Here is a 49,009-nt window from a genome sequence, read left to right as displayed (position 1 = left end):
TGGGGGTTTCCGCCCAGTGTTTTTTGGGGTTGGGCATGTTCTCCGGCTACACCTGGTTGTGTTTGGACTCGGTGGCCGCGTCGGAGGCCCCCCCGGGGGGGGGGGGGGCGGCCCGGGCCCCCCCCCCGGCCGGACCCCACCGGCGAACCACAGCTGAGGACCGCACCATGCGACTTCACACCGGCCGCGAGGAAATCGCCCCCGAGCACACCCCCGCCACCCCCGGCCCGCCCGACTGCGCCATCAGCACCCGCGGCCTGGTCAAGAGCTATCCCGGGCCCAAGGGCACCACCACGCACGCCGTCAGCGGCCTGGACCTGGACGTCCACCGCGGCGAGACCTTCGCCTTCCTCGGACCCAACGGCGCCGGAAAGTCCACCACCATCGCCATGCTCTGCGCCCTGGCCCGCCCCACCGCCGGCCACGCCACCGTGGCGGGCGCCGACATCCGCACCCAGCCCCACCAGGTACGGCAGCGCGTCGGCATGCTGTTCCAGCAGAGCGCCCTCGACCCGGACCTGACACCCGAGCAGAACCTCCGTATCCACGCCCGCCTCTACGGCCTGCGCCGCGCCCACGTCCGCCGGCGCACCGCCGAAGTCCTGGAAGTGGCCGGACTCACCGACCGGCGCACCTCACCCGTACGCACCCTGTCGGGAGGCATGCGCCGCCGCCTGGAAATCGCCCGCCAGCTCCTGCACGCACCGGGCCTGCTGTTCCTGGACGAGCCCACCACCGGCCTCGACCCGCATGCCCGCGCACAGATCTGGGACCACCTCTACGCCCTCCGGGAGCAGAACGGCAGCACCCTCTTCATCACGACCCACCAGCTGGACGAGGCGGCCAACTGCGACCGCGTCGCCATCATCGACCGCGGCCGGCTGGTCGCCCAGGGCGCGCCCGGCGCGCTCAAGGCCGCCATCGGCGACGACCGGGTCCTGCTGCGCACCAGCCAGGACGAGCGGGCACACCGCGTCGTCCACCGCATGGTGCCGCGCGGACACACCGTCACCAGGGAGCCCGACGGGATCTGTCTGCGACTGCCCGACGGCAGCTCCTGGATCCCCCGGCTCTGCGCGACCCTGGAAAGCCACGGCATCGCCGTCCGCGCCGCCTCGGCCACCCCGCCCACCCTCGACGACGTGTTCTTCCACCACACCGGCCGCAGCATCCACAGCGCCCAGCCCGGCGGTGGCCGATGACCGCACTCCCGCTCCACGCGACCGGCACCGGGAAAAGCACCCGGCCGGACCGGCTGCGGCACGAACTGCGCGCCGTCCACGGCTTGGTCCACCGGGACCTCCTCCGCCTGGCCGGCCAGCGCGCCCACACCGCGCTGATGCTGCTCCACCCCGTGCTGTACCTGCTGATCCTGGGCGGCGGACTCGCCAGGCTCATCCCCGACTCCGCGCTGGGCGTCGGCTATCAGACCTACCTGTTCCCCGGCATGCTGATGATGACGGTGCAGACCCCGGCCATCCTGGTCGGCATCCGCCTGATCACCGACCGTCAGAGCGGCTATCTGCGCGAACTCCTCATGGCCCCGGTCAGCCGGACGACCCTGCTCCTGGGCAGCTGCGCCGGCGGCACCCTGGTCGCCACGATCCAGGGCGCGGTGCTGCTGAGCCTGGCCGGAGTCGTCGGCCTGCCCTACGACCCGCTCCTCCTCGCGCTGCTCCTCGCCGGCATGACCCTGATCTCCTTCACGATCACCGCCCTCGCCCTCACCCTGGCCGTGGGCCTGAGCAGACCCGAGACGTTCCACACGCTGCTCGGCGTCATGATGATGCCGCTGCTGTTCCTGTCCGGCGGCTTCTTCCCCCTTCAGGCGCTCCCCGGCTGGACCCACGCCCTGGCCGCCGTGAACCCGCTCGCTCACGGCGTCGACATGCTGCGCGGCAGCATCGCCCTGCGAGCCCCGGACGCGGCGACGGCCGGCGGCATCACCTGGGCCGGCCACCCGCTCCCGCTTCCCGTGGAGGCGGCCCTGCTCCTGATCAGCGGCGCCGGGGCCCTGCTCTGGGCCGCTCGCCGGTTCGCACGGCAGGAGTGAGCGGACCCCACGGCCACCGGTGCTGGGCCGAACGGGTGGGTACGGCACCGGCCATGCGTGTTCTCTCCGCGACGCCCTGGCCCGGCGTGAGGATGTCGGCGGAATGGGTGCACCGGTCAAGTACGGCTGAGAGCGGGGACGTCAGGTGGCGGAGACAAGGGGCTCGACGGCGCAGCTCGGCGCGTGGGCGGAGATGCGGGACGCGATCACCACCAGAGCCGTGCTCGTCATGGTGGGCGTGCTGCTGCTCCAACTGGGTTTCGCCCTCTCGTACATGGGGGCGTTCCACGCTCCGAAACCGCACCGCATCCCGATCACCCTGGTCGCCCCGCGCCCCGTGGAGGCCGACCTGGTCGCCCGGCTCAACTCACTGCCCGGCGACCCGGTGCACGTCACCGCCGTACAGGACCGCGCCCAGGCCCGGGCCCGGCTGATGGAGCGCAGGACCGACGCCGCGCTGATCGTGGCGGTGACCGGGCGCACCGACACACTGCTCGTCGCCTCGGCCGGCGGCCCCTCGGCGGCCGACGCCGCCGCGAAGGTCGTGGCGACCGTGGAACGGACGCAGAACCGGGCGCTGACCGTACGCGACATCCACCCGCCCGCCTCGGGGGACAGCCGGGGCCTGTCGTCGTTCTACCTGGTGCTCAGCTGGACGATCGGCGGCTACCTCGCCGCCTCGGCACTGAACATGGCGGCCGGATCCAAGCGCCCCACGCTCCGGCGCTCCGTCGTGCGGCTCGCGGCGATGGTGCCCTACGCCTTCGTCTCCGGAATCGGCGGAGCCATCATCGTCGGCCCGGTGCTGCACTGTCTGCCGGGCGCCTTCTGGGAACTCGTCGGCATCGGCACCCTGGTCGTCTTCGCCTCCGGTGCCGTCGGCGTGGCGCTCCAGTCGCTGCTCGGCACGATCGGGCTCGGCCTGACCATCCTCATCTTCACGATCCTCGGCAACCCGAGCTCCGGCGGCGTCTACCCGGCCTCCCTGCTGCCGCCCTTCTGGGCCGCGATCGGCCAGGCCCTGCCGCCCGGAGCGGGCACGACCGTCGTCCGGAACACGGTCTACTTCGACGGCAACAACACCACGGGCGCGCTGTGGATCCTCGGTGCCTGGGCATTCGCCGGGATCGCCGTCGCCCTGGTGGCCGCCGCGCTGCGCGGCCGGCGGGCCCGTACGGAAACCCGTTAGGCGACCGCCGCGGCACCCTGCTACATTCTTCCCGGCCGTGCGAAAGAACGAGGAGGTGGTACCCGTGAACGCAGTATCGACATGGGTGCTCCCCTCCGGGGTCACGGTCGGGCGATAGGCAGGTCGTCCGGGAGCGCCGTTCTGTGCACTCCCGAAAGGCACGATCATGCATTTCACTTCCGAGCAGCGCCTGGACGACGGCGTACTCGAACGCTCCTTCACCCTCGATGACATCCCGGGCCTCCTCTGGACACCCGACTCCGCGTCGGCGTCCGCACCGGTGCCGCTGATCCTCCTCGGCCACCCCACGCTCGGCCTGGACAGGATGTACCCGCGTCTGGTCGACCGGGCCCGGCACTCCGCGGCGGACGGCTTCGCCACGGCCGCCATCGAACTCCCCGGCTGCGGCGACCGGCCCCGGCTGCCGGCCCTCGACGGGGCCCGCGCCGACATGCGCAGGGCCCTGCAGGCGGGCGAACCGGTCACCGGCGAGATCATCGACGCCGTCGTCCTCCCGCTGGTCGACCAGGCGGTCCCGGAGCTGCGGGCCGCCATGGACGCGATCCTGGCGCTCCCCGAGGTCACCGGGCCCGTCGGCTACTCGGGCGGGGTGATCTCCATCGGCGTCCGGCTCGCGGCGGTCGACCCGCGCATCGCGGCCGCCGGGCTCTTCGCCGGCAGCTTCATCCCGCGCAGCACGTTCGACGAGGCCCGCCGGCTCACCATCCCGCTGCACGTCCTGTTGCAGTGGGACGACGAAGGCAACGACCGGCAGGCGGCGCTCGACCTGTTCGACGCCTTCGGCTCCCAGGAGAAGGCGCTGCACGCGAACATGGGCGGCCACACCGGTGTCCCGGCATACGCGGGGGCCGCGGCGGCCCAGTTCTTCACCCGGCACCTGAAGTAGCACCGCGGGGGCACGACCCGTACCACCTCGCCGAATGACACACAGGTCCGGTGTCTAAGGTGTCTGCTGTACGGGCGTGCCCCCGCACGCGCGGACGGCAACGAAGAAATGAGGTGACGTGATGCTCCGCAACGGCTTGGAACCGTGGCACCTGCTCATCGTGGCGCTGGTGGTCATCATGGTGTTCGGCTCGAAGAAGCTCCCCGACATGGCGCGCTCCCTGGGCAAGTCGGCTCGCATTCTCAAGAGCGAGGCCAAGGCGATGAAGGCCGAGGCGAGCGCGGATCCCGCCGCGCCGGGGCACTCGTAACACCCGCGCCGGCAAGGGGCCGGGGCAGCGGCGGACCATCCGCCCTTGCCCCGGCCCCTTCGCGTGTCCCGGGTTCCAAGGCCTAGCCGGCGCGCACGACGGCCTCGATGTGCCCGAGGTGTGCGGCGAGGATGTCCTCGAAAGCCGCCTGGTGGTCCGTCTGGAGCGGGCGGAGGTCACGCGCGAAGTGCGCCAGGGCGGGGAAGCGCTCGGGGTCGGCGCCCAGGACCGCCACCCGGAACAGCTCCTGGCCCTGCTCGCGCTCCTCCGGGGTGAGGGTGTCGGCGCTCGCCTCCGAGGCGATCAGCGAGGCGATGAGGACCACGATCCGGTGGTAGCGCACCGGGATCTCCTCGTCGGCCAGCCCGGAGGCGCGCAGTGCCTGGAGCACCTCCTCCACGACCAGCCGTGAACCCGCGCCGCTCGACACGTAACGCGCCCAGACCGCGGCGAGCTGCGGCTGTCGGCGGAAGGCGTCCCGCACGCGCAGGGCCAGGGCCGTGAGGCGCTGCTTCCAGTCGCCCTCGGGGCGGTACCCCTCCATCGCGGTCAGCAGGACCCGGTCGGCCACCGAGCGCAGCAGCTCGGTCTTGCTGCGGAAGTGCCGGTAGAGGCTCGACGAGTCGGTCCCGAGGACCGCCGCCAGTTTCCGCACGCTGAACGACTCCGTCGCGCTCGTACGCAGCAGTTCAGCGGCCGCGTCCAGGATCTCTTCGCTCGTCCAACGCCTTCGGCCTGCCATGTCGCTCCTCTCACCGGCCTCCAGCCTAACCTATGCACTTGGTGTTGCACGCGGTGCGTGCATAATGGGGTGCATGAGCTTGCCGGGCGGCCCGGCAGGCGGTGGGCCGGCGTGTGCGACCGCCGGCCCCGGGGGAAGCGAAGGGACGCACGACGTGAAGAACCCACTGGATTCCACGGCACTGGACGCCGCCATCGAGAACGTGCACCGCGCGGGAATACCCGGCCTGTTCGCCGAGGTCCGGCACGGCGACCGGGTCTGGCGCGGCGCCGCCGGGGTCGCCGACACCGCCACCGGCCGGCCCGTCGACGCCGGGATGCGCCACCGCGTCGGCAGCATCACCAAGACGTTCACCGCCGCCGCGGTCCTGCGGCAGGCCGAGCGCGGCCGGATCGAACTCGACGCACCGGTCGGCCAGTACCTGCCGGCCCTGGTCCCGGGGGAGCGGGGCGGGGCGATCACCGTACGGATGCTGCTCAACCACACCAGCGGCCTCGCCGAGTACCTTCCGTACGCCTACCCCTCCCTCAAGGCGTTCCCCGTCCTCGCCGAAACCGGGCCCGAGAGCCTGGATGCCCACCGGTTCACGCGGTGGGACCACACGGCACTGATCGCCATGGGCGTCGACGCACCCGCCGCCGGTGCTCCGGGCGGTGCGCCGGGGCTGTACTCCAACACCAACTACCTGCTGCTCGCCGAACTCCTGGCGCAGGTGAGCGGCGTCACGGCCGAGGAGTGCATCACCCGCGACGTCATCGAGCCCGCCGGGCTCACGGACACCGCGTTCCCCACCGGACCGGAGGTCGACGGACCGCACTCACGGCTCTACGAGGCGTGGTTCGGCATGATCGAACCGCCGCGCGACTACAGCGTCTTCGACATGTCGTGGACGGGCCCTTCGGCCTCCCTGGTATCGACCGTCGCCGACCTGAACCTCTTCTACGCCCAACTCCTGGCCGGAAAGATCGTCACCCCGGCCTCGCTGGACCGGATGCGGCGCACCAACCCGGTCATCTCCCAGGAGGGCCGGATCATCGAGTACGGCTTCGGACTGCACCCGACGGAAACACCGGGCCGGGACACCTTCTGGGGCCACGGCGGCACGGTCTGGGGCGGCGGCACCCTGGCCATGATCCGCGCCGACGGCGAACGGCAGATGGCGGTGGCGGTCAACCTCCAGCGGTGGAACAGGCTGGACGCCTCCGGCAGGCCGCAGCCCCACCCCATCGACGCGGCGCTGGAAGCCCTGTACCGGGTCGCGATGTTCGGCTGACCCGTCACCCGCACAGGTGGCGCGGACCGAGCACGCGCAACTCGTCCAGCACCGCGGCCCTTCCGGGCGGAGGCGTGAAGATCCGCAGGCGCTGGTCCACCGCCGGGGTGGCCAGCACCTCGCAGTCCAGATCGATCCTGCCCAGCTCCGGATGGACGAGCCGGAACGGGTGCGACCGCCGCACGGCGACCTCGTGCCGGTCCCACAGCGCGCCGAACTCCGTGCTCGCGGACCGGCACCGCGCCACCAGCGTCCGGGACGCCGCGTCGCCCCCGCGCCGGGCCGTCGCGGCCCGCAGGTCGGCCACCAACTGCCGCGCCTGCTCCGCGTGTTCCCCGGGCGCGAAGTGGCCGCGCACCGCCGGATCGGTGAACCAGCGCAGGACGATGTTGCGGTCCTCCTCCGCGACCGAGCACACGCAGCCGAACAACGCGAGTGCCAGTTCGTTCTGCGCCAGCAAGTCGCCCAGATCGCTGACCACTTGGACGGGCATTCCGTCCAAGTGGTCGAGCAGATACCGCAGGCCCGGGCGCAGATACCCACCGGCCCGCGCGCCTTCCGGCGGGCGGTGCCCGGCCAGCACGTACAGATGGTCCCGCTCGTCCTCGGTCAGCCGCAGCGCACCGGCGAGGGCGGCGAGCACCTGGACCGAGGGCTGAGGTCCCCGGGCCTGTTCGAGCCGCATGTAGTAGTCGGCGGACATCCCCGCGAGGACGGCGACCTCCTCACGGCGCAGCCCCGGTGTCCGCCGCCTCGGCCCCTCGGCGAGCCCGACGTCGCGCGGCGTCAGCCGCTCCCTGGACCGGCGCAGGAAATCGGCGAGCTCTGGACGCTTCGGTGTCATGTCGTCCCCAGCCTAACGGCCCCGCGCCCGCGCATCCTGGGACCGCCGGTCCTAGGCGCAGCGCTCCGCTTCCGGCCGGACACCGGCGGCGGCACGATCGGCACAGGGCCCGTCCGGGCCTGTCCGGCACACAGATCGGCGGTCGCACGATGAAGGAATCCATACTGTCGGTCCCTGGCGCGCGACTGCGCCACACCGTCAGAGGCGACGGTCCCGTGCTCCTGCTCATCGCCGGCGGCCACCACGGCGTCGACGCCACCGAACCGCTCGCCCGCCACCTCGCCGACCGGTACACCGTCGTCACCTACGACCGGCGCGGCCTGTCCGGGAGCGCCGCCGACGCCCGCGCGAAGACGCTCGCCACGCACGCCGAGGACGCCTCCCGCCTGCTCCGCGGCCTCGCACCGGGACCCGCGCTGGTCTACGGAACCAGCCTCGGAGCTCTCATCGCACTGGTACTGACCATGCGTCATCCCGAGCAGGTCGCGGCGGTCGTCGCCCACGAACCACCCGCCGCGTGCCTGCTTCCGGATCCCCGGCAGGGCACCGGGCAGCTGCTCGCCGTCGAGGAGACCTTCCGTGCGCACGGCGCGGACGCGGCCATGCGCGCGTTCGCGGCCGACCTCGACATCGACCCGGCCGACTCCGAACCCGACCTCCCGCCCCGCACGCCCGGGCCCTACCGCGTACGGAACGCGGAGGTGCTGCTCACGTACGACCTGCCGGCGATCAGGGCCCACGTCCTCGACCCGGCCGCGCTCGCCGCCTCACCGGCCCGCATCGTGGCCGCCGCCGGCGAGAAGTCGGGCCACCTCTGGACGCACACGTGCGCCGGACTCCTCGCCGGCGCGCTGGGGACACGTCTGGAGACGTTCCCCGGCGGCCACAACGGCTACGTGTTCCGCCCGCGCGCCACCGCGGACCGGATCCACGAGGTGCTCGGTGTCACTCGAAGAACTTGAGGCTGAACCCGGTGTCGGTGTTCGGGCCGGGGACGTTGGCGCGGCTGTACGTGGTGTTGCCCCACCAGCAGAAGGAGCCGGTGTACCAGTAGCGGTTCTCCCAGCTGTACGGGGTGCCCTTGGCCACCGCGTGGAACATCAGCGGGAACGTGGGCCCGGCCGGCGGGCTGGTCGCGATGTCACCGTCGAGCAGTACGAAGGTGTGGTGGCCCGGGCCGTTCACGTTCAGGGTGGGGTCCCAGCCGGACATCATCGTCGCGCGGTTGGAGCCGAACAGGCAGCCGTTGGACTTGTACCAGTCCCATACGTACGTCGGGTCGCCGCCCGCCCGGAGCCGCAGTTCCGCGATGCAGTACTGATCGCTCCAGCTGCCGTTGGCGGAGTAGGTGATGTGCAACTGGCCGTTCGGGTCCTTGATGGCTTCGGGGCCCTCGTTGATGAAGGGGTTGCCGACGACGCGCTCCCAGCTCTCCCTGGGCTGCGAGATGATGTACCGGGCGCCCGTGGGGGTGGTCGGGCTGCTCATCCGCGCGATGTAGAGGTTCTGCTCGACGTTGGTGGTGCCGGCCCAGCCCGACCAGACGAACCAGCGCTGGCCGTTGAAGGTGAACATGGTGCCGTCGATCGCCCACTTGTCGTCGGGCAGGGCGAGTTTCGTCGCGGCGGTGTAGCCGGTGTCGGGGTTGGCGGAACTGATCACGTACATGCGGTGCGCGGAGCCCCGGCCGGCCGAGAAGTACACGTAGTAGCGGCCGCCGTCCCGCACGATCTCCGGAGCCCAGATCTCACCGAGGTTTCCGGTGTCCGACCACACCTGCCGGGCCGGGGCCGAGGCCAGGCCCCCGGTCGAGGACGCCTGCCGGACATTGATCGCGGCACCGGTCGACTGGACCGAAATATATGTTCCGCCCACGCGCAGCACGCTGGGATCGGCGCCCCGGATGCCCGTCTGCCCCGCCTCGGCCGGCCGGGCGGAGGTGAGTGACATCGTGAGGGCCAGCAGCATGGACAGCGCGAAGGCTGCCACAGTGGACATCCGGGAGAGTCTCATGGCTTCCCTTTCCCGTGTGGGGGGCGTCGGGACGGACTGACTCCATGACCCTATCCACGTACGGGCGTGTTCATGTCAATCACCTCGTCTCATCCCTCGTGACCCTCGATGGGACGGCTGATGGCACCGTGCGGGACGTCCGCCCCGGCCCGGTCCTCCGGCTGCTCGCGCAGCGCGCGTTCCGTCGCCCGGAGCCGCTGTCACGCCTCCGGGTCCCCGTCCATGACCTCGTCCACGAGCGGCGAGGCGACCGGCTCCAGGTGCTGGGCCGGCCGCAGCCGGGTCGCGGGGGCCGGAAGGCGGCTCGGCGGAACCGTCCGTCAATTCGGGCACCGGGCCCCGCTCACAGCAGCCGGTCGACCAGCCCTTCCACGTACTCCTCGGTGAGCGGGCCCATGCCGAACAGGACGCGGATGTACATCGGGGCCAGGACGTGGTCCAGCACGGTGAGCGCGTCGGGCGCGGGCTCGCCGCGCTCGCGGGCGCGATCGAGCACGGACTGCAACTGCCGACTGCGCTCGGTCCGGAGGGCGTCGCGGGCCTGCGCGCCCTGCTGACCGGTGCCCGACAGGGCGACGGCCAGATGCAGGACCGCCGGTCCGTCGGGTCCGGTGATCTCGCGGGCGACCTGGGCCGCGTACGTACGCAGGTCGCCGGCCAGGCTTCCCGTGTCGGGCATCGGCGAGCGCGCGTTGAGGCGGGTGAGCGCCACGTCGCTGAGCAGCGCCTCCAGGCCGCCCCACCTGCGGTAGATGCTGCTGTCGGCCACGCCCGCGCGGGCCGCCACCTCGCCGACGGTGAAGTTCCCGTAGCCGCGCTCGCTGATGAGCTCGGTGACGGCCTGATGCACCTGCGCGCCGACCCGGGCGCTGCGCCCGCCGGGCCGCCGGGCTCGCTGTTCGTCCATGCGTCCACGTTAACGCAGTTCGCCCTTGCCTTTACGAATCAGCCTTGCTTGCAGTCGCCCAACGCAGTCTTCAGCTGCGTTAGGTGACTGCAAGCGAGGGATTCCCATCACTGCATCGCATACGGCCGCGGGCAACCGGCCGAACCGCGCCGTGCTGCTCACGGTGACCTGCCCGGGCCCGTTCATGGTCATGCTCGACAACACGATCGTGGGGGCGGCGCTGCCCGACATGCAGCACCGCCTGAGTCTCCAACTCACGGGCCTGCAATGGATCGTTGACGCGTAAGTACGTCCGGGGCAGCTCGATCCTGCGCGCGGGGCCGCAGACCCTCCCCACCACCCTCGCCATGGTGATCGTCAGCCCGTACGCGGGACGGCTCGCCGCCCGGCACGGCTTCGGTGTCGTGGTCACCGCCGGCCTGGCCCTGGCCGGCCTCGGACTCCTGGCCCTCGGCACGGTGCACGCCGACACGGGTTTCGGGAACGTGTGGTGGCGGCCGGCGGTCGTGGGCATCGGCTTCGCCCTGACGATGTCCCCGCTGACCGGCGCCGCCATCCAGGCCGTCCGTGCGCAGGAAGGGGGCCTGGCCTCGGGCATCAGCAGCACCACCCGGCAGATCGGCGCGGTGCTCGGTGTGGCGGTCCTCGGAGCCGTGGTCCGCGCCCGGCAGTCCGGCGGAGCCTCCTTCGAGGCCGGCCTCGACAGCGCCTTCCTGACGGCGGGTGCCCTCACCCTGGCCACCGCCGTGTTCACGGGTCTGTGGCTGACGAAGACAGGTGTTGTCGCGCCGGTACGGTCTACGGAGACGCCGAAGCCCGCCACGGCGGACAGCCGTTGAGAGGCCGCGCGCACAACCCGGCCCCCACCACGAGTACGAGCAAAGGAACCCCCGTGCACGACGCGACCCGGGTAACGATCGAAGAGCACACGGTGTCCGGCCCCGAGGCCGGACCGTACACCCTGACCGCCGGACCGGACGGTGCCCTGTGGTTCACCCTCGTCCACAGCGGCCGGATCGGCCGCCTCGTCCCCGGGGATGAACCGACGACCCACCGCCTCGACCCCGGCAGCGGGCCGACCGTGATCACCCCCGGCCCCGACGGCGCCCTGTGGTTCACCGAGTACCGCGCCGACCGGATCGGCCGGATCACCACCGGCGGGGCGATCACCGAGTTCGGCGTATCCGGCTCCGGCTCCGGGCCGTTCGGCATCGCGGCGGGTCCGGACGGCGCGCTCTGGTTCACCGGGACCGCCGCCGACCGCATCGGCCGGATCACCGTCGACGGCGACGTCACCTCGTTCCCGCTCCCCGCCGCCGGGGCGTTCCCGTCCGCGATCACCGCCGGGGGCGACGGCGCGATGTGGTTCACCCTCAACCAGGGCAACGCCATCGGGCGGATCGGCATGGACGGCGCCGTCGCCCTGCACCCCCTGCCCACGGAGGCGGCGGGCCCGGTCGGCATCGCGGCCGGCCGGGACGGAGCGCTGTGGTTCACCGAGATCGCCGCCGGTCAGATCGGCCGGATCACCCCCGACGGGGGGATCAGGGAGTTCCCGCTGCCCGACCGGGCCGCCCGGCCGCACGCCGTCACCGTCGACGGACAGGGCGCCGTGTGGTTCACCGAGTGGGGAGCCAACCGCGTCGCCACGATCACCCCGGACGGCTCCGTCACCGCCCACGACCTGCCCACCCCCGACTCGGAACCGCACGGCATCACGGTCGGCCCCGACGGCGCCCTGTGGACCGCGCTGGAGACGGGCTCACTCGCCCGCATCGCGCCGTAGAGGCCGCCAGGGCCTTTCCCTTGGATCATGCCGGGCTCGCGGGCCAGCGGTCGCCCGGACGCCGCATCAGGTGACCGGCCCCAGACGCATCGCGGCGGGCCCGCGGCCCGGGGTGTTGGTGCAGCGGTGGTCGCCCGCGGGCTGCTGGAGCTGGAGGGTCAGACAGGCGCCGAGCGCCTGCTGTCCGTAGCGGTTGGGGTGGAGGGATTCCTGCTGCTGCCCCTGGCCGGCGCCGCTGGTCACGAAGCGGATCCACTCGCTCGTTTCGCCGCTCGGCGGGTGGGCCAGGTCGGCCTGCCGGGTCGTCGTGGAGCACACTTCGCGGCCCTCGAGGGAGCGGGACAGGTCGAGGAACTCGGCGCCGCCTTCACGGGCCGCCTGCGCGAGGGCGGTGCTGATACGCGGCACGAGGTCGTCGTGCGCCCAGGTGAGGTCCTTGTCGAAGAACGGGCAGCCCCCGGCGGTCAGGCGGTCGTACTTCTCACCGGGATAGCGGAGGCGGGCGGCGTCGGGCAGCGGGGACGGGTAGGACTGCAGCACGAGACGGTAGGAGCCGGCCGGGTGCCCCGCGCGGGCGAGGGCGGTCTTCACATCGGCCAGCGTGCCGACCGCCGCCTGCCGGACACCCGGCAACCGCTCGGCGACCTGCTGGGACGCCGTCGGCGTACAGGGAGACCCGCCGAAGGGCTTGACGAAGGCGGACGCGCAGTCCGTGATGATGTCGGAGAAGCCGAGGTCGTTGCCGCCGATCGACACCACCACCGCGCGCACCGGCTGCCCGGTCACCGCCTTCTGGAGCTGTCCGGCCTGCGACGGCTGGCCCTTGAACGGTTCGCCGCCGTGCTCCGGCAGCAGGACCGCTGTGGAAGTCGCGCCCGAACAGGCGAGGTTGAGGCGGTTCGCGTCGAGCGTGAGCGATTCGACCTCCGCCACGTCGGAGCGGTTGCAGCCGCTGTGGTAGGACGGGCCGTACACCCGGTGCGGGTCACTGGCCCCGGCATCCGGGTCCCAGGCGCGGTCGGTTCGCGCGTAGCCGCTCGCGGACTCGTTGCTGTTGCCTGCCCAGCGGCCGGCCTCGCCGGAGATGAAGCTGTCGCCCAGCGACACCACCCAGGACGTGGCGGCCGCGCGGGCGCTCCCGGAGGGGGACGCGGACACCGTGCCGGCGGCCGCGAGGACACAGGCCGAAGCGGCGGCGAGCGCCAGCGCCCTGGAGCGTCGTGAGGAGAAGGAAGTCATGCCCGAGACGTCGGCAGCGGGGCGGCGCATGATGAAGGCCCGCGCCGCGTTTACATCCGATCGGCCCCATGCAAGATCGTTTCGCCCCGCCTTCGGCTGCCCGTACGGGTCAGTCCGCCCACGTCCCCCGGCTCACAGCTCGCCGTTCTCGTCGGCCATGACCTGTCGCACCTCGACCGGCTGCTGCGTGGGCACACCGCCCGGGCCGGGGACGGCGGAAATGCGGGCGGCGATCTCCAGCGCACGCTCCTGCGACTCGACCTCGAAGACGTTGAAGCCGGCCAGGACCTCCTTGGACCCGGCGAACGGTCCGTCGGTCACCACCGGAGGCGCGATGCCGTCCGCGCGGACCGTGCGGGCCTGCCGAGGATCGGCCAGCGCCATGAACTGGACCAGCTCGCCGCTCTCGGTCAACTCCTTCGTCAGCAGGGCGTAATAGTCGAAGTGGGCCGCGACGTCACCCGGCTGCCAGGTGTCCATCGGCTCCTCGAAGACCCCGCCGTCGTGGGTGACCAGCAGAATGAACTTCGTCATTGCGTACTCCCGTTGTCAGTCGTCCGTGGATTCCGGAAAGGAGAAATAGAGCGCGTCGGCGTAGAACGACGCGAAGTGCCGCTGCCAGTCGGCCCGTACGGAAGCGAGCCAGCTGTCGTCACGGCCGGCTACCGCCGCCTCGGCGAGGGCAACGGCCTCGGGCACGTCCTCGGACGCCAGGCGCCGTACGCTCTCCGCCGGGTCGTCGTCCGTCATCGAGACGATCTCGCCCGTTTCGAGCAGGAAGTACTTCGCCTCCTGCTTCTCCAGGTGGGCCGTGGTCCTGGCCACGCACTCGGCGAACTCGGCATCGTCCGCGAGGCCGTCGCCGACCGCGCGCAGGACGTCACGGAGCAGCGCCGCCCCTGCGGCGTAATCCGCCGCGATACAGATCGGATGGTTCCAGATCATCGACGGGACGACCGTCGTCCCGTGCCCCACCAGGAGCTTGTGAGCGAGCGGGATGTCCCGGTTGTGCTCGGATATGCAGCGGATCCGCTGCGGGATGTCCGCGTCGCTCGGAACCGAGTCGGCGGAGTAGAGATACGAACGATTCGCCATGCCGGCGAAGCTAGCACCGGGCACTGACAATGCCGCCGGACACATCCCTCACAGCCGGGAGGGCCACGGCATGATGACCGCATGAGCACGCATGCCGACGTCACCGTCACCCTCGTACGGGGAGACATCACCCGCCAGTCCGTCGACGCCGTCGTCAACGCCGCCAACTCCTCACTGCTCGGCGGCGGAGGCGTGGACGGAGCGATCCACCGCCGGGGCGGCCCCGCGATCCTCGCCGCCTGCCGTGAGCTGCGCGCCTCGCGGTACGGAAAGGGGCTGCGCACCGGCCAGGCCGTCGCCACCACTGCCGGAAGGCTCGACGCCCGCTGGGTCGTGCACACGGTCGGCCCGGTGTGGAGCGGGACCGAGGACCGTTCGGCCCTGCTGGAGTCGTGCTACCGGGAATCCCTCCGCGTCGCGGCGGAAGTCGGGGCCCGTACCGTCGCCTTCCCCGCCATCTCCACCGGCATCTACGGCTGGCCCATGGACGACGGGGCCCGCATCGCCGTCCGCACCGTGCTGGCAGAGGCCGCGCCGCCCGTCGAGGAGGTGCGGTTCGTGCTCTTCGACGCGGACGCGTACGGGGAGTTCCAGGAGGCCCTGGCGGCGGCACGGCCCTGAGGAAGGACCGGATTCGCGCCGTGCCGGATGTATGAAGCAGTTGTGAAGGCCCTGTGGAACCGTTGTCGGTGGGGCCCCTTATGCTGCACCGAACGATCAAGCGGGACCAGGGGAGGGCGCGGCATGTTCGGCAAGCTGTTCGGCAGGGCTGAGGAGAGAACGGCGGCCGGCCCGCACGCCCTTCCCGCTCCCCACAAGCAGAACGGGATGTACACCCTGCGGGCCCTGGGGGACACCCGGGTCCTCGCCCTCGTGGGGGCGGCCCGACTGGGGGACTGGGAGGCGGTCAAGGCGGCACTGACACCCTTCGACCTCGGCCGCGACCACCAGATCCTGAACGAACTCGAAGAACTCGGCCGCGTGCAGACCTGGATCGGCCGAGCGGTCGAGGAGGACAAGGAGCACCGGGCGACCGCCCTGCTCATCGCGGGAGCCCGCCACATCAAGTGGGGCTGGGAGGCGCGCACCGCCGCCCGCGCGTCCCAGGTGACGGAGCAGCAGTGGCGGGTCTTCCACAAGCGGCTCCGCATCGGTGAGGAGCAGCTGCTCGAAGCGGCCGAGCTGCGGCCCGAGTGGGTCACACCGTGGCGCCGGCTCCTCACCTCGGGCCGCGGCATGTCCCTCGGCGCCGACATCACCGAGGCCCGGCGTGACGCGGCCCTGCGCCGCGCCCCGCTGGACCTGGAGACCCACATCGAATGGATCTCCCAGTTGCAGCCCCGCTGGGGCGGCGAACCGGGCGAGGCACTGCGGTTCGCCCGCGACGCGTACGCCCACGCTCCGGAGGGCGACCGGATCGGCTGCGTGATCCCCATGGCGCACATCGAGGACTGGGTCGAGTCGGACGAGACGAACTGCCTGAAGACCGACGAGATCCGGGAAGAGCTGCGCCGCGCCGCCGAGCACAGCATCCTCCACCCCGCCTGCGAACGGCGCCCGGGCTGGCAGCACGACTTCAACATCTTCGCGATGGCCCTCTCGCTGGCCGGCGAGCGACCGACGGCCAAGCGGGTCTTCCGCGCCCTCGACGGTGCCTTCACCAGCTGGCCGTGGGCCTACTTCGGCGAACCCGAGAAGCAGTTCGCCCGCCACCAGCGCCGCGCCTGACCGCCCACCGGCCCTCCCTCCCACCCGCCCGCTCCTCCCTCCCCGGACTGCCTGATGACAGCACCCGACACCACCGCGCGACCGACCGGCGACGACCGCACCTTCCAGGTGGATCTGCGCGGTCTCGTCGACCTCCTCTCCCACCACCTCTACTCCAGCCCCCGCGTCTACCTGCGCGAACTCCTGCAGAACGCCGTGGACGCGCTGACCGCCCGGCACAGCCTCGAACCCGGCGCCCCCGCCGACGCGTTCGGCATCCGCCTGTACGCCGACGGGGCCGTCGTACGCGTCGAGGACGACGGAGTCGGGCTCACCGAGACCGACGTCCACGCCTTCCTCGCCACGATCGGCCGCAGCAGCAAGCGCGCCGAACGGATCGCCGAGCAGCGCGGCGACTTCATCGGCCAGTTCGGCATCGGACTCCTCTCCTGCTTCCTCGTCGCCGACGAGATCCACGTCCTCAGCCGCTCCGCCCGCACCCCCGGCGCACCCGCCGTGGAGTGGCGTGGCCGCGGCGACGGCAGCTACACCGTCCGCACCCTGCCCGCCTCCGCCCGCCCGGAGCCCGGCACCACCGTCACGCTCACACCGCGCGCCGACGCGGGGGAGTGGACCCGCCCGGCACAGGTCGCCGCCCTGGCCCGGCACTTCGGCTCCCTGCTGCGCCACCCGGTCACGGTGGACGACGGCAAGGGCGGCCCGGCCGCGCGCATCAACCCGGAGCCCGCACCCTGGGCCCGTACCTACCCGACCCCGGGAGCCCGCTCCCGCGCCCTGGCCGCCTACGGCACGGAGGCCTTCGGGTTCGAGCCGCTGGACACCCTCGACCTCGACCTGCCCGCCGTCGGGCTCAAGGGCATCGCCTGCGTGCTGCCCGAAGCGGTGCCGACCGGCCGCCGCCACGGCCACCGCGTCCACGTCAAGGGCATGCTGCTCTCGGAGCAGGCCGAAGAGATCCTGCCGGACTGGGCGTTCTTCGTCCGCTGCGTGGTCGACGCCGAAAGCCTGCGCCCCACGGCCTCCCGGGAGTCCCTGTACGAGGACGACACCCTCGCCGCCGTCCGCGACGCCCTCGCCGAGAAGCTGCGCGCCTGGATCTCCCGCATCGCCGCCAGCGACCCGGAACTCCTCGCCCGCTTCCTCGGCGCCCACCACCTGGCGGTGAAATCGCTCGCGGTGCACGACGACGAGATCCTGCGGATGCTGCTGCCCTGGATCCCGTTCGAGACCACCGACGGCTCCGCCACCCTCGACGAGTTCGCCCGTACCCACCGCACCGTGCTCGTGACCTCCAGCGTGGAGGAGTTCCGTCAGGTCGCGGCCATCGCCTCGGCCGCCGGGCTCGGCGTCGTCAACGGCGGCTACACCTACGACAGGGAACTGGTCCACCGGCTTCCCGAGCTCCGGCCCGAGGTCAGCGTCGCCGACCTCGACCCGGCGACGCTCACCGCCCACCTGGACCCCGTCGACCGTGAGACGGAGCTCGCGGCGGCGCCCTACCTGGCCCTGGCCCGCGACGCCCTCGCGGTCTTCGACTGCGACGTCGCCCTGCGCACCTTCCAGCCCGCCTCCGCCCCGGCGCTCCTCATCGACAGCCGCGACGCCCGGCACGAGCGCACCCGCTCCCAGCTCGCCCGCGAACAGCAGGGCGGGCTGTGGGGCGACATCCTCGGCGCCCTGCGCCAGGAGGTCCCGCGCGCCCAGCTCATCCTCAACCAGCTCAACCCGCTGGTGCGCACCGCCGCCGCCATCGACGAGCCGGAGCTGGCCCGCACCAGTGCCGAAGCCCTGTACGGGCAGGCCGCCATGCTGTCCCGGCGCCCGCTCAGGCCCGCCGAGACGAGCCTGATCAACCGCTCGTTCCTCGATCTCCTCGCCCACGCCCTCCGCAAGGACAGCTGACGATGCCGACCGCACCCCAGAACACCGACGAGCTGTACGACGCGCTCCAGGAGAACCAGCGGCGCCCCTACGGCCGCGCCCGCACCGTCGCCGCCGAGGAACTCGCGGAAGCCGCCGAGCGGTTCGAGGACACCCTCGCCCTCGTCCGTACGCTCTTCGAGCTCCAGGAGGCGTACACCTACGGCTCCGAGCCCCGCAAGTCGCCCGTCGTCTTCGCCCGTCTGCTCACCCTCTTCGACGAGCAGCCCGACGTCTTCACCGACCGGCTGCGCCATCTGCTGTTCTGGCGGTTCAAGTGGGTGGCGAACTCCCTGCGCGCCCTGCCCGAGATGCCGCTGACCAGCCTGCGCCAGTGGCTCACCGAGATGCGCGGCCGATACGAGAAGGCCGGCCTCGGCCTCCAGCCGTACTACGCACAGACCTACCAGCTCGCCGCTCACACCGGTGAGGACACCGCCCCCGCCTACGAGCTGTGGGCGGCCCGCACCCGCACCCCGTTCAGCGACTGCGAGGCCTGCGAGATCTGCGAACGGGCTCTGTACCACCTCGCGGCCGGAGACGACGCCCGCGCCCTGCGCACCTGGGAACCCGTCCTCGACGGCAAGGAGAGCTGCCAGGAGGAGCCCGCCCGCTCCCTCTCTTACGCGCTGCTGCCCCTGCTGCGCACCGGCGACACCGACCGCGCCCGCGCACTGCACCTCGCCGGCTACCGGGGCTGCCGCCGCAACCCCTCGATGGCCGGGGAGGTCGGCCGCCACCTGGAATTCTGCGCCCTGACCGGCAACGAGGCCCGCGGTCTCGAACTGCTCGCCGAGAACCGGGTCCTGTTCGCCGAGGTGGACTCCCCGCTGGACCAGTTCGACTTCCTCACCGGAGTGGAGGTCCTCCTCCGGCGCGTCGAGTCCCTCGGCCACGGCGAGCTGCCGGCCGCCGGATACCCGGGCCGCACGTGGACCGTGGCCGGACTGTGCGCCGAGGTCCGGGAGCGCGCCGACGACCTCGCCGCCCGCTTCGACGCCCGCAACGGCACCACCGCACACGCCGACCGGCGCACGGCCCGCCTCGACCGCGCACCGCTCCTCGACGCGCTGGAACTGACCCTGCGCACCCGCGCCCTCGACGACCTGTCCCCGGCCGCCCCGGCCGCCGCACCCCCCGCCCGGAAGGCGCCCTCCGTCCCGGAGACCGTCCCCGAGCTCATCGTCCGGGCCCGCGAACTGGACGAACAGGGGCACCCCGACGCGCAGCACTGCTGGGACCGGCTACGCGCTCTCGTCGCCGCCCCCGACTACACCCACCCCGAGGACCCCGCCGTGGGCCCGATCGACAGGCTCCGCGCGGACCTGCTGTCCGACGAGGCCGTCGCCGCCGCCCACAGGGACGACGACGCCGATGCCGCCGCCCTCTACGCGGAAGCCGCCGCCCTGTACGAAACGGCCGGGCTGCCGGGTGACGCGGCGGTCGCCCACGCCGCCGCCGCGCTCGCCCGGACCGAGGCCGACGGCGAGGCCGCCGACGCCGAGGAGAAGGCCGGGGGGCTGGCCGCCGGCCACGCGAGCGTGGTCCGGCTGCACGAGGAATCACCGGGGCTCACGCCGTGTCAGGAGGGCCGTCTGCTGCGCCTGCGTGCCAGCGCCCTCTGCCTGCGCGCCCAGCTCACCAGGACCGAGGAACACCTCGCGGCGGCGGCCGCCGAAGTGGAGCGGCTGCACACGTTCGCCACCCGGCACGAGCTGGCGGGCCAGATATCCGGCGCCGTCCTGTTGCGGGCCGGTACCCACGCCCTCGCCGGCGACCTGCCCACCGCGCTCACCGAGCTCGACGCACACGTCGACCGGGTGCGGCAGCAGGGCCCCGCCTGGCATCTGCCGCGCACACTCGGACTGCGCGGCCGCTTCCTGATGGGTGTGCGGGACGCGCAGGCCGCGTACGCGGAGCTGTCCGAGGCGGTACGCGTGGCAGCCGAGTGGCCGGCCTGGGTCTCCGACACCGCCAGTCTCCACGGCGACCTGGCCGAGGTGTGCATGCACCTGGGCCGCCCCGAGGAGGCACTGCGCCACCTGACGCGCTCCGCCGAACTGAACCTCCGCCAGGGCAAGCGGACGGACGCCTTCTGCACCTACAGCAACGCCGCCCAGCTCAGCCTGGACCTCGGACGCGTCGAGGACTCCATCGCCCTCCTCGACTCCGTCCTGGCCGAGCCGGACGTCGCCGCCGGAGAGCTGGACGACCGGCTCGCGGCCCAACTGCGCCTGACCCGCGCTCGCGCCCTGCACGCGGGGGAGGACCTCAAGGCCGCCACGGCTGAGTTCGTCGCCCTCGCCGCCGAGTCGGCGGACTGGGACGACGACCCCGGGAGCCACGCCATGATCGCCGCGGAGACGGCCGTGCTCCTCGCCGAGGCCGGCGACTTCGACCGGGCCGACGACGCCATCGGCCGGGCGCTTGCCGCCCATTCCCGCGCCCCGCGCTACGAGCAGCTGAGCAACGCGCTGCGCGAGATCGCCCGCCTCCAGGCCGAACAGCAGGGAGCCGACGGCCTTCCCGGAGCTCTCGCCCGCCTCGCGGACGCCGAGCGCGTGGCCGAGGAGGCCCGCGCCGCCGGGTACGAGCCCCGCGGCCGCTCCCTGGAGACCGCCCTCGCCTACGAGCACGGCCGGGTCAACGCCTACGCCGGGGAGTACGAGGACGCCCTGACCGCCCTGGAGAGGGCCCTCGACGGGCTCGGGGAGCCGGGGGAGGAGAACGCGGGCGAGTGGGCCGAGTGCGTCCGGCTCGCGGGCGTCGTCGAGGGCATCTACCTGGAACGGACCACCCCCGCCCTCACCCGCCTCGACACGGCGATCCCGCGCCTGACCGCCCTGGACCGCACCGAGGAGACGGAGTCCCTGACCGCGCTGGCGGCCCGCCTGCGCGACGAGTGATGACACGCCGGGCTCACCGGGCCGCCGCCCACGCGGAGGCCGGGTGAACTCCCGGAGTGCGGGCATCCTCACCGTGAACGCTGGGGCGTGATCTCCACGGAGAGGTCGTTGTCGAGGGTGTAGTACGGGCGCACGGACACCCCTCCCAGCGGGGTGGCCGGGTAGACGAACACCGTCTTCCGGTCCGCGACGTCGTCCAGCAGCCGGCCGACCCGCACCCGGGGAGCGCCGGCACAGGGGTGTACGAACACGTCCCACACCACTGGTGCACCTCCCACCACGTCCGCCAGGAGGTCCGCGTAATCGACCGTGAACGAGAAGTCCCGGTCCCCCTCGGCGCTCAGCGCGATCCGCGCCACCGAGGCCCCCTGCCCGCGCCGGATCAGCTTCACCTCGGCGCCCTCGCCGAGCCCGGCACCGTACAGCCGCGCCTCCACCGTCATAGCCCCGGATACGACGGTGATCCGGCCCGCCTCCGCGTGGGTGGCGCGCCGCCAGGCCCGCACGGCGAGCCTGCCGTCCTTGGTGGCGTACGGGATCCGGACCGCCAGCGGCGCGCCTCGTCCGGCATCCCCGCCGGACACCAGCCCGCGCAGATCGCGCACGCCGGGCAGCAACGGCACACGCTCCTCGTCCGGCCCGGTCACGACGTAGGCGTCCCAGCGCCCTTCGTCGAGGGCGGGGTCCGTCTCCAGGACGGCCTGCCACGCGTCCGCTCCCACGGACTCCAGTACGAGAGAGCGCCCGGCCTCCTCCGCCTGCCCCTTCTTCGGGCGCCGCTGAAGCATCAGCCGCGGCTGCGCGGAGGCGGGCAGCGGCAGTTGGACGCGTACGAGCAGCCGCCCTCCGTCCTGCGCGGTCACCGCGCCACGGGGCTTCTCCACCGGCCCGCCCACACCTTCGCCACTCATCGCCGGCCCTTCCGCGCGGCCCTCACGACACTGCCGGCCGCGACGAGCACGGTGTCCCTGGCCGCGAAACCGCTGCTCGCCAGGGCGCGGCCCGCCCCGGTCACCGTCCGGCCCTCACGCCGGGCGGCCAGCAGCTCCTCGAACAGCCGCTCCGCCCGGGCGACGACGGGTTCGGGGCCGTAACGCCGGGAGCTCTCCAGCGCGTTGCGCCCCATGCGGCGGCGCAGCTCGTCATCACCGACGAGGTCCAGCAGGGCGCCCGCCAGAGCGTCCCGGTCGCCGACGGGCACCAGCCGGCCGTCCCTCCCGTCCGTGATGATCTCGCCCGGGCCGTACGGGCAGTCCGTGCTCACGACCGGCAGACCGCAGCGCATCGCCTCGACGATGGTCATGCCGAAGGACTCGAAGTCGGAGGTCACCGCCGCGATCGACCCCTTGACCCACTCGGCCTCCATCGGGATCGCGGCACCCATCAGGAAGACGTTGTTGTACAGCCCGAGCCGGTCGATGAGCGCGCGCAGCCGCTCCCGCTCCTCGCCCCGGCCGTATATGCGCAACTGCCAGTCGGGATGCGCCGCCGCGACCGCGGCGAAGGCGTCGATCAGCAGGTCGAACCGTTTCACCGATGCCAGCCGCCCGGCGGCGACCACGACGCGGCCCCGGCTGTCGGCCGGAGCGATGGCGGGGGCCGGGACACTGTTGGGAAGCGCCTCCACCCGCACACCCGGCAGCCGCATCTTGCGCCGGTACACGGCCGAGTCGGCCTCCGTGACAGGGGTGATCGCGTCCAGCCGCGGATACGCGCGGCGCAGCGCCCTGCGTAACCGCGGGGGGTGGTGGTCGAGCGCGAGATGTTCCTGCCCGACCCGCACCGATCGCGCCGGCGCGTGGAGGGCCAGGTGGACATTGAGCCCGGGGCGCGTCCCCACGACGACATCGGCGTCGAGCGAGGTCAGTGCTTCGCCGATGCGCTCGTCGGTGAGCGCGCTGTACTCGACGTAGCGGTATTCGGACGCGGGAAAGAGCCTGGCCGGTGCGAGGTGCCGCGGGTCGTCCTTCTCGTGCCGCAGATCCACCAAGGGCCGTAACCGCACCCGCGGATCGAGCGCGATGCTCGGGCGCTCCCTGTTCCGCAGCGCGGAGATGATCTCCACGTCGTGCCGATCGGCCAGTGCGCCCGCCAGGTTGAACGTGGTGCTGATCGTCCCTCCGATCGCGTACGCGTTGTGGATGAGGAATGAGATTCGCATGCAGTACAGGACGACCGGCCTGTACGGAAGGTTGCCCGCCGTCCACCGGCCGACGCCCGGGACGGTCACCGGGCCGGGACCGGCTGTGTGAGGTTCACCGGGTTGCCGTCGGGGTCCAGGATGTGGGCGACGCGCTGCCCCCACGGCATGTCGTTCGGCTCGCCGCGCACCGTTCCGCCCAGCGTCTCCACCCGCCCGAGCGCCACGTCGACATCGTCCACACCGATGCTGAGCAGCATGCGAGGTGCTCCGCCGTCCTCTCCCTCCTTCTTGGCCACCAACCCGAGGTCGGTGTCGCCGATCCGCAGACCGAGGTAGAACACCGGGCCCTCGGCGGGAACCCGGAAGATCTCCTCGGCGCCGAACAGTTCCGTGTAGAAGCCGGCCAGGACGTCCTGGCGGGCGGTGAGGATCACGGGCTGGATGGTGGACATGACGCTCCTGTCGTGAACGGTCGGGGCAACGGGTGGACTGCTCGGGGACGGTGAACTCATCAGTCGGGTCCCGGCCGGGCGTCGGACCCACCTCCTAGGGTGTCCCGATGATTCGTGACGCGTCCGAGCAGCGGGTGGTGGAGGCGGCGACCGCCGATGTCCGGCTGGCCCGGGTCGAGTTCGGCGGCGCCGGCCGGACTCGGGTACGCCGCTCACCCCGGAAAGCGGCCAGTCGGCTGCCTGGACGCTCCTGCGCGAGGACTGGGCCGGTTGCTTCCCCGAAGACCCCTCACGCATCCGCGCCCACGTACGATTTCTGCGCGAATCGTCCGCCGGGTGACGTGCCCGCGTAATCGGTGAGAATCGCCGGGTCGGCGCGGCTGAGAGCAGCCCCTTCACGGCTCGGCGCACGGCTCACCGGGCGCGCGGCCGGGGCGGGCGGTGGGGTTGACGGCGGGGGCCGCGCAGGGCGGGAGCAGGGCGCTCCGACTGCCGGCGCACATGGGTTGACCTGGTGTTTTTTTGTCGGTGCTCCTAGGCTCGGCGGTGATCGAAAGGGGGCCCGGATGGACCGGACCGTACGTACCGTCGAGGACGTTCTCGCACTCCTGGACGGGTTGTTCGTCTCCGAAGCCGGGAACGGCCCGTTGGCGGCCGGGGACGGCAGGGAATTCTGGGACCGGTTCTACGCCGACAGGTCGAGGCCCGTCCCGTTCTTCCCGGCGCAGCCGGACGAGAGCCTGGCCGGCTACCTCGATCAGGGCCTGGTCGCGCCCGGGCGGGCCCTGGATCTGGGCTGCGGGGCCGGCCGCAACGCCCTCTACCTGGCTTCACGCGGTTTCGAGGTCGACGCCGTGGATCTCTCCCCGGTGGCCATCGCCTGGGCACGGGAGCGCGCGGCCGACGCGGGGGCGGAGGCCCGCTTCGTGTGCGGCGACGCGTTCTCCCTGTCGGCCGCGGAGCTGAGCGGACCGTACGACCTGGTCGTCGACTCCGGGTGCTTCCACCACCTGCCACCGCACCGCCGGGTGAGCTACCTCGACCTGCTCGACCGCGTGCTCGCCCCCGGCGGCCATCTCGCCCTGACCTGCTTCGCGGCCGGTGAGGACGGCATGGGCTCCGAGCTCGCCGACGCGGACCTCTACCGTGAACGCCGGCTGCACGGCGGCCTCGCCTACACCCCGGAATCGCTGCGCTGGATCTTCTCCGACCTCGCAGAGGTCGAACTGCGCCGCATGCGGGACGAGCCACCCGAGTCGCCGCTCTTCGGCGCCGGATTCCTGTGGACGGCTCTGTTCCGTACGAGCTAGCCACCGAATCACGTTGACCGCCCCAGCGGGTGGTGCTTGGGTCGATACGTGGACAGCATCTCGGGCAACAGGCGGTTCTGGAATCAGATCAGCAGCGCCTACCAGCACAGGCATGACGCACGGATCGGCGCGACGCCCCGCCTGTGGGGTACGTACGCGATCCCCGACACGCACCTGCGGGCGCTGGGCGACGTCAGCGGCAAGCGCGTCCTGGAACTCGGCTGCGGCGCCGGTCAGTGGTCCAGGGCGCTCGCCGCCGAGGGGGCCGCGGTGGTCGGGTTCGACCTGTCGGAAGAGCAGCTTGCCGCGGCGGGGCGCGCGATGGGGGAGGCCCGGTACCCGCTGGTGCAAGGTGCCGCCGAACACCTCCCGTTCGCCGCCGACAGCTTCGACCTGGTGTTCTGCGACTACGGCGGGCTCAGCTGGGCACCCCCGCACCTGGCCGTGCCCCAGGCCGCGCGCGTACTGCGGCGCGGTGGGCGCCTGGTGTTCAACGTCGCCAGCCCCTGGTTCGAGGCCTGCTACGACGAAGCCACCAGCCGCGCGACGACGACGCTGCGACGGGACTACTTCGGCCTGGACACCATCGATGAGGACCAGGGCGCGGTCAGCTACCAGCTCACCTACGGCGACTGGATCAGGGTCCTGCGCGGCGCGGGCCTCGTCATCGACGACCTCATCGAACCACGCCCCGACCCCGAAGCGGCCAACGGCTACAACAAGACCGACCCACCCGACTGGGCCCATCACTGGCCGGCGGAAGCGCTCTGGGTGACCCACAAACCGTAGGCCCCACCGCAGCCTTCGCGTGCGGGCCGGCTGCCCCGGGGCACACCGCGAGACGTGTGCCGCTCGTCGAGGCGGTCACGTACGGGCGCCTGCCCGGCCGGCCGGACGCCCGCACGGCCAGGCAACGCATCGCATCCGCATGCCCGTATCCCCGTGCGGGCGAGAACACTTGATGCGCCGGACAAGCCCCGCTCGTGCCTCTTCGGGGCCCACCGCCGCAGCGACACGCTTCATGTGGCATGCCCGCATGCCACCGCTTCGATCTCGATGAGCATGTCCGGATCGGACAGGGCACTGACCTCCGCGAGGAGGCTGGTCGGCCGGCAGTCGGCGGCAGCGAGTCCGTCCAGGAGCACGTCGTAATGCGCCCTGCACGAAGCGAGGTCGGTGGTGACGATCCGGATCTGCACCACGTCGGCCATCGTCATCCCCGCCTCCGCCACGGTTTCACCCAACCGCCGCAGCGTCAGTCTCATCTGCCCGGCCATGTCTCCCCGGTGCGCGATGCCGCCGTTGTCGTCCCGGGCTTCGTGTCCGGAAAGGAACAGCCAACTGCGGGGGGCGTCCACGCGGACGGCCCGGTTGTACATCAGCCGGTCGCCCACCATGCGCGGGCCGATCTCATGGGTGGTCATGCCGTTCCGTATACCGGGGCGGACGCCGGTTCAATCAGCCCGCTCGCCGTCAGTCCTGCGGGACCACGGCAACCGGAGCGGGAGAGTGATGCAGTACCGCGTGGGTGACATGGCCGATGCGCGGTTCGTGCGGCCAGTAACGGTTGGTTCGGCGGCCGACGGCGACCAAGGAGGCACGGGCTCCGGCATCCACCAGGTGACGCGCCGGTGATCCGACCTCGCTACGCACGTCCACGGCTACCCGCGGATACCTCTCCGACCAGGGTGCGAGCAGCGACCGCAGCATGCTCATCCCCTCCGCGGCGATGTCGGCGCGCCACCGCAGGTCTCCGCCGACGCCTTGTACGTAACCGACCGGCGGGTTCCAGCAGTACTGGATCTCCACGCCCGCCGAGCGCACCGCCGCCGCCTCGAAGGCGAAGCCCAGCACGCCCTCCGTGGTGGGCCCGAGATCGATGCCGGCGACGACGGGAGCCCCTTCCCCCGCACCGTCCGCTACGGGGCCGGGTGCGGCCCGGTCCGGCCGGACCAGGACGACCGGCCGGTGGGCGTGGGCGACCGTGGCCATGGCGACCGAGCCCAGGAAGAAACCCTTGAGCGCCCCGAGCCCGGCGGTGCCGAGCGCGAGGAGTTCGGCACCCGAGGCTGCCCGGCAGAGCATCTCGGGCGGCGGCCCCGTGAGTTGGTCGGCCTCGATCACCAGGTGCGGATACCGCTCCGCCAGCCGCGCCGCCGCTTCCCCGGGCAGACGCCGCGACCATTGTTCGGGTGTCTCCGTCCCCGCGAGAGGAGCGTGCGAGTAGGGCTGCCACTCCCACGCACTCACCAGGCGCAGCGGGCACCCCCGCAGGACCGCCTCGTGGGCACCCCAGTCGGCAGCCGCGTCGCTCGCCCGGCTTCCGTTCAGTCCGACGGTCACTGGTCGTGTCACGACGTACCTCCGTCAACGCTCGTACGGCCGGATGCCCCGGGTACTCACGATTCCGGGCGTACGGCCGCCGCGCATGAGCCGATGAGTACCCGTCCAGGACCGTTCGGCCCCTCCCGGCCCCCCGGCGCCGGTGTGACCGTGGCAGGAGGACCCCTGCGGTGGTGGAAGGAGGCGGGCCCGATGCGGTTGCCTGTGGTGGTGGGTGTCGACGGTTCCGACCCCAGCCTCGAAGCGCTGGACTGGGCTGCCGACGAGGCCGTCCGGCACGGCCTCCCGCTACGAGTCGTACACGCGTCCCTGTGGGAGCGGTACGAGGGAGTGGTGCCGGCCTGGACCGTCGACCGTCCCTCCGGTCAGGTCTTCGCGGAGAACATCGTCGCCGTCGCGGCCGAGCGGGTCCGGCGACGTGCGCCGGACCTGGAGATCAGCGCGGAGGTGCTGGCCGAGGACGCGGCCGGCGCCCTGCTGCGGGAAGGAACGGAGGCCGCGGCCGTCGTCGTCGGCTCCCGGGGGCGCAGCTGGTTCGCCGACCTCCTCCTCGGGTCCGTCGCCCTCGTCGTGGCCGCACGGTCCCGGGGCCCGGTCGTCGTGGTCCGGGGAGACCGGCACGCCCTGGAGTCACGGCACGGCCGTGTGCTGCTCGGGGTCGGGGAGCACGACGAGGACTCGGCCGCCCTCACCTTCGCGTTCCGCGAGGCGGCGGCACGGGAAGCGGAACTCGACGTGGTCCGCGTCTGGCGCCACCCGGCCCATGAACCCGCCGCGCACCCGCTCATGGCGGGCGGCGGGGCGGGCCACTTCGAGGCACAGGCGGCCGAAGAGCTCGACCGGGCACTTGAGCCCCTGGCCCGCGCGTACCCCGGGGTCCGGCTGCGCCCGAGCACGGTCGAGGGCGTGCCCCACCGGGTGCTGAGGGAACGGTCGGCGGCAGTCGACCTGCTGGTCGTCGGAGCGCGCCGCCGGGAAGGGCTCGTGGGCCTTGAGCTGGGCCGGGTGGCCCACCGCTCGCTGCACCATGCGTCCTGCCCGGTCGCCGTCGTCCCGAACCGGGGCCCGGCAAGCCCCGCGCAAGCGGAAGGAGACTCGTGATGACCACAACCCGTGACGTGCACGGCGCGGGAGACCTGGGGCGCCGCGCGGCCGCCAGGCGCGCCGAGCTCGGCCTCTCCCTGGAAGAGGTGGCGGACCGGGCCGGCTCCACGCCCAGCTACCTCGCCTATGTGGAGGAGCACGTGCCCGCCCCCGGACCCGTCTTCCTCGTCCGGCTCGCGGACGCGCTGGAGACGACCGTGCAGGACCTCGCCGGGTTCAACGCGGACCTGCCGCAGGGCGGTGCCGCAGCAGGTCACCACCCGCGGATGGAGGAGCTCGAAGAGGACGAGTGCTGGACGCTGCTCGATGGCCACGGCGTCGGCCGTATCGCGATGGCGGGAGCGGAGGGCCCGGTGGTCTTTCCCGTGAACTACCGGATCACCGACCGGAAGATCGTGTTCCTGACCGCCCCCGACGCGAACCTCGCACAGGCGGCATCGGCCGGCATCGAGGTCGCCTTCGAGCTGGACCGGCTGGACGAGGCGTTCAGCCAGGGCTGGAGCGTCCTGGCCGTCGGCAGGACCCGTACGCTGCCGGCCGGGCCGGAGTCCGAACACCTGCGAGGGGCCATGGACGCGAAGCCCTGGGCCGGGGACGGGCGCACGACGGTGGTGACGCTCTCCCCGGACCGGCTCACCGGGCGGCGCATCCGGGTCCCCGGCGCACCCGGTTCCACCGAGTTCGCACCCGGCGGGGGCGGAGGCTGACCCCGGCTCCCCGGAGCCCCCGGACGCGACAGGCGTACGGGGGCTCGGCCGTGCCGCCGCGTCGTTCAGGGCACGGGCACGACCACGACCGGAGCCGGGCTGTGGTGGATGACGGCCTGGGCGACGTGCCCGAGGTGCGGTCCCAGCGGCAGCCGGCGGGAGCGGCGGCCCACGACGACCAGTCCGGCGTCGCGGGACGCCTCCACCATCTGGAGCGCGGGCGACCCCACGACCGCCTTGGCGGTGGCCTCCACCTCCGGGTACCGCCGACGCCACGGCTCCATCAGGTCCAGCAGCGTACGGGCCAGGTGCTCGCTCTGGTCCACGCCGAGCGCCGGGTCCATGAGCGCCGCGTAGCCGTACGAGGCCGGCAGGGTCCAGCTGTGCAGGAACCGCAGGTCCAGCTTCCGGCGAGCGGCCTCCGCGAAGGCGAAGGCGAACAGCGCATCGGGCGCGCGGTCGACGTCGACGCCCACGAGCATGCCGCCCGGCGGCGCGATCCGGTCGTCCTGCGCCCGCACCAGCACGACCGGGTTCAGAGCGGCACCGACGACGGCGAGCGAGACCGAACCCGCGAGGAAGCCGGACATCCTGCCGAGCCCCCGCGATCCGAGGACCGTGAGGTCCGACGCGTTCGCGGCGGCCGTCAGCTCCTCGGCCGCCCGCCCCTTGCTCTGCGCGACGGAGACCTCCATACCGGCATGCTCGGCGCGCAGGCGCTCCGCTGTCGCCCGGAGCAGTCCCTCGGCACGCTCGGCCGCCTCGCTGAGCTGCGCCAGCGGGACCTCCGGGTTGGCGGGCAGTTCCTCGATGTGCACCAGGGCGAGCGGCACCTGCCGCACCCTGGCCTCCTCGGCCGCCCACTCCACGGCGGCGAGGCTCTCATCGGAACCATCGAGTCCGGCGATGACCTGTGCTGTCATGACGCACCTCCTCGTGCGGGGCCACACAACCTCAGCCTGCCTCCCCCTCCACCCCGCCAGCAGGGCCGAGCAGGTCTCGATCGGGCCCGAACGGCCCATCCCCGCCGGTGCCCGACGCTGCGAACGTGGAACCTGCCGTTCCCCAGAACCGACAGGCGGCCCCGGGGCGCACCGTCGAGGAGAAGCCATGAGCAGCGCGATATCCGCTCGTACGGGCCGACTCCGGGAAGCGGCCACAACCGTCGTAGTGGGAGTCGATCCCCGCAGGCCGTCCGTGCCCGCCCTGTTCTGGGCCGCCGACGAAGCGGCCCGGAGGGGCGTCCGGATCCGCCTGGTGGCAGCGGTGCAGGGCGGCCCGCATCTGATGGGCGACGACCTCCCCGGGCACAGCGCCCGGCGCGCCCGCGCCGCGTCGGCCCTCGCCAACGCCGAGGACTTTGTACGGGAACTCCACCCCGACCTGTCACCGGTGACCGAACTGATCGACGGGCCGCCGGTTACCGTGCTGCGCGAACGGGCGGCGGACGCGGCCCTCCTCGTGCTCGGCGCGCGCCGCGCGCACCGGCCCGCCGATGTCCTCACCGAGGGCTCCGTGGTGCCGTCACTGGCGGCGCGCGCGGACTGCCCCGTCGTCGTCGTACGGGCCCCGGAGCACACACAGGTCCACCCCCGCACCGTCGCCGTCGCGGCGGACGACACCCCCGAGGGCCGGGCCGCCGTCGCCTTCGGTGTGCGGGAGGCGGAGCTGCGCCGGGCCCGCCTCAGGGCCGTACGAGTGCTGCCGCCCTCCGCGTCGGCTCGCGGTGACGACGACGCAGCCCGGCGGATGCTCCGCGACTGCGAACCGACCTGGACGGAGCGTCACCCCGGGCCCGACCTCGTTGCGGAAGTCCTGAACGGGCGGCCGGTCGAACAGCTCGTACTCGTCTCGCAGTCCGCCCTCGCGCTGGTCGTCGGACGCCCACCGGACGTCCCCGGTACCGCTGACCGGTCCGACCCGGTGATCCACGGCCTCCTGCGCCACGCGGAGTGCCCGGTCATCACCGTACCGGCGCCGCTGCCGGCCGACCGGCCCCCGGCCGAGCCGGCACCGGGGCTGCTCAGCCCCTCGTGAATGAGCCGTCCGGCCCCCCGCCGGACCCCGCACGGTCGCTGTCCCGGCCGGGGGCCGGTGGAACGCTGGAGGAACGGGGCACGGAACCATCCGGCCCGTGCCCGATCCGTATGCCGGGAGCCCCCGGCCGGAACGAGGGGCAGTGCCATGGCGGAACACAGGACAGGACACAGCGGACACCGGTTCGCTCCGGACTTCGACGACTGGTTCGGCAGGGGATTCCCGGGACTGCCCGGCTGGCGTCCGGGCACCGCACCCCACTCCATCCCGGTCGAGGTCACCCAGCGGGACGGCATGTACGTGCTGCGCGCCGAACTGCCCGGGATGGACCCCGAGGACATCCACGTCGGCGTCGAGGACAACCTCATCACCGTCAGCGCGGAGCACGACGAGACGGACCAGGACAAGGAGCACTCGGAGTTCCGCTACGGGTCGTTCCGCCGCACCGTCCGCCTTCCCGATGCCGTCCCGGCGGACCGCATCGACGCCACGTACACGGACGGCCTCCTGACCGTCCGCGTCCCGGTGCCCGGCGGGGAGCCGAAGGCCGGACAGACCGTGCCCGTCCGGCGCGGCGGTACGCGCAACGAGCAGAGACCGGCATGACGGCGGGCCCGGGCGGCCCCGGACCGGGGCCGACCGGCCCATGCGCCGCCGGGGACGACGGCCGAACCTGGAAGAGAGGCAACCCGTACGCCATGCAGGAGGAAGGTGGACAGCATGAGGGCCGCTGTCTTTCAGGGACCGGGCGGCATCGCCTGGCAGGAGGTACCCGATCCGGACATCGTGGACCAGAGCGACGTGGTGGTGCGCGTCGATCTCGTCACCATCTGCGGAACGGACCTGCACATACTCAAGGGCGACGTACCGGAGGTGACGCCGGGCCGGGTCCTCGGCCACGAAGCGGTCGGCACCGTGGTCGAGGCGGGCCGGGACGTCCGTACGGTACGGCCCGGCGACCGGGTCCTGATCTCGTGCATCACCGCCTGCGGGCGCTGTCGCCACTGCCGGGAGGGCCGCTACGGTCAGTGCCGCGGCGGAGGAGGCTGGATCCTCGGGCACACGATCGACGGGACGCAGGCCGAGTACGTCCGGGTCCCGTTCGCCGACCTGTCGGTCCACCCGCTCCCCAGCGCCGTGGACAGCGCGGACGCCGTCCTGCTCGCCGACATCTTCCCCACGTCCTACGAGGTGGGCGTCCTCAACGGCCGCGTACAGCCCGCCGACACCGTCGTCGTGGTGGGGGCCGGACCGATCGGCCTCGCCGCGATCACCACGGCACGCCTGTACAGCCCGGGCAGGATCGTCGCCGTCGACTTCGCCGCCTCGCGGCTGGACGCCGCGCGGGCGCTCGGTGCCGACGCCACCGTGGGCGCCGACGAGGACCCGGAACAACTCGTCGCCGACCTGACGGACGGGCAGGGCGCCGATGTCGTCATGGAGGCGGTGGGCGTGCCCGAGGCGTTCGAGAGCTGCACCCGCATGGTCCGGCCGGGCGGCCACGTCGCCAACATCGGGGTGCACGGCAAGCCCGCGACACTCCATCTCGAAGACCTGTGGATCAAGGACGTCACCCTCACCACGGGCCTCGTGGACACCGCGTCCACCCCCATGCTGCTGCGCATGCTGGCGGCCGGGCGGCTGCCGACGTCTCAGCTGGTCACCCACCGCTTCGAACTCGGGCAGATGGAGGAGGCGTACGACGTGTTCGGCCGGGCGGCCGACACCGGAGCGATCAAGGTCGCGCTCGGCGCCCCGCAGCACACCGCCGTGCAGGTCCCCGCCCCTCCGGCCGTCGCGTGAACGGCGTCCGGACACCGCGCTCCTCCCGGACCCCCTGCGCCGGGAGGGCGCCGGCCCGGTCGTCCCCGGCCTCCCGGCCATGATGCGGAACGTCTGGAGCGAGCAACGGTGAGCACCGGGTGGACATGGGGCTACGACCGCTACGAACCCGAACGCGAGCGGCTGGTCGAGTCGTTGTGCGCACTCGGCAACGGGCGGTTCGCCACCCGGGGCTCCGCACCCGAATGCCCCGCCGGACCCGTCCACTACCCGGGCACCTACCTCGCCGGCTGCTACGACCGGCGCGGCTCGGCCGTCGCGGGCCGCACGGTAACGAACGAGGACATGGTCAACCTGCCCAACTGGACGGTGGTGCGCTACCGCTGCCTCCCGGACGACGGGCCGCCCGGCGCCTGGCTGACACCCGAATCCCCGGACCTGCGCCACCATCACGTGCGGCTGGACCTGCGCACCGGCACACTGACCCGGCAGCTGTTCTTCCGGGACGCCGAGGGACGCTCGCTGCGCGTCGTCCATACCCGGATCGTGCACATGGGAGACCCGTACCTGGCCGCCCAGCGCAGCACCTTCCGGGCCTACGGATGGCGCGGCACCATCGAGGTGGAGTCCGTCCTCGACGGGGCGGTCACCAACGCCGGGGTGGACCGGTACCGGAATCTGGAGGGCCGCCATCTCACCGGCCACCGAAGCGGTTTCGAACCCGGCGGCACCGCCTGGCTGACCTGCCGCACCCACGAGCCCGGCACCCGTCTCGCCCTGGCCGTCCGCACGGTCACCACACCCCCGGCGCCCGCCGCGCGGACGGCCACACCGACCGCCCCCGTGCAGACCTACCGCCTGCCCGTCGCCCCGCGTCACGCGGTGAGGCTCGTGAAGACCCTGGCGCTGCGCACCTCGGCAGACCGCCCGGCCGGCGACCCGCGCGCGGAGGCATGCGCAGCGGCCGCCGGCGCCGCCGCCTTCCCCCGCCTCCTGGCCACGCACAAGGCGGCCTGGCGGCGCCTCTGGGAACAGGGCGAGCTCCACGTACCGGGCGAGGCCGGCCGCATCCTGCGCCTGCACGTCTTCCACGTACTCCAGACGCTGTCCCCGCACACCGCCGACCTCGACGCCGGTGTCCCCGCCAGGGGGCTGCACGGCGAGGCGTACCGGGGCCACGTCTTCTGGGACGAGCTGTTCGTCCTGCCCTACCTGAACCTGCACTTCCCCGAGGTGGCGAAGGCGCTGCTCATGTACCGCCACCGCCGGCTCCCCGCCGCGCGCGCGACGGCCCGCGACCTCGGGGCCCGGGGCGCCGTCTACCCGTGGCAGAGCGCCGGGTCCGGGCGGGAGGAGACCCAGGAGCTCCACCTCAATCCGCGCTCCGGGCGATGGCTGCCCGACCACTCACGGCTCCAGCGGCACGTCGGCTCGGCCGTCGCCCACGACGTGTGGCGGTACGCGCAGACCACCGGCGACCGCGCCTTCCTCCACTCGGCGGGGGCCGAGATCCTCCTGGAGGTGGCCCGCTACTGGGCGGGCGCCGCCCGGTACGACCCGGACCTGCGCGGATACCGCATCCGGGGCGTGGTCGGCCCCGACGAATACCACGACGCCTACCCCGGAGCGGCCCGGCCGGGCATCGACGACAACGCGTACACGAACGCCACTGCGGCCTGGGTCCTCGCCCGCGGCCTCGACCTCCTGGCCGAACTGCCCGCCGCGCGGCGCGCCGAACTGGCGGACCAACTGTCCCTCGACGGCGAGGAACTGACGCGGTGGGAGGACGTCTCGCGTCATCTGTACATTCCGTTCCACCACGGCGTGATCAGCCAGTTCGAGGGCTACGGGGACCTGGAGGAGCTGGACTGGGACGGCTACCGGGCCCGCTACGGCGACATCCGCCGGCTCGACCGCATCCTGGAAGCCGAGGGTGACAGCGTCAACCGCTACCAGGCCACCAAACAGGCCGACACCCTCATGCTCGGCTACCTCTTCCGGCCCCGGGAACTCCACGAGCTGTTCGTCCGGCTCGGCCACCCGCTGGACGACGACACCTGGCGCGCGACGGAGGCGTACCACCTGCGCCGCACCAGCCACGGTTCGACGCTCAGCAGCCTCGTCCACGGCTGGCTGAGCACGCGGGACAAGGGGGCGGACGCCTGGCGCTACTGCGAGGAGGCCCTGCTCGGGGACGTGGCCGACCTCCAGGGCGGCACCACCGGCGAGGGCATCCACCTCGGGGCCATGGCGGGGACGGTCGACCTGGTCGAGCGCGGCATCACCGGCCTGGAGGCCGGCCCCGAAGGACTGCGCGTCCAGCCCGTTCCCCTGGCGCAGATCCCCCGGTTCTCCTTCACGATCTGCTTCCAGGGCCACCGGGGCGTCCGGGTCCGCGTCCTGCCCGGACGGCTCGCCGTCCGCGTACCCGAGTCCCCCCGGGGCCCCGTCCCCGTCCTGCTGCCCGACGGACGGAAGGTCTGCGTCGCACCGGGGGAGGAGCGCTGGTTCCGGCTGTGAACGGCGTACGGGCGACTGCTCAGACGAAGGACAGGACGTCGGAGACCGGCCGCCGCGGGGTCGCCCGCCCGCGCGGACCGTACCCCAGCCGCAGCAGCATCTGGACGAAGCCCGACGCCGAACGCGGGTCCCGCGACAGCGCACGCAGCTCGGGCCACTCCAGCGGCTGGGACATGAGCGACGTGGACAGGCCGTCCGACGTGGCCTGCAACAGCACCCGGTGCAGGGCCTGCCCCGCATCCAGCCAGTCACGGGGCGCATCCTCCCGCGTACCGAGCAGGGCGAAGCCGGGACGCCTCTCGAAGCGGGCGGAGGCGCGCGAAGGACCCCGGTGCGGAGGCTCGAAATCCCGCACCGGTGACGTCACGTCGAGCTGCCGGGGGCCGAAGGCGTACGCGGGTATCCCCTGCGCCCCCGGGTCCTCGCCCTCCGTATGCGTCCACGCGGCGACCTCCGCGCGTACCAGCGGGTCGGCGGCCTCCAGCCGCTCGGCGTCGCGTACGAGCTCCATCAGGGCGTCGGTGAACCAGTCGCCGGGGACGTCCAGGCGGCAGCCCTCACGGGCCGCGGCGGCCCTCAGCCCCGCCATGATCTCGGCCGGCACGGGCTCCTGTGTGAACGGGAAGCGGCTGGTGTGCCGCTCCCGCAGCGCCGGATGGAGCGCGGCGAGCTCCGTCCCACCGGCGGGGGCGGACAGGTGTACGTCAGCGAGGTGCCAGGGGTCGTCCGGCGCGGGCAGCAGTTCCACCTCCGCATCCAGATCCCGGTGTGCGGCAGCCACCCGCAGACCGAACAGGGCCGCGCCGCAGCCCAGGTGGAGGGCACGGCGGTCCGGATCGGCGCGAGGCATCTCCCGTGCCCGGTCGCCGTGGAGCTCGACGGTGTCCGTGGCCGCCCGGTGGACGAACCGCCACGGTTGTGCGTTGTGCATGGACGGAGCGAGGGTCGCGTCCTCGACCAGCGACGCCACGAGGGTCCGGTTGAGAGCGTTGGCGGTCACGGTTTGTCCTGTCCGCCGGCCGCGGTGCCGGGGCCGGCCTGTGCGTGGAGGAGGGCGCGGATGCCCGTATCACCACGGTCTCCGAACGCCGGGCCCGCGGCGAGGGCCGTACGGTCCACGCCGCGGGCCGGTCGGGCTCGTCCGCCGGGGGCCATAGGGACGTTTGGTCCCCGGTCCCGGCCCTGGGAGGCCCTTCGGGCGGCGCATCGCGCGTGCCACGGTGGAGGGAGACCCAAGCAGGGCGGCCGTGACGGGCCCCGTCCCCGGGACAGGAGCGGATCATGAGCAGCACGACGGAACACCGCGAGATCGCCGTCGGCATCGACCCGTCGAGGGACTGGCGCCTCACCGTGGCCTGGGCGGCCGACGAGGCCCACCGGCGCCACCGGACCCTGCGGCTGGTCGTGGCCGTGCCCCCGCAGCACGACACCCAACACGTGGACGACACCCCCCGGCACATGGCCCGGGCCCTGGAGGGCAAGGACGCCGTGAGCGCTGCGGCGGACTGGGCCGGGGAGCGGCGGCCGGGCACCGGGATCACCACGTCGGTGGTCGACGGCTTCCCGGCACAGGTCATGGCGCGCATCTCGCAGGACGCGGCCATGGTCGTGCTCGGCTCCCGGCACCTCAGCCGCACCGAGGAATACCTCAGCGCCGGCGCGCTCGTCGTCCCCGTCACCGCACAGGCCCGCTGCCCGGTCGTGGTGGTGGGCGAGGCCGAGGACGCCATGCGGCAGCCGCCGTGTCTCGTCGTCGGTGTCGACGGCAGCGAGTCCTCACTCGCGGCCCTCGCGTTCGCCTTCGAGGAGGCGGACCTCCGGCAGGCCGAGCTCCGGGCCGTCGCGGTCTGGCAGCCCCCCGTCTTCTCCCTCCGTTCCAGCGACACCATGTTCGAGGCCGAGCGCCGACAGCTCTCGGAGATCACGGCCGGCTGGTCGGAGAAGTACCCCGGCACCCGGCTGACGCACGAGGTCCGCGTCGGCTCACCCGTCGAGATCCTGGCGGAGGCGGGCGAGCACGCCCTCGCCGTGGTCGTCGGCCGCCGCGGCCGGGGCGGCTACACGGGCATGCGCGTCGGCTCCGTGGTCCACGGCCTCCTGCACCGCTCCCGTTGCCCGGTCGTCACCGTCCCGGCCCGGTGACCCCCGCCCCGGTCCGACAGGAAGGCGTGCGGCATCGGGGCTACGGTGAAACGGGGCGGCCGAGACCGGCACCCGCCGGCTCCGACGCAGCCGGAGGTGCCGATGGGTCCGGAGGAGACCCGAGACGGCGGAGCACGGTCTCCGCGCCTGGGGCTCGACGAACTCCTGGGTGAACTCCAGGCCCGGCTGGACGAGGTCCGGAGCACCCGGGAAAAGCTCGGCGAGCTGCTGAAGGCCGTCATGTCCGTCGGCCGGGACCTCGACCTCTCCCAGGTGCTGCGCACGATCGTGGAGTCCGCCGTGACCCTGGTCGACGCGGAGTACGGCGCCCTCGGCGTCATCGGCGACGACCAGCGGCTCTCCCGGTTCCTCACCACCGGCATCGGCGACGAGCTGCACGAGCGGATCGGCGCACTGCCCTCGGGCCACGGCATCCTGGGCGAGCTCATCCGGCACCCCGAGCCGCTGCGCCTGGACGAGCTGGCCGACCACCCCGCCTCGTACGGCTTTCCGCCCCACCACCCCCCGATGCACTCCTTCCTCGGCGTACCGATCCGGATCCGGGACGAGGTGTTCGGCAACCTCTACCTGACGGAGAAGCGCGGCCGGAGGGGTTTCGACGAAGAGGACGAGGCCGTGGTGTCGACGCTGGCCGTCGCCGCCGGCATCGCGATCGAGAACGCCCGGCTGTACGAGCAGGGGCGCCTGCGCCAGCTCTGGCTCGCCGCCGGTGCCGAATTCACCAGCGCGCTGCTCTCCGGATCGCGGGAGCGGGACGTCCTCGACGGCATGCTCGACCGGGCCGTGGAGATCGCCGACGCCGACACGGGCGTGTACTACCTGGTCGGGCCCGACGGCTCGCTGCGCGGGTCGATGGCCGGCGGTGAGGGGGCCGACCGGCACCAGGAGGTGGTGCTGCCCACCATCGAGGGGACCCTGGCGGCCGCTGCCCTCGCCGAGGGCGGGCTCCTCCTCCTCACGGACATCGAACGGGACGGGCGGATCACGGTCCAGCCCGAGCGCTGGAAGGGCTTCGGCCCCGCGATCGCCGCGACGTTGGGTACGAAGGACCGGCTGAGCGGGGTGCTCGTCCTGCTGCGACGCAGGGGGCGGCCCGAGTTCACCGGTACCGAGACCGCCGCGCTGCCCGCCTTCACCGCATCCGCCGCCCTGGCCCTGGAGCTGGCCGAACGGCGCCGTGACGCCGAACAGGTGAGCCTCCTGGAGGACCGCGACCGTATCGCCCGCGACCTGCACGACCTCGCGATCCAGCGTCTCTTCGCGACCGGCATGACGCTGCAGAGCGCGCGGCGCTTCGTCGAGCATCCGGTGGCCAGGGACCGGGTGACGCGCGCCATCGACGATCTCGACACCACCATCAAGATCATCCGCTCGACCATCTTCGGTCTCCGTGAGCACGCGGAGCCCGGAACGGCACCCAAGCTCAGGAGCCGCGTCGTCGGCGCGGTCGACGCCGCCGCACCGACGCTCGGTTTCGCACCCGCGCTGCGCATGGAGGGGCTGCTCGACACCGAGGTGCCGGGCGGCGTGGGGGACGAGGCGATCGCGGTGGTGACCGAAGCGCTGACCAATGTGGCCCGGCACGCGAAGGCCCGGGCCGCGGAGGTGGCGGTCGTCGCGGGAGGCGGCGCACTGACCGTCACGGTCAGCGACGACGGCGTGGGCCTGGCGAAAGGCGGCAGGCGCAGCGGTCTCCGCAATCTGAGCGAGCGCGCGGAACGGCTGGGGGGCGGCCTCGACGCACACACCCGGCGGCCACCGGAGCGGGGGACGGTGCTGACCTGGTGGGTCCCCCTGGCAGAACCGGAGACCTGACGGCTATCCGGAGTCGGCGTCGTGCTCGTGCACGTGGGCGGCGATGACCGCGGCCTGGACGCGCCGCTCCACGCCCAGCTTCCCCAGAAGCCGGGAGATGTGGTTCTTGACCGTCTTCTCGGAGAGGTACAACCGCTGCGCGATCTGCCGGTTGGTGAGCCCCTCGCCGATCAGCTCCAGTACGGAGTGCTCCCGCTCGGAGAGCCCCGCGAGGCGCTCGCCCTCGGCGGACCTCCGCTCCTCGGGCCCCCGCAGCGAACGCATCAGCCGGGCCGTGGTGGCCGGATCGAGCATCGACTGCCCCGTCGCAACTGTGCGTATCGCCGACACCAGACCGGACCCGTTGATCTGCTTCAGCACATAACCCGCGGCTCCCGCCATGATGGCGTCGAGCAGCGCGTCCTCGTCGTCGAACGAGGTGAGCATCAGACAGGCCAGGCCCGGCAGCCCGGAGCGCAGGTCCCGGCACACCCCGATCCCGTCGCCATCGGGCAGGCGCACATCGAGGACGGCCACGTCGGGCCGCAGCGCGAGCCCCCTGGCGAGACCCTGCTCCGCCGTCGCGGCCTCGCCCGCCACTTCCATGTCGGGCTCGTCATCGATCAGATCGCGCAGCCCCCGGCGTACGACTTCGTGGTCGTCCACGAGGAAGACCCGCGTCGGCGCTCCGGGTCCCGGCGGACCGGACATGGTGGCCCCTCTGCTCGGCGGACACATCCACCCCTCACCAGAATTGTCCGCCATCGGGCGCCTTCTGCACACCGGTGGGGCGACCGCCGGCATGCGACGGCAACAGCCGGCCATGCGGGGCAGTGTCAGTGGGTTCCTCCACGGTCACGGTATGACGCACTGGATACACCGCGCGCTCCCATGACGAACGGCTGTGCCCGGACGGTGGCGGACGCGGCGGTGCGGACCCTCGCCGGCTTCTTGTGCCTGCCCGAACCCCAACCGCCATGACCAGGGCGCCCGGAGGAAGATCGCCAGTCTGAACGAGTGCTTTCATAGGACGAGTTGACTCCACCGGAGCGTGAACTGTGGGACCGCGTTCCCCGAGGGGCGACGCGTGGACCTGCGTACGGGTGCGCCCGATGCCGATCAGGTGACCGCAGGCGGCGAGTGGGGGCCCGCGCGGACGGTTCGCGCCGTCGTGATCGCGGCACTGCTCTCGGGTCCTGATCGCCCTCGGCTGGGTGCCGGCGACCGCCGTCATCGCGGGGGTCACCCGAACCTTGCAGAAGAACTAAAGGCTCCAGGGCGCCGCCTCGCGATCCGTGCACACCAGGGGTGTACGGGCGTACGCTCCCTCTGCTATGAATATCGACCACGTGGTAAGTATTTTTCCGGTGGCGCTGCGGGCAGCCATTTCGAAAGGACCGGGCGTGGAGAGCATCACGAAGAACCGGCAGTCTCCCGACGTACTGCGCGCCATGATCGAGCGGGCCTACGGTCCCGGGCAGGTCCCCACGGGGGAGGGCTGGGCCGACGAGCTGGGGCACGGCTGGTTCAACGTGGCCTACCGCATCCGGCTGCGCGACGGTGCCGACGTCGTCCTGAAGATCGCCCCGCCCCCGCACGTGGAGGTGATGACGTACGAACGCGGCGCCATGTCGATCGAGCTGAACACGCTGGACCTCATACGCACCCGTACCTCGGTGCCGGTCCCCGAGGTGCACTTCGCCGACCGGAGCCGCGAACTGTGCGACGCCGACTACTTCTTCATGCCGTACATCGACGCCGACAACCTCGGCATCGTCTCCGGACAACTGCCCGCCGCCGAGCGCGACGCCTGCATGGAACAGCTCGGCGCGGCCAACCGCGAGATCAACTCCATCGGCGGCCCCGGCTTCGGGCCGCTCGCCGGTCCGCACGACACCAGCTGGCGGCGCGCGTTCACCGGCATCGTCGAGGACGTCCTGACCGACGGCGAACGCCGGGGTGTCGACATCGGCTGGGACTACGACACCGTGCGCGCCGTGATCACCGAACACGCCGCGAGCCTCGACGAAGTGACCGAACCCCGCCTGGTCGAGTGGGACCTGTGGGACAGCAACGTCATGGTCCGCGACGGCCGCATCGCCTGCATCATCGACCACGAACGCGCCTTCTACGGAGACCCGCTGATCGAGGCGGGCTTCACCGGCACCCAGCTGTCCGCCTTCGGCGACCCGGCACCCTTCATGCGCGGCTACGGCCACCCGGAACTCACCGGCACCCAGCAGGTGCGCCGCCGCCTGTACTGCCTCCACCTCATGCTGATCATGGTCGTCGAGACCGTCTACCGAGGCCACACCGACACCAAGCAGTACGACTTCGCCCGCCCCCTCCTCGACGAAGCGATGGCACTGCTCGGCCGCACCCGCCGATGACACCCCGGCCCACTGCCCCCGCACCCGCCGACCACACCACCCGCCTCGGCACCGAACCGGTGGGCCGACTGCTGTGGCGAGCCTGCACCCAGACCACGGCCGCCGTCGGCGTCTACGGCGTCTACGCCCTGACCAACGCCTGGTTCGTCGGCCACGGAGTGGGTGACACCGCGATGGCCGCGGTCAACCTGGCCGCCCCGCTCCTTTTGCTGCTCGGCGCGGTGTCCACCACCGTCGGTGCCGGTGGTGCCTCGCTGATCTCCCGCGCCCTGGGCGCCGGAGACCGGCAGGCCGCCGCCCGCGCGGCGGGCAACTCCTTCACCCTGTTCTGGTCCTGCGCCGCGGCCACCACCGCGCTCGGCCTGACCTTCCTCGACCCCCTCCTCACCCTGCTCGGAGCCCACGGCGAGCTGCGCGAGAGCGCACGCCCCTACGCCGTCGTGCTGCTGTGCGGGGCACTCGTCTCCACCGGCTTCTCCAGCCTGGTGCGCGCCGAGGGGCGGATGGGCTACTCGACCCTCCTGTGGCTCGTCCCCGTCGCCGTACAGATCACGCTCGACCCGCTGCTGATCTTCGGGCTCGGCATGGGAGTGCGCGGCGCCGCCCTCGGCACCGTCGGAGGCCAGGCCGTCTCCGCGGCCATGAGCCTGTGGTTCTTCTTCGGCCGAAGCGACCGCCCCTACCGCGTCACCCCGCGCGACCTGCTGCCGCACGGTCCGACCCTGCGGGCCCTCCTGGGCATCGGCCTGCCCTCGTTCCTGGCCGGAACGGGCGTCACCCTCCTGGCCGTCCTCGTCAACGCGACCCTCGCCGCCACCGGGTCCGCCGTCGCACTGGCCGCGTACGCCGTCTGCGCGCGCCTGCAGACCTTCGTGCTGATGCCCCACACCGGCATCAGCCAGGGCCTCCAGCCCATCGCCGGCTACAACAGCGGCCGAGGCCTCACCGTCCGGGCCCTGCGCGCGCGCAACCTCGCGCTGCTGGCCTCCCTGCTCTACGGACTGCTCACCGCGGCCGTCCTCGCCCTGCTGGCCGAACCCCTGGCCGGCCTCTTCCTCAACGACCCCGCCGCAGTCACCACCGCCGGCCGGGCCCTGCGGATCATCGCCCTCGGCCTGACCGTCGCCGGGATCGGCCCCCTGGTGGCCGCCTACTCCCAGTCCCTCGGCCGCCCGGCGCCCGCCTATCTGATGTCCATCGGCACCCTGCTCCTGGTCAAGGTCCCCCTGATCGTCGCCCTCGGCCGGCTGGGCACCGGCGGCGTCTGGGCGGGACTGGCCACCGGCGAACTGGCCACCGCCGCCGTGGCGCTGGTACTTCTCCGGCGGCTGAGCCCCCCTAGTCCAACGGCTCCTTGAGGAGCTGCCGCACGAACGCCCGCAGGACCCCGGCCATGTCCACCTCGTCGGGACTCGTCAGCCACTGCACCTGCAACCCGTCCATCAGCGCCACCAGGCCCACGGCCGCGGTCCGGGCATCGACCCCGTCCCGCAACGCGCCCTGCCCGGCCAACTCCTCCAGCGCGCGGTGCACGTAGGAGCGGACCATCTCGTAGTGCCGCTCGAAATAGCCGTGCGCCGGGTGATCCTCGGGGGTCGCCTCGGCCGCCAGCCGTACGTACAGCTCGACCATTCCCGCATGACCGGCGTTGCGGTCGGCCAGGTCCAGCAGATGCCGCATCGCGTCCCGGGGCGAGGACACCACCGGCGCGCTCCGCGCGGCCTCCTCCTCGTCCCGCCGCTCCAGCACCGCGGCCAACAGCGCCTCACGGCTGGGGAAGTAGTACATCAGGCCCACATGACTGATCCCGGCCCGCTTCGCGATCTCCCGCAACGAGGCACCGCGGTACCCCACATGCCCGTACACCTCGGCCGCCGTCGCCACGATCTGCTCCCGACGCGCACGCCCCTTCGCGTAACCGCCCGAGGACGCGGACCCCTTGGACTCACCAGCAGACATGCGTCCATCATCGCAGCAGAGGGGGAGGGGAGGCGCCCAGCCGGCCCACCGACCGGACGCCCCCCGCAGACCCCGCCTCGGCGTCAGCCGCGCGTGAACCTCAGCGTCACCAGCTCGAACGGCCTCAGCGACAGCCGCACGCCCTCCTCGGCGAACTCCGGCGCCGGGGCGTCGGACAGCGGCCGCTCCAGCAGGTCCGTCGCCACGGCACCGGTGGCGCCGAAGCCGGTGGCCAGGGTGACCTTCGCCCGGCCGCCCGTCGACTCGTAGAGCCGCACGACGACATCGCCGCTGCCGTCGTCCGCCAGCTTGACCGCGCTCACCACGACCGCGTCCTGGTCGACGGCCACCAGCGGGGCCACCTCGTGCTCACCGGTGATGCGGCGCTCCGGCAGGTTGACCCGGAAGCCCTCGCGGACCGCGTCGCCGATCGCCGCTCCGGGCACCAGCGCGTGACGGAAGCGGTGCACGCCCTGGTCGGTCTCCGGGTCGGGGAAGCGCGGCGCGCGCAGCAGCGAGACCCGTACGGTGGTCGTCGTCCCCGCGTCCGACTTCCGGACGGTACGCGTCACGTCGTGACCGTACGTCGAGTCGTTGACGAGGGCGACGCCCCAGCCCGGCTCCTCCAGGTGCACGAAGCGGTGGTTGCACGCCTCGAACTTGGCCGCCTCCCAGCTGGTGTTGGTGTGGGTGGGCCGGTAGAAGTGGCCGAACTGCGTCTCGGACGCGTACCGCTCGGCATGCACGTCCATCGGGAACGCGGCCTTGAGGAACTTCTCCGTCTCGTGCCAGTCGACCTCGGTGTCGATGTCCAGCCGCTTGGCGCCCGGCTCCAGTGTGAGCAGCTGGGTCACCTTCGAGTCCCCGAAGCCGCGGACGATCCGTACACCGTCCTCCAGCGGAGTCAGCTCGTCCACATCCGTCAGGTCCGTGACCGTGTTGCGGTAGAACGCGTCGACGTCCCACGCGTCCCACATGTTCGGGAAGTCCGGGTGGATCTGGAGCAGGTTCGCGGCCGCGCCCGGAGCGACGGCCTCGCGGTCCGCTGCGATGTCGTACGCCGACACGACGAGGCCCCGGCCGTCGATCTCCACCCGCAGCAGCCCGTTGTCCAGTACGAACCCGCCGCCCTCGCGCGGAGCGGGACGGCTGGCACCGGCCTCCGCGACGGCCGCCGCCGCACCGGCCGCGACCTCGCCGCGCGGGTGCGGAGCCGCGTTGAAGAGGAGGGTGCGCCCGCCCGCCGGATCACCGGCCAGCGCACGCTGCGCGGCGTCGATGATGTCCGTCAGCTCCCCGGCCACGGCCGCGTAGGTCTTCTCCGCCTCACGGTGCACCCAGGCGATCGAGGACCCGGGCAGGATGTCGTGGAACTGGTGCAGCAGCACCGTCTTCCAGATCCGGTCCAGCTCTTCGTACGGGTATGTGAAGCCGGTCCGTACGGCGGCGGTGGCGGCCCACAGCTCGGCCTCCCGGAGCAGGTGCTCGCTGCGGCGGTTGCCCTGCTTGGTCTTCGCCTGGCTGGTGAGGGTCGCGCGGTGCAGCTCCAGATAGAGCTCGCCGACCCAGACCGGGGCGTTCGGGTACTCGGCCTCGGCCTTGGTGAAGAAGTCCGTAGGGGTCTCCCACGTCACCGTCGCCGAGCCCTCCAGGCTCCGCAGCCGGGCCGCCTTCGCGATCATCTCGCGGGTCGTGCCGCCGCCACCGTCGCCCCAGCCGGTGGGCGCGAGGGAGTGCTTGGCCACCCCCTTGTCCTTGAAGTTCGTCGCCGCATGGGCGATCTCGCTGCCCTTCATCGAGCAGTTGTACGTGTCGACGGGCGGGAAGTGCGTGAAGATCCGGGTGCCGTCGATGCCCTCCCACTGGAAGGTGTGGTGCGGGAACTTGTTGGTCTGGCTCCACGAGATCTTCTGCGTGAGCAGCCACTTGGAGCCGGCAGCCTTGATGATCTGCGGCAGACCGGCCGCGAAGCCGAACGTGTCCGGCAGCCACGCCTCGTCGTTCTCGATGCCGAACTCGTCGAGGAAGAACCGCTTCCCGTGCACGAACTGACGCGCCATCGCCTCGGAGCCCGGCATGTTCGTGTCGGACTCGACCCACATGCCGCCGGACGGCACGAACCGGCCCTCCGCGACGGCCGCCCTGACCTTCGCGTAGACCTCGGGGCGGTGCTCCTTGATCCAGGCGAACTGCTGGGCCTGCGACATCGCGAACACGAAGTCCGGCTCGTCCTCCAGGAGGGCGGTCATGTTGGACGTCGTACGGGCCACCTTGCGGACCGTCTCGCGCAGCGGCCACAGCCAGGCGGAGTCGATGTGGGCGTGGCCGACCGCGCTGATGCGGTGCGCGGAGGGCGCTGCCGGCGTCGCGAGGACATCGGCCAGTTCCGCGCGGGCGGCGGCGGCGGTCCCGGCCACGTCCTGGAGGTCGACCGCGTCCAGCGCCCGGCCGACGGCACGCAGGACGTCCCAGCGGCGGGCGCCCTCCACGGGCAGCTCCCGCATCAGCTCGCCCAGCACCTCCAGGTCCTGGACCAGGTTCCACACGTCCTCGTCGAACACGGCGAGGTCCATCCGGGCCAGCGTGTACTGCGGCTCACTGCCGGCGGTCTCCTTGTCACCCAACCGCGTCGGCAGGAAGGGGTGGTAGTCCAGGATCACCGGGTTGGACGCCGCCTCGATGTGCAGCAGCACCTCCTCGCCTCCCGCCACCGGGGCGCCCACCCGCACCCACTGGTTGCGCGGATTGAGGCCCTTCACCGGCGTGCCGTCCGGGCGGTAGACGAGGCCCTCGCACTGGAAGCCCGGCATGTTCTCGTCGAAGCCGAGGTCGAGCAGCGCCTCCACGGTCCGGCCCGCCCACGCCTCCGGCACGGTGCCGGAGACCTTGAACCAGGAGGTGCCCCACGGCGCGCCCCACCGGTCACCGACCGCGATCGGCTCGGTGGGCCCGGCCAGGCCCTCGGTGACGGGGACCGGCTCGCCCGGCGCGTTCCAGACGGCGACGTCCAAGGGGACGGACTCCGGGTATACGGCGGGCCGGATGCGCTCGTCGAGGACGCGCTTGAGACGGGCTTCGACCAGGCTGCGGTCGTCGTGCATGGGGGTGACTCCGTTGTAGGTGGTGGGTCGGGTGGGGGTCGTTACCAGCGGTGCGCGGTGGAGGCGGTGCCGGAGGTCGTGTACAGCTCGCCCACGGCCCTGACCTGGAAACGAGCGGCTTTCTCGCCCGGTTCCCGGCGCAGACCGGGCACGAAGAACGCGGTGGAAGCGGTGGCGCCCAGGAAGCGCCGGGTGCCGTCGGGCAGGACGCGGTGCAGCTCGTAGTGGCGCGGGGCACCGGGGGAACGGTGCCAGCGCAGGCGCACGTCGGTGCCGTCGGCGCCCGCGGACGCCCCGGTGACGCGCAGTCCGGTCGGCGCGGCGGTCGTCTCGGCCCGGTCCCGTACGGCCAGCGCGCCCAGCCGCCACCGCACCGGACCGGCCGCCGTGAGGCGCACCCCGAGCGCGTGGACCGTACCGGCCTTACCGGAGAGGGAGTTCAGCCGCAGCGTGGAGGTGGTCCACCCGCCGCTGCCCGCCCGCAGCTCGCCCGCCGGGACGTACGCGTACGCGACCGGGTCGCCCGGCCGGTCCGGCTCGCGCAGGGCGACGGCCAACTCGACGGTGACCGGACCGGAGCCCGGGTCCGTGCGGTGGGTCAGCTCCACGACCGTGCGCCGCGACAGCGGCAGCCGGGTGCGGTGGAGCTCCACGGTGACCGGCGCGTCCGGCTCCCCGGCGACCAGCAGGCTGCTGCCCCCGCGCCAGGCGTCCTCGAAGTCGAAGCCCACGGACGGCCGCCGGCCCTCGGTACGGACGACCCAGCGGCGGCCCGGCAGCCGGTCCTGCACCCCGAGGTGGTTCCACTCCGCGTCCGAGGCCACCCGGCCGTTCTCGTACCAGCGCAGGCCGTGGCCGGTGTTGAACGTGGTGGCGAACGGCAGCCGCTCCACGGTCGAGCGGTCGGCCGCCGCGGTCGCGGGAGCGCGCCAGGGGTCCGTACGGTCCGGCCGGGCCGGGTCCAGCGACCGCCCCGTCCAGAACCGCTGGTCGGCGGCGTGGAACTGAGCGGGAGTACGGTCCTCCGGAAGATGGCCGCGGGTCCACTCCGGCCGGTAGAAGCCGTAGCCGACGGTGTGCGGGCGGTCCGCCGGAATGATCGCGTCCCAGTCGACCGACGCGTTCCAGCCGTTGGACTCGACATCGACGCCCGCCCGCAGGTCGTAGCGGCTGCGGCCGACGGCCTCGGCGTTCCCGGCGGAGGAGGCAAGCGTCCCGGGCGTCCAGCGGAAGTCCACGAACATCGAGTCCGCCTCCCGGAACAGCGCGGTGTTCTCGGCGTCGAGCGCACCCTGCCAGCCGACCTCGCCGGTCACCGTCATCGCGTCGTACCAGGTGATGCGCAGCCCCGCCGCGTCGCTGCGCGCCCGCAGGTCCGTGACGAAGGCGAGCATCTCGGCGCCGAGCGCGGCGTACCCGCCCTCGGTCTCGGCGTTGAGGAACCAGCCGTCGAAGCCGTGCGCGACGGCCGCCTCCACCAGCTTCGCGGCCAGCGGGAAGCGCCCTGCCGCGTCCCGCTGGACGAGGTCACGCGTCCACCGGAGGTCGCCGCCGTGGTGCACGGGCGGCAGGAACACGGTGCCGAGGACGGGCACGCCGTGCCGGTGGGCCGCGTCCACGACCGGGGCGTTCGGCGCGAGGATCAGGCCCTCACCGGCCGAACCGCCCCAGAAGACCAGCTCGTCGATGTACGCCCAGTGGTTCAGAGCGTAGTAGTCGGCGGTGGCCGAGCCCTGCGACGGGTTGCCCGCGGTGTTCCCGAAGGCCACCAGGGAGGTGATCCGCGCCTGGTCGGTCCGGGCCGTGGTGTTGGCCGGGACCGGGGTGAAGCGGTCGGCGAGCGGCACGGACGCGGTGTTGAACGGCAGGTCGGGGTCGGTTTCGGGGCGCCACGCCTTCAGACTGCGCCAGGTGATGCCGTCGCCGGGCGCGCCGGCGGGCAGCGAGTCGGGGAACCAGTACGAGGCGCAGGGCTGCTGCGCGACAGGTGCGGCGGCGTGCGCGGTGGTGGCCAGGCCGGGGGTGAGCAGAGCGGCGGCGGTTCCGGCTCCGGCGAGGACCACCGTGCGGCGGCTGGGTGCGGACGGTCGGCGCTGCGGCTGGGTCATGGTGTGCTCCGTATCGTGCGCGGTTCGATTCCGGTGCGGTGCGGGTGGTGCGGGGTCAGCGGACCTCTTCGGGCGTGACGACCTTCGTGATGCCCCGGGCGGCCAGGTGGCCCTGGTCGGACGCCCTGCTCGCGAGGACGGTGGCCGGCCGGACCCCGTCGGCGGTGAGCCGGGCGAAGGCTTC

42 protein-coding genes and 3 pseudogenes (1 of these 45 only partly in view) are annotated in these 49,009 nt (G+C 72.7%); 26 read left to right on the top strand and 19 right to left on the bottom strand.

Annotated features, from left to right (window positions below; translation table 11 throughout):
- Positions 1–167: 167 nt before the first annotated feature.
- The 5 genes from ACFZAT_RS21150 to tatA all read left to right on the top strand — a co-directional run bounded on the left by ACFZAT_RS21150 (position 168) and on the right by tatA (position 4,459).
- A complete protein-coding gene (locus ACFZAT_RS21150; RefSeq protein WP_391265759.1) occupies positions 168–1,202 on the top strand; it encodes an ATP-binding cassette domain-containing protein in 1,035 nt (344 codons plus the stop codon).
- The gene (locus tag ACFZAT_RS21145) at positions 1,199–2,053 is read left to right on the top strand and encodes an ABC transporter permease (RefSeq protein ID WP_391265758.1); all 855 of its coding nucleotides are present in this window, start codon (positions 1,199–1,201) and stop codon (positions 2,051–2,053) included. Before ACFZAT_RS21150 ends, ACFZAT_RS21145 begins: the two co-directional genes overlap by 4 nt.
- Positions 2,054–2,246: 193 nt before the next feature.
- A complete protein-coding gene (locus ACFZAT_RS21140; RefSeq protein ID WP_391266045.1) occupies positions 2,247–3,242 on the top strand; it encodes a DUF3533 domain-containing protein in 996 nt (331 codons plus the stop codon).
- Positions 3,243–3,408: 166 nt separating this feature from the next.
- Complete coding sequence (locus ACFZAT_RS21135) at positions 3,409–4,149, top strand: dienelactone hydrolase family protein (protein ID WP_391265757.1); 741 nt, start codon at positions 3,409–3,411, stop codon at positions 4,147–4,149.
- 118 nt (positions 4,150–4,267) lie between these two features.
- A complete protein-coding gene (tatA, locus tag ACFZAT_RS21130) occupies positions 4,268–4,459 on the top strand; it encodes a Sec-independent protein translocase subunit TatA (protein ID WP_391265756.1) in 192 nt (63 codons plus the stop codon).
- 82 nt (positions 4,460–4,541) lie between these two features.
- On the opposite strand, the gene ACFZAT_RS21125 is transcribed toward tatA, so the two are convergent.
- Positions 4,542–5,201: a TetR/AcrR family transcriptional regulator C-terminal domain-containing protein gene (locus ACFZAT_RS21125; protein ID WP_391265755.1), complete on the bottom strand. Its 660-nt coding sequence runs from the start codon at positions 5,199–5,201 to the stop codon at positions 4,542–4,544.
- A 154-nt stretch (positions 5,202–5,355) separates the two neighbouring features.
- Here ACFZAT_RS21125 and ACFZAT_RS21120 point away from each other — a divergent pair, with 154 nt between their 5' ends.
- A complete protein-coding gene (locus tag ACFZAT_RS21120; protein WP_391265754.1) occupies positions 5,356–6,474 on the top strand; it encodes a serine hydrolase in 1,119 nt (372 codons plus the stop codon).
- 4 nt (positions 6,475–6,478) lie between these two features.
- Here ACFZAT_RS21120 and ACFZAT_RS21115 read toward each other — a convergent pair whose 3' ends face one another.
- On the bottom strand, positions 6,479–7,318 hold the full coding sequence (locus ACFZAT_RS21115) for a helix-turn-helix domain-containing protein (RefSeq protein WP_391265753.1): 840 nt from the start codon (positions 7,316–7,318) through the stop codon (positions 6,479–6,481).
- A 215-nt stretch (positions 7,319–7,533) separates the two neighbouring features.
- On the opposite strand from ACFZAT_RS21115, the gene ACFZAT_RS21110 reads away from it, so the two are divergent.
- The gene (locus ACFZAT_RS21110) at positions 7,534–8,280 is read left to right on the top strand and encodes an alpha/beta fold hydrolase (protein ID WP_391265752.1); all 747 of its coding nucleotides are present in this window, start codon (positions 7,534–7,536) and stop codon (positions 8,278–8,280) included.
- Here ACFZAT_RS21110 and ACFZAT_RS21105 read toward each other — a convergent pair.
- Both ACFZAT_RS21105 and ACFZAT_RS21100 read right to left on the bottom strand, forming a co-directional pair.
- On the bottom strand, positions 8,264–9,331 hold the full coding sequence (locus tag ACFZAT_RS21105) for a family 43 glycosylhydrolase (protein WP_391265751.1): 1,068 nt from the start codon (positions 9,329–9,331) through the stop codon (positions 8,264–8,266). The genes ACFZAT_RS21110 and ACFZAT_RS21105 overlap by 17 nt on opposite strands.
- A 343-nt stretch (positions 9,332–9,674) precedes the next feature.
- Entirely contained in the window at positions 9,675–10,238 is a 564-nt protein-coding gene (locus ACFZAT_RS21100) for a TetR/AcrR family transcriptional regulator C-terminal ligand-binding domain-containing protein (protein ID WP_391265750.1), read from the bottom strand.
- Positions 10,239–10,525: 287 nt separating this feature from the next.
- On the opposite strand from ACFZAT_RS21100, the pseudogene ACFZAT_RS21095 reads away from it, so the two are divergent.
- Together ACFZAT_RS21095 and ACFZAT_RS21090 are read left to right on the top strand one after the other, a co-directional pair.
- Positions 10,526–11,077, top strand: a pseudogene (locus tag ACFZAT_RS21095) (MFS transporter); the annotation flags it as partial.
- A 53-nt stretch (positions 11,078–11,130) separates the two neighbouring features.
- Positions 11,131–12,024 carry a virginiamycin B lyase gene (locus ACFZAT_RS21090; protein WP_391265749.1) on the top strand — a complete coding sequence of 298 codons (894 nt, stop codon included), beginning with the start codon at positions 11,131–11,133 and terminating at the stop codon, positions 12,022–12,024.
- Between the two features lie 66 nt (positions 12,025–12,090).
- On the opposite strand, the gene ACFZAT_RS21085 is transcribed toward ACFZAT_RS21090, so the two are convergent.
- The 3 genes from ACFZAT_RS21085 to ACFZAT_RS21075 form a co-directional block, all read right to left on the bottom strand.
- Entirely contained in the window at positions 12,091–13,263 is a 1,173-nt protein-coding gene (locus ACFZAT_RS21085) for a GDSL-type esterase/lipase family protein (RefSeq protein WP_391265748.1), read from the bottom strand.
- A 132-nt stretch (positions 13,264–13,395) separates the two neighbouring features.
- The gene (locus ACFZAT_RS21080; RefSeq protein WP_391265747.1) at positions 13,396–13,797 is read right to left on the bottom strand and encodes a YciI family protein; all 402 of its coding nucleotides are present in this window, start codon (positions 13,795–13,797) and stop codon (positions 13,396–13,398) included.
- A 15-nt stretch (positions 13,798–13,812) separates the two neighbouring features.
- A complete protein-coding gene (locus ACFZAT_RS21075) occupies positions 13,813–14,358 on the bottom strand; it encodes a hypothetical protein (protein ID WP_391265746.1) in 546 nt (181 codons plus the stop codon).
- 81 nt (positions 14,359–14,439) lie between these two features.
- Here ACFZAT_RS21075 and ACFZAT_RS21070 point away from each other — a divergent pair, with 81 nt between their 5' ends.
- The 4 genes from ACFZAT_RS21070 to ACFZAT_RS21055 all read left to right on the top strand — a co-directional run bounded on the left by ACFZAT_RS21070 (position 14,440) and on the right by ACFZAT_RS21055 (position 20,912).
- Positions 14,440–14,979 (top strand): O-acetyl-ADP-ribose deacetylase, encoded by a 540-nt coding sequence (locus ACFZAT_RS21070; protein ID WP_391265745.1) that lies wholly within the window; start codon positions 14,440–14,442, stop codon positions 14,977–14,979.
- 123 nt (positions 14,980–15,102) lie between these two features.
- Positions 15,103–16,086 (top strand): hypothetical protein, encoded by a 984-nt coding sequence (locus ACFZAT_RS21065; RefSeq protein WP_391265744.1) that lies wholly within the window; start codon positions 15,103–15,105, stop codon positions 16,084–16,086.
- Between the two features lie 54 nt (positions 16,087–16,140).
- Positions 16,141–17,988: an HSP90 family protein gene (locus ACFZAT_RS21060; RefSeq protein ID WP_391265743.1), complete on the top strand. Its 1,848-nt coding sequence runs from the start codon at positions 16,141–16,143 to the stop codon at positions 17,986–17,988.
- Positions 17,989–17,990: 2 nt separating this feature from the next.
- Positions 17,991–20,912: a hypothetical protein gene (locus tag ACFZAT_RS21055; protein ID WP_391265742.1), complete on the top strand. Its 2,922-nt coding sequence runs from the start codon at positions 17,991–17,993 to the stop codon at positions 20,910–20,912.
- 68 nt (positions 20,913–20,980) lie between these two features.
- Here the strand turns inward: ACFZAT_RS21055 and ACFZAT_RS21050 are convergent, their stop codons facing one another.
- From ACFZAT_RS21050 to ACFZAT_RS21040, 3 genes are all read right to left on the bottom strand, one after another.
- The gene (locus ACFZAT_RS21050; protein ID WP_391265741.1) at positions 20,981–21,823 is read right to left on the bottom strand and encodes a hypothetical protein; all 843 of its coding nucleotides are present in this window, start codon (positions 21,821–21,823) and stop codon (positions 20,981–20,983) included.
- Positions 21,820–23,073 carry a glycosyltransferase gene (locus tag ACFZAT_RS21045; RefSeq protein ID WP_391265740.1) on the bottom strand — a complete coding sequence of 418 codons (1,254 nt, stop codon included), beginning with the start codon at positions 23,071–23,073 and terminating at the stop codon, positions 21,820–21,822. The genes ACFZAT_RS21050 and ACFZAT_RS21045 overlap by 4 nt, the downstream gene beginning before the upstream one ends.
- A gap of 65 nt (positions 23,074–23,138) precedes the next feature.
- The gene (locus ACFZAT_RS21040) at positions 23,139–23,507 is read right to left on the bottom strand and encodes a VOC family protein (protein WP_391265739.1); all 369 of its coding nucleotides are present in this window, start codon (positions 23,505–23,507) and stop codon (positions 23,139–23,141) included.
- A gap of 566 nt (positions 23,508–24,073) precedes the next feature.
- Between ACFZAT_RS21040 and ACFZAT_RS21035 the strand changes: the two genes are divergently transcribed.
- A complete protein-coding gene (locus ACFZAT_RS21035; protein WP_391265738.1) occupies positions 24,074–24,817 on the top strand; it encodes a methyltransferase domain-containing protein in 744 nt (247 codons plus the stop codon).
- Between the two features lie 48 nt (positions 24,818–24,865).
- Positions 24,866–25,606: a methyltransferase domain-containing protein gene (locus ACFZAT_RS21030; RefSeq protein ID WP_391265737.1), complete on the top strand. Its 741-nt coding sequence runs from the start codon at positions 24,866–24,868 to the stop codon at positions 25,604–25,606.
- A 230-nt stretch (positions 25,607–25,836) separates the two neighbouring features.
- On the opposite strand, the gene ACFZAT_RS21025 is transcribed toward ACFZAT_RS21030, so the two are convergent.
- Positions 25,837–26,241 carry a Rid family hydrolase gene (locus ACFZAT_RS21025; RefSeq protein WP_391265736.1) on the bottom strand — a complete coding sequence of 135 codons (405 nt, stop codon included), beginning with the start codon at positions 26,239–26,241 and terminating at the stop codon, positions 25,837–25,839.
- A 49-nt stretch (positions 26,242–26,290) separates the two neighbouring features.
- Positions 26,291–27,172 carry a universal stress protein gene (locus tag ACFZAT_RS21020; RefSeq protein WP_391265735.1) on the bottom strand — a complete coding sequence of 294 codons (882 nt, stop codon included), beginning with the start codon at positions 27,170–27,172 and terminating at the stop codon, positions 26,291–26,293.
- A gap of 180 nt (positions 27,173–27,352) precedes the next feature.
- On the opposite strand from ACFZAT_RS21020, the gene ACFZAT_RS21015 reads away from it, so the two are divergent.
- Both ACFZAT_RS21015 and ACFZAT_RS21010 read left to right on the top strand, forming a co-directional pair.
- Entirely contained in the window at positions 27,353–28,261 is a 909-nt protein-coding gene (locus tag ACFZAT_RS21015) for a universal stress protein (RefSeq protein WP_391265734.1), read from the top strand.
- The gene (locus ACFZAT_RS21010; RefSeq protein ID WP_391265733.1) at positions 28,261–28,971 is read left to right on the top strand and encodes a pyridoxamine 5'-phosphate oxidase family protein; all 711 of its coding nucleotides are present in this window, start codon (positions 28,261–28,263) and stop codon (positions 28,969–28,971) included. The genes ACFZAT_RS21015 and ACFZAT_RS21010 overlap by 1 nt, the downstream gene beginning before the upstream one ends.
- Before the next feature lie 65 nt (positions 28,972–29,036).
- Here ACFZAT_RS21010 and ACFZAT_RS21005 read toward each other — a convergent pair whose 3' ends face one another.
- The gene (locus ACFZAT_RS21005) at positions 29,037–29,894 is read right to left on the bottom strand and encodes a universal stress protein (RefSeq protein ID WP_391265732.1); all 858 of its coding nucleotides are present in this window, start codon (positions 29,892–29,894) and stop codon (positions 29,037–29,039) included.
- Positions 29,895–30,081: 187 nt separating this feature from the next.
- Here ACFZAT_RS21005 and ACFZAT_RS21000 point away from each other — a divergent pair, with 187 nt between their 5' ends.
- The 4 genes from ACFZAT_RS21000 (at position 30,082) to ACFZAT_RS20985 (ending at position 35,310) form a co-directional block, all read left to right on the top strand.
- Positions 30,082–31,008 (top strand): universal stress protein, encoded by a 927-nt coding sequence (locus tag ACFZAT_RS21000; protein ID WP_391265731.1) that lies wholly within the window; start codon positions 30,082–30,084, stop codon positions 31,006–31,008.
- A gap of 147 nt (positions 31,009–31,155) precedes the next feature.
- Positions 31,156–31,614, top strand: coding sequence for an Hsp20 family protein (locus ACFZAT_RS20995; protein ID WP_391265730.1), 459 nt, complete (start codon positions 31,156–31,158; stop codon positions 31,612–31,614).
- Positions 31,615–31,728: 114 nt separating this feature from the next.
- Entirely contained in the window at positions 31,729–32,811 is a 1,083-nt protein-coding gene (locus ACFZAT_RS20990) for an alcohol dehydrogenase catalytic domain-containing protein (RefSeq protein ID WP_391265729.1), read from the top strand.
- Positions 32,812–32,919: 108 nt separating this feature from the next.
- Entirely contained in the window at positions 32,920–35,310 is a 2,391-nt protein-coding gene (locus ACFZAT_RS20985) for a glycosyl hydrolase family 65 protein (RefSeq protein ID WP_391265728.1), read from the top strand.
- A 19-nt stretch (positions 35,311–35,329) separates the two neighbouring features.
- On the opposite strand, the pseudogene ACFZAT_RS20980 reads toward ACFZAT_RS20985, so the two are convergent.
- A pseudogene (locus ACFZAT_RS20980) lies at positions 35,330–36,322 on the bottom strand (Acg family FMN-binding oxidoreductase); the annotation flags it as partial.
- A 269-nt stretch (positions 36,323–36,591) separates the two neighbouring features.
- Here ACFZAT_RS20980 and ACFZAT_RS20975 point away from each other — a divergent pair.
- Entirely contained in the window at positions 36,592–37,452 is an 861-nt protein-coding gene (locus ACFZAT_RS20975) for a universal stress protein (protein ID WP_391265727.1), read from the top strand.
- 102 nt (positions 37,453–37,554) lie between these two features.
- Positions 37,555–39,288 carry a GAF domain-containing protein gene (locus ACFZAT_RS20970; protein ID WP_391265726.1) on the top strand — a complete coding sequence of 578 codons (1,734 nt, stop codon included), beginning with the start codon at positions 37,555–37,557 and terminating at the stop codon, positions 39,286–39,288.
- A 3-nt stretch (positions 39,289–39,291) separates the two neighbouring features.
- Here ACFZAT_RS20970 and ACFZAT_RS20965 read toward each other — a convergent pair whose 3' ends face one another.
- Complete coding sequence (locus ACFZAT_RS20965) at positions 39,292–39,978, bottom strand: response regulator (RefSeq protein WP_391265725.1); 687 nt, start codon at positions 39,976–39,978, stop codon at positions 39,292–39,294.
- A gap of 324 nt (positions 39,979–40,302) precedes the next feature.
- On the opposite strand from ACFZAT_RS20965, the pseudogene ACFZAT_RS20960 reads away from it, so the two are divergent.
- The 3 genes and pseudogenes from ACFZAT_RS20960 to ACFZAT_RS20950 all read left to right on the top strand — a co-directional run.
- Positions 40,303–40,483: pseudogene (locus tag ACFZAT_RS20960) on the top strand (oxidoreductase); the annotation flags it as partial.
- 187 nt (positions 40,484–40,670) lie between these two features.
- Positions 40,671–41,657: a phosphotransferase gene (locus tag ACFZAT_RS20955; protein ID WP_391265724.1), complete on the top strand. Its 987-nt coding sequence runs from the start codon at positions 40,671–40,673 to the stop codon at positions 41,655–41,657.
- Positions 41,654–43,015: an MATE family efflux transporter gene (locus tag ACFZAT_RS20950; RefSeq protein ID WP_391266043.1), complete on the top strand. Its 1,362-nt coding sequence runs from the start codon at positions 41,654–41,656 to the stop codon at positions 43,013–43,015. Before ACFZAT_RS20955 ends, ACFZAT_RS20950 begins: the two co-directional genes overlap by 4 nt.
- On the opposite strand, the gene ACFZAT_RS20945 is transcribed toward ACFZAT_RS20950, so the two are convergent.
- The 4 genes from ACFZAT_RS20945 to ACFZAT_RS20930 all read right to left on the bottom strand — a co-directional run.
- Positions 42,996–43,616, bottom strand: coding sequence for a TetR family transcriptional regulator (locus ACFZAT_RS20945; RefSeq protein ID WP_391265723.1), 621 nt, complete (start codon positions 43,614–43,616; stop codon positions 42,996–42,998). The two genes, ACFZAT_RS20950 and ACFZAT_RS20945, sit on opposite strands and share 20 nt — an antisense overlap.
- Before the next feature lie 83 nt (positions 43,617–43,699).
- On the bottom strand, positions 43,700–46,717 hold the full coding sequence (locus ACFZAT_RS20940; protein ID WP_391265722.1) for a glycoside hydrolase family 38 C-terminal domain-containing protein: 3,018 nt from the start codon (positions 46,715–46,717) through the stop codon (positions 43,700–43,702).
- Positions 46,718–46,758: 41 nt separating this feature from the next.
- On the bottom strand, positions 46,759–48,825 hold the full coding sequence (locus tag ACFZAT_RS20935) for an endo-beta-N-acetylglucosaminidase (RefSeq protein ID WP_391265721.1): 2,067 nt from the start codon (positions 48,823–48,825) through the stop codon (positions 46,759–46,761).
- Positions 48,826–48,880: 55 nt separating this feature from the next.
- Positions 48,881–49,009, bottom strand: the 3' portion of a protein-coding gene (locus ACFZAT_RS20930) for a glycosyl hydrolase (RefSeq protein ID WP_391265720.1). The gene runs 1,125 nt beyond the window's last position; only the last 129 of its 1,254 coding nucleotides appear in the window; its start codon lies off the right edge, out of view; the stop codon is at positions 48,881–48,883.

It is taken from the genome of Streptomyces sp. NPDC008163, assembly GCF_042956885.1.
Classification (GTDB): domain Bacteria; phylum Actinomycetota; class Actinomycetes; order Streptomycetales; family Streptomycetaceae; genus Streptomyces; species Streptomyces drozdowiczii_A.
The sequence above is the reverse complement of the archived record's forward strand: the minus strand, read 5'-3'. Positions and strand labels throughout refer to the sequence as shown.

Coding starts and splice junctions, on each gene's coding strand:
- ACFZAT_RS21150 (WP_391265759.1), top strand. CDS start 168: ATGCGACTTCACACCGGCCGCGAGGAAATCGCCCCCGAGCACACCCCC.
- ACFZAT_RS21145 (WP_391265758.1), top strand. CDS start 1,199: ATGACCGCACTCCCGCTCCACGCGACCGGCACCGGGAAAAGCACCCGG.
- ACFZAT_RS21140 (WP_391266045.1), top strand. CDS start 2,247: ATGCGGGACGCGATCACCACCAGAGCCGTGCTCGTCATGGTGGGCGTG.
- ACFZAT_RS21135 (WP_391265757.1), top strand. CDS start 3,409: ATGCATTTCACTTCCGAGCAGCGCCTGGACGACGGCGTACTCGAACGC.
- ACFZAT_RS21125 (WP_391265755.1), bottom strand. CDS start 5,201: ATGGCAGGCCGAAGGCGTTGGACGAGCGAAGAGATCCTGGACGCGGCC.
- ACFZAT_RS21115 (WP_391265753.1), bottom strand. CDS start 7,318: ATGACACCGAAGCGTCCAGAGCTCGCCGATTTCCTGCGCCGGTCCAGG.
- ACFZAT_RS21105 (WP_391265751.1), bottom strand. CDS start 9,331: ATGAGACTCTCCCGGATGTCCACTGTGGCAGCCTTCGCGCTGTCCATG.
- ACFZAT_RS21100 (WP_391265750.1), bottom strand. CDS start 10,238: ATGGACGAACAGCGAGCCCGGCGGCCCGGCGGGCGCAGCGCCCGGGTC.
- ACFZAT_RS21085 (WP_391265748.1), bottom strand. CDS start 13,263: ATGACTTCCTTCTCCTCACGACGCTCCAGGGCGCTGGCGCTCGCCGCC.
- ACFZAT_RS21080 (WP_391265747.1), bottom strand. CDS start 13,797: ATGACGAAGTTCATTCTGCTGGTCACCCACGACGGCGGGGTCTTCGAG.
- ACFZAT_RS21075 (WP_391265746.1), bottom strand. CDS start 14,358: ATGGCGAATCGTTCGTATCTCTACTCCGCCGACTCGGTTCCGAGCGAC.
- ACFZAT_RS21070 (WP_391265745.1), top strand. CDS start 14,440: ATGAGCACGCATGCCGACGTCACCGTCACCCTCGTACGGGGAGACATC.
- ACFZAT_RS21065 (WP_391265744.1), top strand. CDS start 15,103: ATGTTCGGCAAGCTGTTCGGCAGGGCTGAGGAGAGAACGGCGGCCGGC.
- ACFZAT_RS21060 (WP_391265743.1), top strand. CDS start 16,141: ATGACAGCACCCGACACCACCGCGCGACCGACCGGCGACGACCGCACC.
- ACFZAT_RS21055 (WP_391265742.1), top strand. CDS start 17,991: ATGCCGACCGCACCCCAGAACACCGACGAGCTGTACGACGCGCTCCAG.
- ACFZAT_RS21050 (WP_391265741.1), bottom strand. CDS start 21,823: ATGAGTGGCGAAGGTGTGGGCGGGCCGGTGGAGAAGCCCCGTGGCGCG.
- ACFZAT_RS21045 (WP_391265740.1), bottom strand. CDS start 23,073: ATGCGAATCTCATTCCTCATCCACAACGCGTACGCGATCGGAGGGACG.
- ACFZAT_RS21040 (WP_391265739.1), bottom strand. CDS start 23,507: ATGTCCACCATCCAGCCCGTGATCCTCACCGCCCGCCAGGACGTCCTG.
- ACFZAT_RS21035 (WP_391265738.1), top strand. CDS start 24,074: ATGGACCGGACCGTACGTACCGTCGAGGACGTTCTCGCACTCCTGGAC.
- ACFZAT_RS21025 (WP_391265736.1), bottom strand. CDS start 26,241: ATGACCACCCATGAGATCGGCCCGCGCATGGTGGGCGACCGGCTGATG.
- ACFZAT_RS21015 (WP_391265734.1), top strand. CDS start 27,353: ATGCGGTTGCCTGTGGTGGTGGGTGTCGACGGTTCCGACCCCAGCCTC.
- ACFZAT_RS21010 (WP_391265733.1), top strand. CDS start 28,261: ATGACCACAACCCGTGACGTGCACGGCGCGGGAGACCTGGGGCGCCGC.
- ACFZAT_RS21005 (WP_391265732.1), bottom strand. CDS start 29,894: ATGACAGCACAGGTCATCGCCGGACTCGATGGTTCCGATGAGAGCCTC.
- ACFZAT_RS21000 (WP_391265731.1), top strand. CDS start 30,082: ATGAGCAGCGCGATATCCGCTCGTACGGGCCGACTCCGGGAAGCGGCC.
- ACFZAT_RS20995 (WP_391265730.1), top strand. CDS start 31,156: ATGGCGGAACACAGGACAGGACACAGCGGACACCGGTTCGCTCCGGAC.
- ACFZAT_RS20990 (WP_391265729.1), top strand. CDS start 31,729: ATGAGGGCCGCTGTCTTTCAGGGACCGGGCGGCATCGCCTGGCAGGAG.
- ACFZAT_RS20975 (WP_391265727.1), top strand. CDS start 36,592: ATGAGCAGCACGACGGAACACCGCGAGATCGCCGTCGGCATCGACCCG.
- ACFZAT_RS20970 (WP_391265726.1), top strand. CDS start 37,555: ATGGGTCCGGAGGAGACCCGAGACGGCGGAGCACGGTCTCCGCGCCTG.
- ACFZAT_RS20965 (WP_391265725.1), bottom strand. CDS start 39,978: ATGTCCGGTCCGCCGGGACCCGGAGCGCCGACGCGGGTCTTCCTCGTG.
- ACFZAT_RS20950 (WP_391266043.1), top strand. CDS start 41,654: ATGACACCCCGGCCCACTGCCCCCGCACCCGCCGACCACACCACCCGC.
- ACFZAT_RS20945 (WP_391265723.1), bottom strand. CDS start 43,616: ATGTCTGCTGGTGAGTCCAAGGGGTCCGCGTCCTCGGGCGGTTACGCG.
- ACFZAT_RS20940 (WP_391265722.1), bottom strand. CDS start 46,717: ATGCACGACGACCGCAGCCTGGTCGAAGCCCGTCTCAAGCGCGTCCTC.
- ACFZAT_RS20935 (WP_391265721.1), bottom strand. CDS start 48,825: ATGACCCAGCCGCAGCGCCGACCGTCCGCACCCAGCCGCCGCACGGTG.